At 72.1% G+C, this 56273-nt stretch carries 55 protein-coding genes and 2 rRNA genes (1 of these 57 running past the window's edge); 39 read left to right on the plus strand and 18 right to left on the minus strand.

All coding sequences use genetic code 11. The features are described 5' to 3' along the window. The 10 genes from ABZ495_RS11345 to pstB all read left to right on the plus strand — a co-directional run. Positions 1-104 (plus strand): 23S ribosomal RNA (locus tag ABZ495_RS11345); the annotation flags it as partial. An 85-nt stretch (positions 105-189) separates the two neighbouring features. Further along, positions 190-306, plus strand: a 5S ribosomal RNA gene (gene rrf, locus ABZ495_RS11350). Positions 307-380: 74 nt separating this feature from the next. Then, positions 381-1418: a mycothiol synthase gene (mshD, locus tag ABZ495_RS11355; RefSeq protein WP_359835474.1), complete on the plus strand. Its 1038-nt coding sequence runs from the start codon at positions 381-383 to the stop codon at positions 1416-1418. A 412-nt stretch (positions 1419-1830) separates the two neighbouring features. Next, entirely contained in the window at positions 1831-4008 is a 2178-nt protein-coding gene (locus ABZ495_RS11360) for an RNA degradosome polyphosphate kinase (protein WP_359803871.1), read from the plus strand. Positions 4009-4147: 139 nt separating this feature from the next. Then, positions 4148-5233 carry a CHAD domain-containing protein gene (locus ABZ495_RS11365; protein ID WP_359803857.1) on the plus strand — a complete coding sequence of 362 codons (1086 nt, stop codon included), beginning with the start codon at positions 4148-4150 and terminating at the stop codon, positions 5231-5233. Between the two features lie 94 nt (positions 5234-5327). Further along, complete coding sequence (locus ABZ495_RS11370) at positions 5328-5738, plus strand: NUDIX hydrolase (protein WP_329492197.1); 411 nt, start codon at positions 5328-5330, stop codon at positions 5736-5738. Positions 5739-6012: 274 nt separating this feature from the next. Beyond that, on the plus strand, positions 6013-7143 hold the full coding sequence (gene pstS / locus ABZ495_RS11375) for a phosphate ABC transporter substrate-binding protein PstS (RefSeq protein ID WP_329489081.1): 1131 nt from the start codon (positions 6013-6015) through the stop codon (positions 7141-7143). Positions 7144-7292: 149 nt separating this feature from the next. After that, positions 7293-8273, plus strand: a complete 981-nt coding sequence (gene pstC / locus ABZ495_RS11380; protein ID WP_329489082.1) for a phosphate ABC transporter permease subunit PstC — start codon at positions 7293-7295, stop codon at positions 8271-8273. Further along, a complete protein-coding gene (pstA, locus tag ABZ495_RS11385) occupies positions 8270-9346 on the plus strand; it encodes a phosphate ABC transporter permease PstA (protein ID WP_329489083.1) in 1077 nt (358 codons plus the stop codon). The genes pstC and pstA overlap by 4 nt, the downstream gene beginning before the upstream one ends. 68 nt (positions 9347-9414) lie before the next feature. Beyond that, complete coding sequence (gene pstB, locus ABZ495_RS11390; protein ID WP_329489084.1) at positions 9415-10191, plus strand: phosphate ABC transporter ATP-binding protein PstB; 777 nt, start codon at positions 9415-9417, stop codon at positions 10189-10191. Positions 10192-10324: 133 nt separating this feature from the next. Here pstB and ABZ495_RS11395 read toward each other — a convergent pair whose 3' ends face one another. Further along, positions 10325-11320, minus strand: coding sequence for an inorganic phosphate transporter (locus ABZ495_RS11395; protein ID WP_352293704.1), 996 nt, complete (start codon positions 11318-11320; stop codon positions 10325-10327). Between the two features lie 5 nt (positions 11321-11325). Continuing rightward, positions 11326-11946, minus strand: a complete 621-nt coding sequence (locus ABZ495_RS11400; protein WP_329489086.1) for a DUF47 family protein — start codon at positions 11944-11946, stop codon at positions 11326-11328. A 405-nt stretch (positions 11947-12351) separates the two neighbouring features. On the opposite strand from ABZ495_RS11400, the gene ABZ495_RS11405 reads away from it, so the two are divergent. Beyond that, positions 12352-12756: a metal-sensitive transcriptional regulator gene (locus ABZ495_RS11405; protein WP_359835476.1), complete on the plus strand. Its 405-nt coding sequence runs from the start codon at positions 12352-12354 to the stop codon at positions 12754-12756. A gap of 22 nt (positions 12757-12778) precedes the next feature. Here the strand turns inward: ABZ495_RS11405 and ABZ495_RS11410 are convergent, their stop codons facing one another. Next, positions 12779-13069, minus strand: coding sequence for a hypothetical protein (locus ABZ495_RS11410; RefSeq protein ID WP_329492198.1), 291 nt, complete (start codon positions 13067-13069; stop codon positions 12779-12781). A 175-nt stretch (positions 13070-13244) separates the two neighbouring features. Then, the gene (locus tag ABZ495_RS11415) at positions 13245-14144 is read right to left on the minus strand and encodes a hypothetical protein (RefSeq protein ID WP_359835478.1); all 900 of its coding nucleotides are present in this window, start codon (positions 14142-14144) and stop codon (positions 13245-13247) included. 167 nt (positions 14145-14311) lie between these two features. Between ABZ495_RS11415 and ABZ495_RS11420 the strand changes: the two genes are divergently transcribed. Further along, positions 14312-14509, plus strand: a complete 198-nt coding sequence (locus tag ABZ495_RS11420; RefSeq protein WP_359835480.1) for a hypothetical protein — start codon at positions 14312-14314, stop codon at positions 14507-14509. 66 nt (positions 14510-14575) lie between these two features. On the opposite strand, the gene ABZ495_RS11425 is transcribed toward ABZ495_RS11420, so the two are convergent. Beyond that, complete coding sequence (locus tag ABZ495_RS11425) at positions 14576-15286, minus strand: phosphatase PAP2 family protein (RefSeq protein ID WP_359803852.1); 711 nt, start codon at positions 15284-15286, stop codon at positions 14576-14578. 193 nt (positions 15287-15479) lie between these two features. Further along, positions 15480-16676, minus strand: coding sequence for a bifunctional lytic transglycosylase/C40 family peptidase (locus ABZ495_RS11430; protein WP_359803870.1), 1197 nt, complete (start codon positions 16674-16676; stop codon positions 15480-15482). A 248-nt stretch (positions 16677-16924) separates the two neighbouring features. Here ABZ495_RS11430 and ABZ495_RS11435 point away from each other — a divergent pair, with 248 nt between their 5' ends. The 6 genes from ABZ495_RS11435 (at position 16925) to ABZ495_RS11460 (ending at position 24572) form a co-directional block, all read left to right on the plus strand. Then, complete coding sequence (locus ABZ495_RS11435; protein WP_329489090.1) at positions 16925-17275, plus strand: hypothetical protein; 351 nt, start codon at positions 16925-16927, stop codon at positions 17273-17275. Between the two features lie 180 nt (positions 17276-17455). Beyond that, on the plus strand, positions 17456-18274 hold the full coding sequence (locus ABZ495_RS11440) for a hypothetical protein (protein ID WP_352293692.1): 819 nt from the start codon (positions 17456-17458) through the stop codon (positions 18272-18274). Further along, a complete protein-coding gene (locus tag ABZ495_RS11445) occupies positions 18264-19586 on the plus strand; it encodes a hypothetical protein (protein ID WP_359835482.1) in 1323 nt (440 codons plus the stop codon). The genes ABZ495_RS11440 and ABZ495_RS11445 overlap by 11 nt, the downstream gene beginning before the upstream one ends. A 7-nt stretch (positions 19587-19593) precedes the next feature. Next, complete coding sequence (locus ABZ495_RS11450) at positions 19594-21168, plus strand: SCO6880 family protein (RefSeq protein ID WP_329489093.1); 1575 nt, start codon at positions 19594-19596, stop codon at positions 21166-21168. A gap of 18 nt (positions 21169-21186) precedes the next feature. Next, on the plus strand, positions 21187-22536 hold the full coding sequence (locus ABZ495_RS11455; protein ID WP_329489094.1) for an ATP-binding protein: 1350 nt from the start codon (positions 21187-21189) through the stop codon (positions 22534-22536). 314 nt (positions 22537-22850) lie between these two features. Next, a complete protein-coding gene (locus ABZ495_RS11460) occupies positions 22851-24572 on the plus strand; it encodes a bifunctional metallophosphatase/5'-nucleotidase (protein ID WP_359835570.1) in 1722 nt (573 codons plus the stop codon). Positions 24573-24644: 72 nt separating this feature from the next. Here ABZ495_RS11460 and ABZ495_RS11465 read toward each other — a convergent pair whose 3' ends face one another. From ABZ495_RS11465 to ABZ495_RS11485, 5 genes are all read right to left on the minus strand, one after another. Continuing rightward, the gene (locus ABZ495_RS11465) at positions 24645-26156 is read right to left on the minus strand and encodes a HAMP domain-containing sensor histidine kinase (RefSeq protein ID WP_359803849.1); all 1512 of its coding nucleotides are present in this window, start codon (positions 26154-26156) and stop codon (positions 24645-24647) included. Further along, positions 26153-26926, minus strand: coding sequence for a response regulator transcription factor (locus tag ABZ495_RS11470; RefSeq protein WP_329489096.1), 774 nt, complete (start codon positions 26924-26926; stop codon positions 26153-26155). Before ABZ495_RS11470 ends, ABZ495_RS11465 begins: the two co-directional genes overlap by 4 nt. Before the next feature lie 119 nt (positions 26927-27045). Continuing rightward, on the minus strand, positions 27046-28188 hold the full coding sequence (locus ABZ495_RS11475) for a trypsin-like peptidase domain-containing protein (RefSeq protein WP_359835484.1): 1143 nt from the start codon (positions 28186-28188) through the stop codon (positions 27046-27048). Between the two features lie 106 nt (positions 28189-28294). Continuing rightward, on the minus strand, positions 28295-29353 hold the full coding sequence (locus tag ABZ495_RS11480) for a LacI family DNA-binding transcriptional regulator (RefSeq protein WP_359803847.1): 1059 nt from the start codon (positions 29351-29353) through the stop codon (positions 28295-28297). A 124-nt stretch (positions 29354-29477) separates the two neighbouring features. Then, a complete protein-coding gene (locus ABZ495_RS11485) occupies positions 29478-30209 on the minus strand; it encodes a response regulator transcription factor (RefSeq protein ID WP_329489099.1) in 732 nt (243 codons plus the stop codon). A gap of 718 nt (positions 30210-30927) precedes the next feature. On the opposite strand from ABZ495_RS11485, the gene ABZ495_RS11490 reads away from it, so the two are divergent. From ABZ495_RS11490 to ABZ495_RS11520, 7 genes are all read left to right on the plus strand, one after another. Continuing rightward, on the plus strand, positions 30928-31221 hold the full coding sequence (locus ABZ495_RS11490) for a MoaD/ThiS family protein (RefSeq protein WP_329489100.1): 294 nt from the start codon (positions 30928-30930) through the stop codon (positions 31219-31221). A 5-nt stretch (positions 31222-31226) separates the two neighbouring features. After that, entirely contained in the window at positions 31227-32723 is a 1497-nt protein-coding gene (locus ABZ495_RS11495; protein WP_359835486.1) for a hypothetical protein, read from the plus strand. A 259-nt stretch (positions 32724-32982) separates the two neighbouring features. Further along, positions 32983-33666, plus strand: a complete 684-nt coding sequence (locus ABZ495_RS11500; RefSeq protein WP_359835488.1) for a DUF2993 domain-containing protein — start codon at positions 32983-32985, stop codon at positions 33664-33666. Between the two features lie 295 nt (positions 33667-33961). Then, a complete protein-coding gene (locus tag ABZ495_RS11505; RefSeq protein ID WP_350517234.1) occupies positions 33962-34042 on the plus strand; it encodes an Ms5788A family Cys-rich leader peptide in 81 nt (26 codons plus the stop codon). 220 nt (positions 34043-34262) lie between these two features. Further along, positions 34263-35096: a sulfurtransferase gene (locus ABZ495_RS11510; RefSeq protein WP_352293668.1), complete on the plus strand. Its 834-nt coding sequence runs from the start codon at positions 34263-34265 to the stop codon at positions 35094-35096. Between the two features lie 40 nt (positions 35097-35136). Further along, positions 35137-35427 carry a DUF1416 domain-containing protein gene (locus tag ABZ495_RS11515; protein WP_093861460.1) on the plus strand — a complete coding sequence of 97 codons (291 nt, stop codon included), beginning with the start codon at positions 35137-35139 and terminating at the stop codon, positions 35425-35427. 128 nt (positions 35428-35555) lie between these two features. Beyond that, positions 35556-35840 carry a DUF3099 domain-containing protein gene (locus tag ABZ495_RS11520; protein WP_329489104.1) on the plus strand — a complete coding sequence of 95 codons (285 nt, stop codon included), beginning with the start codon at positions 35556-35558 and terminating at the stop codon, positions 35838-35840. Here the strand turns inward: ABZ495_RS11520 and ABZ495_RS11525 are convergent. Then, positions 35834-36217 (minus strand): DsrE family protein, encoded by a 384-nt coding sequence (locus ABZ495_RS11525; protein ID WP_329489105.1) that lies wholly within the window; start codon positions 36215-36217, stop codon positions 35834-35836. The genes ABZ495_RS11520 and ABZ495_RS11525 overlap by 7 nt on opposite strands. Before the next feature lie 288 nt (positions 36218-36505). On the opposite strand from ABZ495_RS11525, the gene ABZ495_RS11530 reads away from it, so the two are divergent. The 3 genes from ABZ495_RS11530 (at position 36506) to ABZ495_RS11540 (ending at position 38676) form a co-directional block, all read left to right on the plus strand. Then, positions 36506-37108, plus strand: coding sequence for an FABP family protein (locus ABZ495_RS11530; protein WP_329489106.1), 603 nt, complete (start codon positions 36506-36508; stop codon positions 37106-37108). 130 nt (positions 37109-37238) lie between these two features. Continuing rightward, the gene (locus ABZ495_RS11535; protein ID WP_359803843.1) at positions 37239-37703 is read left to right on the plus strand and encodes a Fur family transcriptional regulator; all 465 of its coding nucleotides are present in this window, start codon (positions 37239-37241) and stop codon (positions 37701-37703) included. 10 nt (positions 37704-37713) lie between these two features. Then, entirely contained in the window at positions 37714-38676 is a 963-nt protein-coding gene (locus tag ABZ495_RS11540) for a folate-binding protein (protein ID WP_359835490.1), read from the plus strand. A 25-nt stretch (positions 38677-38701) separates the two neighbouring features. Here ABZ495_RS11540 and dtd read toward each other — a convergent pair whose 3' ends face one another. Beyond that, positions 38702-39151 carry a D-aminoacyl-tRNA deacylase gene (gene dtd, locus ABZ495_RS11545; protein ID WP_359803841.1) on the minus strand — a complete coding sequence of 150 codons (450 nt, stop codon included), beginning with the start codon at positions 39149-39151 and terminating at the stop codon, positions 38702-38704. A gap of 478 nt (positions 39152-39629) precedes the next feature. Here dtd and ABZ495_RS11550 point away from each other — a divergent pair, with 478 nt between their 5' ends. Together ABZ495_RS11550 and ABZ495_RS11555 are read left to right on the plus strand one after the other, a co-directional pair. Further along, positions 39630-40250, plus strand: coding sequence for an ABC transporter substrate-binding protein (locus ABZ495_RS11550; protein ID WP_359835492.1), 621 nt, complete (start codon positions 39630-39632; stop codon positions 40248-40250). A 76-nt stretch (positions 40251-40326) separates the two neighbouring features. After that, the gene (locus ABZ495_RS11555) at positions 40327-41286 is read left to right on the plus strand and encodes an asparaginase (protein WP_359835494.1); all 960 of its coding nucleotides are present in this window, start codon (positions 40327-40329) and stop codon (positions 41284-41286) included. A gap of 7 nt (positions 41287-41293) precedes the next feature. Here ABZ495_RS11555 and ABZ495_RS11560 read toward each other — a convergent pair whose 3' ends face one another. Beyond that, complete coding sequence (locus ABZ495_RS11560; protein ID WP_359835495.1) at positions 41294-42427, minus strand: IS630 family transposase; 1134 nt, start codon at positions 42425-42427, stop codon at positions 41294-41296. A 229-nt stretch (positions 42428-42656) separates the two neighbouring features. Between ABZ495_RS11560 and ABZ495_RS11565 the strand changes: the two genes are divergently transcribed. Together ABZ495_RS11565 and ABZ495_RS11570 are read left to right on the plus strand one after the other, a co-directional pair. Beyond that, positions 42657-42872 (plus strand): dodecin, encoded by a 216-nt coding sequence (locus ABZ495_RS11565; RefSeq protein ID WP_329489112.1) that lies wholly within the window; start codon positions 42657-42659, stop codon positions 42870-42872. Positions 42873-42982: 110 nt separating this feature from the next. Beyond that, positions 42983-43075, plus strand: coding sequence for an LPXTG cell wall anchor domain-containing protein (locus ABZ495_RS11570; RefSeq protein WP_359803838.1), 93 nt, complete (start codon positions 42983-42985; stop codon positions 43073-43075). 73 nt (positions 43076-43148) lie between these two features. Here ABZ495_RS11570 and ABZ495_RS11575 read toward each other — a convergent pair whose 3' ends face one another. Further along, the gene (locus ABZ495_RS11575; protein ID WP_359803837.1) at positions 43149-43820 is read right to left on the minus strand and encodes a biliverdin-producing heme oxygenase; all 672 of its coding nucleotides are present in this window, start codon (positions 43818-43820) and stop codon (positions 43149-43151) included. Positions 43821-44045: 225 nt separating this feature from the next. Then, positions 44046-44537 carry an inorganic diphosphatase gene (locus tag ABZ495_RS11580; protein ID WP_329492202.1) on the minus strand — a complete coding sequence of 164 codons (492 nt, stop codon included), beginning with the start codon at positions 44535-44537 and terminating at the stop codon, positions 44046-44048. 76 nt (positions 44538-44613) lie between these two features. Here ABZ495_RS11580 and dacB point away from each other — a divergent pair, with 76 nt between their 5' ends. The 6 genes from dacB to folE all read left to right on the plus strand — a co-directional run bounded on the left by dacB (position 44614) and on the right by folE (position 52696). Then, positions 44614-46272, plus strand: a complete 1659-nt coding sequence (dacB, locus tag ABZ495_RS11585; protein WP_359835497.1) for a D-alanyl-D-alanine carboxypeptidase/D-alanyl-D-alanine-endopeptidase — start codon at positions 44614-44616, stop codon at positions 46270-46272. 172 nt (positions 46273-46444) lie between these two features. Then, entirely contained in the window at positions 46445-47620 is a 1176-nt protein-coding gene (locus ABZ495_RS11590; protein WP_359803835.1) for a zinc-dependent metalloprotease, read from the plus strand. Between the two features lie 327 nt (positions 47621-47947). Next, positions 47948-49072: a tRNA lysidine(34) synthetase TilS gene (gene tilS / locus ABZ495_RS11595; protein ID WP_329489121.1), complete on the plus strand. Its 1125-nt coding sequence runs from the start codon at positions 47948-47950 to the stop codon at positions 49070-49072. A gap of 71 nt (positions 49073-49143) precedes the next feature. Beyond that, positions 49144-49698, plus strand: a complete 555-nt coding sequence (gene hpt / locus ABZ495_RS11600; RefSeq protein WP_030059589.1) for a hypoxanthine phosphoribosyltransferase — start codon at positions 49144-49146, stop codon at positions 49696-49698. A 231-nt stretch (positions 49699-49929) separates the two neighbouring features. Continuing rightward, positions 49930-51981, plus strand: coding sequence for an ATP-dependent zinc metalloprotease FtsH (ftsH, locus tag ABZ495_RS11605; RefSeq protein WP_359803834.1), 2052 nt, complete (start codon positions 49930-49932; stop codon positions 51979-51981). Between the two features lie 109 nt (positions 51982-52090). Next, positions 52091-52696, plus strand: coding sequence for a GTP cyclohydrolase I FolE (folE, locus tag ABZ495_RS11610; protein WP_329489123.1), 606 nt, complete (start codon positions 52091-52093; stop codon positions 52694-52696). Between the two features lie 21 nt (positions 52697-52717). Here the strand turns inward: folE and ABZ495_RS11615 are convergent, their stop codons facing one another. Beyond that, positions 52718-53506 carry a ferritin-like domain-containing protein gene (locus tag ABZ495_RS11615; RefSeq protein ID WP_352293629.1) on the minus strand — a complete coding sequence of 263 codons (789 nt, stop codon included), beginning with the start codon at positions 53504-53506 and terminating at the stop codon, positions 52718-52720. A 131-nt stretch (positions 53507-53637) separates the two neighbouring features. Next, a complete protein-coding gene (locus ABZ495_RS11620; RefSeq protein WP_359835499.1) occupies positions 53638-54798 on the minus strand; it encodes an alpha/beta hydrolase-fold protein in 1161 nt (386 codons plus the stop codon). A 373-nt stretch (positions 54799-55171) separates the two neighbouring features. Here ABZ495_RS11620 and ABZ495_RS11625 point away from each other — a divergent pair, with 373 nt between their 5' ends. Next, on the plus strand, positions 55172-56273 hold the 5' portion of the coding sequence (locus ABZ495_RS11625; protein ID WP_359835502.1) for a phosphatidylglycerol lysyltransferase domain-containing protein. It continues 737 nt past the right edge of the window; 1102 of the gene's 1839 nt are visible here — the first part of the coding sequence; its start codon is at positions 55172-55174; its stop codon lies off the right edge, out of view.

Below are 56273 nucleotides of genomic sequence, written 5' to 3' on the forward strand. Positions count from 1 at the left end.
TGAGAGGGTAAGGCTCCCAGTAGACGACTGGGTTGATAGGCCGGATATGGAAGCCTCGTAAGGGGTGGAGTTGACCGGTACTAATAGGCCGAGGGCTTGTCCTCAGTTGCTCGCGTCCACTGTGTTGTTCTGAAACAACGACCCCCATGACATGGCCTGTCGTGGGTGCGGTTGACAGTTTCATAGTGTTTCGGTGGTCATAGCGTGAGGGAAACGCCCGGTTACATTCCGAACCCGGAAGCTAAGCCTCACAGCGCCGATGGTACTGCAGGGGGGACCCTGTGGGAGAGTAGGACGCCGCCGAACAATCATTCCAAAGAACCCCCCGGTCCGTAAGGATCGGGGGGTTCTTTGCGTTCCCCTTGACGTATCGTCAGAGCATGGACGATCAGGACGCGCAGCAGGAACGGGTCTACGAGGGTACGCCGGCGACCGGCGAGGGGGCGGTCGTCGCTCGCGAGGTGCTCCGGCCGGAGGCGCGCGACGGTGCGCTGCGCGTGCTGACGGAGGCCCAGGCGGTGGACGGCCGCGCCGCGGTCTCCGAGCAGGGGCGTCTGCGGCTCCGCTCCTCGGACACGGCCCGCCCGGGAGTGGTCCACTTCGTCCAGCGGGCAGCAGATCCGGCACAGCCGGTGGACGACGTCGTCGGCTACGCGCAGCTGGAACTCCCCCAGGGCGACCCGGCCGGGGCCAACCCGTCGGCCGAGCTCGTGGTGGCGCCGGCCGCCAGGGGCCGCGGCTTCGGCCGCCCGTTGCTGGACGCGGTACTGACCGAGGCACATCGGGCTGGCCGCGAACACGTCGACGTCTGGGTGCACGGCGGGCACCCGGCGGCCCGCCACCTGGCCGGGAAGTACGGCGCCGAGCTGGTCCGCGAGCTGCGGCAGATGCGCCGCACCGGTTCGCAGACCGAGGCGGTCGCCCTCCCGGACGGCATCGAGCTGCGGACCTTCCGCCCCGGCGAGGACGACGCCGAGTGGCTGCGGCTGAACGCGCTGGCCTTCGCGCACCACCCGGAGCAGGGTTCCTGGACCGAGCAGGACCTCGCGGACCGGCTGGCCGAGCCGTGGTTCGATCCGGCGGGCTTCTTCCTCGCGACCCGCGGCGGCCGGGCGGTCGGCTTCCACTGGACCAAGGTGCACCCGGCGGCCGCCACCGAGCCGGCCCTCGGCGAGGTGTACGTGGTCGGCGTGGACCCGGCGGAGCAGGGCAGCGGCCTCGGCCGGGCGCTGACCGCGGCCGGCCTGCGTCACCTGACCGGCGGCGGACCGGGCGAGCGAGGGCTGGAGACGGTCCTGCTCTACGTGGATGCGGACAACCCGGCCGCCGTTCGCGTCTACGAACGACTGGGGTTCACCGTCCACGAGGTCGACCTGATGTACCGCGTCCAGTACCGGGGGCCCGCAGCAGCCGAATGAGACCGGCCGAGCGACCCCGCGCGCCGGTGTCGTACCGCGACCGGGCCGCCACCCGATCGCAGTAGGGTTGATCGCGCGCGGGTGCCCGTCGGCAGGCAGGGAAGCACGGTCCGGCGCGGCGCCGGGACGGCATAGCGGACAGTCGGGGCCGAAGCAACGGGTGGGCCGCCAAGCCCCGGCTCCGACCGATTCAGCTTTCCTCCTGGCCATGCGGTGTTTACCGTGGATTCAATTGCTGCCGCGAAGATCACAGGATGAAGTCCGTAGTGTCTCGCTCGTGCAGCGTCGGCGACGCCTGCCGGCCGGTCCCGTGTTGACCGCGCCGGGCGGGTGGGCGTTGGCGCTGGGCGAGGACGACGGCCCGCAGAGCCTTTCCCGTCCGGACGCCGTCCTGCTGGAGGAGCTGGAGCCCATGAGCATCCCCCGCCCTGTCTCTGCCCCGCTGTCCCCTCCGGCCCGGATGTCCAGTGCGCTGGGGATACCGCCGGAGCTTCCGGCCGCGGACGACGAGTTGTTCGACGAACTGCCCCAGGGCCGTTTCCTGGACCGCGAGCGCAGCTGGCTCGCGTTCAACGAGCGGGTGCTGGAACTGGCGGAGGATCCGCAGATCCCGCTGCTGGAGCGGGCCAAGTTCCTCGCGATCTTCGCGAGCAACCTGGACGAGTTCTTCATGGTCCGAGTGGCCGGCCTGAAGCGCCGGATCGCCACCGGGGTGGCCCAGCGAAGTGCCTCCGGCCTCCAGCCGCGCGAGGTGCTGGACCTGATCTGGACCCGTTCGCGCGAGCTGATGGCGCGGCACGCCGCCGCCTGCCAGCAGGAGGTCCTGCCGGACCTCGCGAGCGAGGGCATCGAGCTGGTCCGCTGGCCCGAGCTGGCCGAGAAGGAGCAGGCCCGCCTGCACACCCTGTTCCGGCAGAAGATCTTCCCGGTGCTCACCCCGCTGGCGGTGGACCCGGCCCACCCGTTCCCCTACATATCGGGACTCTCCCTCAACCTCGCCGTGGTGGTGCGCAACCCGGTCTCCGGGCACAAGCACTTCGCCCGGGTGAAGGTGCCGCAGTCCCTGGCCCGCTTCCTGGAGGCCTCCCCCCAGCGCTACGTGCCGCTGGAGGACGTCATGGGCGCCCATCTGGAGGAGCTCTTCCCGGGGATGGAGGTGCTGGCGCACCACGCCTTCCGGGTCACCAGGAACGAGGACCTGGAGGTCGAGGAGGACGACACCGAGAACATCCTCAAGGCCCTGGAGAAGGAGCTCATGCGGCGGCGCTTCGGCCCGCCAGTGCGGCTGGAGGTCGAGGAGTCGATCGACCCCTACATCCTGGACCTGCTGGTGCGGGAGCTGAACATCACCGAGGCGGAGGTCTTCCCGCTGCCCGGTCCGCTCGACCTCACCGGTCTGTTCGGCATCGCCGACCTGGACCGCCCCGAGCTGAAGTACCCGAAGTTCGTCGCGGGTACGGCGCGCGGTCTGACCGACGTCGAGTCGGCCTCGCAGCCGGACATCTTCGCCGCGATGCGCGAGCGGGAGGTCCTGCTGCACCACCCGTACGACAGCTTCTCGACCTCGGTGCAGGCCTTCCTGGAGCAGGCCGCGGGCGACCCGGACGTGCTGGCGATCAAGCAGACGCTGTACCGGACCTCCGGTGACTCGCCGATCGTGGACGCGCTGATCGACGCCGCCGAGTCCGGCAAGCAGGTGCTGGTGCTGGTCGAGATCAAGGCGCGCTTCGACGAGCAGGCCAACATCAAGTGGGCCCGCAAGCTGGAGGAGTCCGGCTGCCACGTGGTCTACGGCCTGGTCGGGCTGAAGACGCACTGCAAGCTGTCCCTGGTGGTCCGCCAGGAGGGCGACACCCTGCGCCGCTACTCGCACGTCGGCACCGGCAACTACCACCCGAAGACGGCCCGGCTGTACGAGGACATCGGGCTGCTGACCTCGGACCCGCAGGTCGGCGCGGACCTCTCGGACCTCTTCAACCGGCTCTCCGGCTACTCGCGCCGCGAGTCCTACCGGCGGCTGCTGACCGCGCCGCGCGGCCTGCGGGACGGTCTGATCTCCCGGATCCACAACGAGATCGCCCATCACCGGGCCGGCCGTCCGGCGTTCGTGAAGATCAAGGTCAACTCGATCGTCGACGAGGCCGTGATCGACGCGCTCTACCGGGCCTCCCAGGCCGGGGTACCGGTGGACGTCTGGGTGCGCGGGATCTGCGCGATCCGCCCGGGTGTGCCGGGGCTGAGCGAGAACATCCGGGTGCGCAGCGTCCTCGGGCGGTTCCTGGAGCACTCGCGGATCTTCGTCTTCGGCAACAACGGGGACCCGGAGGTGTGGATCGGCAGCGCCGACATGATGCACCGCAACCTGGACCGCCGGATCGAGGCGCTGATGCGGATCACCGACCCGGCGCACCGGGCCGAGCTGTCCGGGCTGATCGACCTGGGAGTGTCGGACGAGACCGAGTCCTGGCACCTCGGGCCGGACGGCGCCTGGACCCGTCACGCCCAGGACGCCGAGGGCAAGCCGCTGCGACACGTCCAGGACCTGCTCATCGACTCGCGCCAGCGCCGCCGCGCCGCCACCGCCCGCTGACCGCGAGCCGCCGCCACGACCCATGGAGCGACCCACCGGGGCGAGCCGCCGACACGGGCCGCCCAGCGTCGGGATCCGCTGCGGCGGTCGGCCACCAGCCCCGGGGGACGGCTCCGGGGGAACGGGGATCTACCTAGTCATGACCGATGCGCCGATGACGGCCCAGACGGCCTCCACCGCGACCGCCGGGGACATCCTCTCCAGCCATCTCACGGCCCAGGCCGGGGCGTTCCTGCGGGCGCTGCCGATGGCCGTGGGCGAGGTCGGCGCCAGACCGGGGGCGGCCGTCGTCCCGTCCACCGGTACGGCCGGACTGCTGCGGGCGGTACGGCGGATCGGCGGGCTGCTGCACACCTTCGGCGGGTCCTTCGACCAGGCCTGGGCGCAGGAGTCCCGCACCGAGCTGCGCTGGCTGCTGAACCTGCTGGCGCTGGAGCCGGGGTACGTCCGCCGGTCGGCCCGGCTGCTGGGCGCGCTGGACGCGCTGACCGGCAGCGAGGCGGACGGTCCCGGCATGCTGGCCGGCCACGCCGGGGCGCCGAAGGCGCGGGCGCTGCTCGACCGCCAGCTGACGCTGGCCCGGACCAGGGCGCACTCGACCGTGCTGCAGGAGCTCCGTTCGGCGCGGCTGCACGCGCTGGCGGACCGGATGACGCTGCTGGTCGCCGAGGCGCCGCTGCTGGAGACGGCGGACGGCCGGGCCGGCGCGGTGCTGCTGCCGCAGGCGGCGACGGCGTTCGGCGCGCTGACGGCGAGCGCCCAGCAGCTGCCGCTGCGGCGGGCGGCCACCCCGTACGGCGGGGACGGTCTGCGCCGGCTCGGCGCGGTGCCGGCGGCCCGGGGCGCGATGGACGCCGACGCGGCGCTGGCGGCGGACGACGCGCCGTGGCACCGGGTGCGGATCCTGGTGAAGCGGGCCCGCTACGCGCTGGAGGTGTGCGGCCTTCCGGCCGCCGAGCTGGACGCGCTGGACGAGGTGCTGCGCCGGCACCAGGAGGCGGCCGACGCGGCGGTCACCGCGGCCACGGCGGCGCGGACGCCGAGGATCACACCCGCGACCGCCTACGTGCTCGGCGTGGTGCATGCTGATCAACGACTGGAGGTGGAGGCGGCGCGGTACGCCTTCGGCCGCCGGTGGCCCGAACTCCCGCCGGGCCTGGACGGCTGGCTGGAGATCCCCCCTGCCGAGGGCTGGGGGTACACCCCCGCACCCCGGACGGCATGACGTGCACGACCGCCTGAGCACCGAGCGGGCCCACGGCTCGACCATCAGCAGCCCGCGGGCCGGGCGGGGGCCGGTGGTGCTGACCGCCGGAGCGGTGCTCTGGCTGCCGGGGCGCCCGAAGAAGAGCGGCCGGCTCGGGCGGCCGCGGATCGCGCTGATCCACCGCCCCAAGTACGACGACTGGAGCCTGCCGAAGGGCAAGCTCGATCCGGGGGAGGGCGTGGTCGAGGCGGCGCTGCGCGAGGTGCGCGAGGAGACCGGGTTCTCCTGCGTGCTGGGGGACGAGCTGCCGACGCAGCACTACCTGGCGCAGGGGCGGCCGAAGGAGGTCCGGTACTGGGCGGCGGTGCCGGCGGCCGGGGAGTTCCGGCCGAACCGGGAGGTGGACCGGCTGGAGTGGCTGCCGGCGGGGAAGGCCAGGGCCAGGCTGACGCACGAGCGCGACCGGGTGCTGGTGGACGCGCTGCTCGGGATGCTCGGCGCGCGGCCGGTCCGGTCCTCGTAGCCGGGCCCGCCCTCCTGGCCGGACCGGTGACGGAACGTCGGCAGTGATCTTCCCGCGCCCTGCTCGTGACGCAACCGTTACTACCTGACGTAGTTTCCTGTCATCCGTCCGAGGTTCACTCCCCGTTCACTTCCGACCGGCTGACGTGTCACTTACCCGGCTTAACTTCGGGGTTACCGGAGGGCCGCACGGGCCCCGGACCACAGCAAAACCCGCGCCCCGCCGTCCTCGTACGGTCCGCGTGCCGGGCAATGCCACAGAAAGGGACACCCCTGTGAAGCTCCAGCGGAACGGCCGCTCCAAGGCCCTCGCCATCGGTGCCATGGCGCTCGTCAGCTCGCTGTCGCTCGCCGCCTGCGGTTCGGACGAGAACAACACCAACGCGTCCGGCGGCAGCGGCTCCGCCTCGGCTCCCGCGATCGCCTGTGGCAGCAAGCCCGCCGCCCTGATCTCCGCGGGTTCCACCGCGCAGGGCAACGCGATCGACGTCTGGAAGAACAACTTCGGCGCCGCGTGCTCCGGCTCCAGCATCAACTACGGCGGCGGCGGCTCGGGCGCGGGTGTCCAGCAGTTCAACCAGGGCAAGATCCAGTTCGCCGGTTCCGACTCGCCGCTGAAGCCGGCCGAGGTCGAGGACAGCAAGAAGGTCTGCACCGGTGGCCAGGGCATCAACCTGCCGCTCGTCGCGGGTCTGATCTCGATCGTCTACAACGTGGACGGCGTCGACAACCTGGTCCTGGACGGCGCGACCACCGCCAAGATCTTCGACTCGCAGATCACCAAGTGGAACGACCCGGCGATCGCCGCGCTGAACCCGGGCGCCAAGCTGCCGGACGCCGACATCCAGGCCGTCCACCGCACGGACGACTCGGGCACCAACGAGAACCTGACCAAGTACTTCGCCAAGGTCTCCAACGGCGCCTGGAGCTACCCGGCCGCCAAGGCCTGGGCCGGCAAGGGCGGCCAGGGCGCGAACGGCTCCGCCGGTGTCGCGGCCCAGGTGAAGCAGGTCAAGAACTCGATCAGCTACGCCGAGCTGTCCTACGCGCAGAGCAACAACCTGAAGAGCGCCGCGATCGCCACCGGCGCCTCCAAGCCGGTCGAGGCCACCGCCGCCAACGCCGCCACCACCTTCGCCAAGGCGAAGATCGCGGGCACCGGCAGCGACCTGGCGCTGACCCTCGACTACGGCACCAAGGAGGAGGGTTCCTACCCGATCGTCCTGGTCACCTACGAGATCGTCTGCGACAAGGGCAACAAGGCCGACACCCTCGACGCGCTGAAGGCGTTCCTGACCTACGCCGCCAGCGACGCCGGTCAGAAGGCGGTCGGCGACACCGGCTACGTCGCGCTCCCGAAGGAGCTGACGGACAAGGTCAACGCGGTCATCCCGACCCTGGCCTGATCCAGCCCGACCTCCGGCGGAGCGGCCCCGTGGACGAGGGGGCCGGGGCCGCTCCGCCGGACAGCACGACTTCGCCATGAGCACGTCCGGGGCACCGCCGCCAGGGTGCCGCCCCCTCGGGGCAGCACCACCAGACCGGAGTAGACCACATGACTTCATCCTCCCCTGCCGCCCCGCGAGGCAGGGAACGCCGCAAGCGTGACAGCCGGCTCGGCGACAAGATCTTCATGAACGCCGCCCGTGGGTCGGGCATCCTGCTGCTGGTCATCATGGCCGCCATCGCAGGCTTCCTGACCTGGCGCGCGGGCATCGCGCTGAGCAAGAACGAGGGCAACTTCCTCACCACCTTCGAGTGGACGCCGGACGCCGCGAAGCCCGTCTTCGGCATCGCCGTCCTGGCGTTCGGCACCATCATCAGCGCGGCGCTCGCGATGGCGATCGCCGTCCCGGTGGCCATCGGGATCGCGCTGTTCATCTCGCACTACGCGCCGCGCCGGATCGCCCAGCCGTTCGCCTACCTGGTGGACCTGCTGGCCGCCGTGCCCAGCATCATCTACGGCCTCTGGGGCGCGCTCTTCCTGGTGCCGCACCTCTACGGGCTGACCAGCTGGCTGGACGAGTACCTCGGCTGGACGTACGTCTTCGACCAGTCCCGGGTCGGCACCGTGCCGCGCACGCTGTTCACCGTGGGCATCCTGCTGGCCATCATGATCCTGCCGATCATCACCGCGGTGACCCGGGAGGTCTTCCGGCAGGTGCCTCGGATGCACGAGGAGGCGGCGCTCGCGCTCGGCGCGACCCGCTGGGAGATGATCCGCACCGCGGTGCTGCCGTTCGGCCGCCCCGGCATCATCTCGGCCTCGATGCTCGGCCTCGGCCGTGCGCTCGGCGAGACCATCGCGGTCGCGGTGGTGCTCTCCTCCAACAACGTCCTCTCGCTCCACCTGCTCGACCCGGGCGGTGGCACCTTCGCGCAGAACATCGCGCTGAAGTTCGCCGAGGCCCAGCCCTTCGGCCGGGACGCGCTGATGGCCTCCGGCCTCGTCCTGTTCGTGATCACCCTCGTGGTGAACGGTGCCGCGCGGCTGATCGTCGCCCGCCGCAAGGAGTACTCGGGGGCCAACGCATGAGCGCCGCGACCACGTCCGTTCCGGCGGACACCCGCCCGGTCGGCCGCCCGCTGACCTCCAACCGCCTGCCCAGGTGGACCCCGGCCGCCGTCGCCGCCGGCTCGATCGCGCTCGGCTGCGGGATCGGCGCGGTCGGCGGGCTGGAGAGCCACCTGCAGTGGGGCCTCATCTCGGCGCTGCTGTTCCTGGGGATCAGCTACGGGCTCGCCGCCCGGGTCGAGGGCCGCCGCCAGGCCAAGGACCGCTTCGCCACCTCGGTGGTCTGGGTCGCCTTCATCCTGGCCGTGGTGCCGCTGGCCGCGCTCACCATCTACACCGTCCAGCAGGGCGCGGAGGTGGTGAACGGCAACTTCCTGACGCACTCGATGAAGGGCGTCCGCTACTCGGGCCCCGGCGGCGGCATCTACCACGCGCTGATCGGCACCATCGAGCAGGTCCTGCTGGCCACCGCGATGGCCGCCCCGATCGGTCTGCTGACCGCCGTCTACCTGGTCGAGTACGGCCGGGGCCGGCTCGCCAAGGCGGTCACCTTCTTCGTCGACGTCATGACGGGTGTCCCGTCGATCGTCGCCGGTCTGTTCATCCTGTCCCTGTGGAACATCGCCCTCGGCTTCTCCTACTCGGGCTTCTCGGGCTCCCTGGCGCTGGCGATCCTGATGATGCCGGTCGTGGTCCGTTCCACCGAGGAGATGCTGAAGCTCGTCCCGAACGAGCTGCGCGAGGCGTCGTACGCCCTCGGCGTGCCGAAGTGGAAGACCATCCTGCGGATCGTCCTCCCCACCGCGATCGGCGGCATCACCACCGGTCTGATGCTCGCGGTCGCCCGCATCACGGGCGAGACCGCCCCGGTGATGATGCTGGTCTTCGGCGCGGACTTCATCAACAGTGACCCGTTCAACGGGCCGCAGCAGTCGCTGCCGATGTACATCTGGCAGCAGTACGCGGTGGTGAACAACGACTACGGCTACGCCCGTGCCTGGGGCGCGGCGCTGGTGCTGATCGCCTTCGTGATGGGGCTCAACCTCATCGCCCGGGGCATCGCACGCTGGCGTTCGCCCAAGGGCGGACGCTGAGCGCCCGACTGACGTACGACCCAGAATTCATTAGCGGCCCCCGGCCGCGGGCGAGAGAAGTAACGATCATGGCCAAGCGCATCGACGTCAGCGGACTGTCCGCCTTCTACGGCACCACCAAGGCCATCGAGGACATCTCGATGAGCATCGAGCCCCGCTCGGTGACGGCCTTCATCGGCCCCTCGGGCTGCGGCAAGTCCACCTTCCTGCGGACCCTCAACCGGATGCACGAGGTGATCCCCGGCGCCCGTGTCGAGGGCAAGGTGCTCCTGGACGACGAGAACCTCTACGGCTCGCACGTCGACCCGGTCGCCGTTCGCCGGGCGGTCGGCATGGTCTTCCAGCGGCCGAACCCGTTCCCGACGATGTCGATCTACGACAACGTGATCGCCGGGCTGAAGCTCGCGGGCGTCCGCAAGAAGTCCGTCCTGGACGGCGTGGTGGAGAAGTCCCTCAAGGGCGCCAACCTGTGGAACGAGGTCAAGGACCGGCTGAACAAGCCGGGTGCCGGCCTCTCCGGCGGTCAGCAGCAGCGCCTCTGCATCGCCCGCGCCATCGCGGTCGAGCCGCAGGTCCTGCTGATGGACGAGCCCTGCTCGGCGCTCGACCCGATCTCCACCCTCGCCATCGAGGACCTGATCGGCGAGCTGAAGTCCCAGTTCACGATCGTGATCGTGACGCACAACATGCAGCAGGCGGCCCGCGTCAGCGACCGCACCGCCTTCTTCAACCTCGCCGGGGTCGGCCAGCCGGGCAAGCTGATCGAGCTGGACGACACCCAGCGGATCTTCTCCAACCCGTCCGTGCAGGCGACCGAGGACTACATCTCCGGCCGCTTCGGCTAGACCGCCCGGAGCCAGAGCTGCTTCGTGGTGCTGCATGGCGGTGCCGCCGCGAAGTATGAGGAAGGGCCCGCCCCCGAGACGTGGGGGCGGGTCCTTGCCATGTCCGCCGGCGCGTCCTGCCCGGCCCGGGGCGTCAGCCCCAGAACAGGTGGACGAACCAGTACATCAGCGCCGCGACGATCGCGGCGGCCGGCATCGTGATGAACCAGCCGAGCACGATGTTCTTCGCGACGCCCCAGCGGACCGCGCGGATCCGCTTGGTGGCGCCCACGCCCATGATCGCCGAGGTGATCACGTGGGTGGTGGAGATCGGCGCCTTGAAGACGAACGAGGTGATGTACATGACCGTCGAGGCGGTGGCCTCGGCGGCGAAGCCCTGCGGCGGGTCCAGCTCGATGATCTTGCGGCCGAGGGTCCGCATGATCCGCCAGCCGCCCGCGTAGGTGCCCAGCGAGAGCATCGTGGCGCAGGAGATCTTCACCCAGACCGGGATGTCACTGCTGTCGTGGTGGCCCGAGATGGTGAGCGCCATGACCACGATGCCCATGGTCTTCTGGGCGTCCTGCAGACCGTGCGCGAGGGCCATGGCGGCGGCCGACGCGGTCTGCGCGACCCGGAAGTTGCGCTTGGCGCGGTGCGGGTTGGCCCGCCGGAAGATCCACAGGATCGCCAGCATGACCAGGTAGCCGCCGACCAGGCCGACGATCGGCGAGACGATCATCGGGATGACGATTTTGTCGAGGACGCCGCTCCAGATCACCTCGGTGCCGCCGGCCAGGGCCGCCCCGACCATGCCGCCGAACAGCGCGTGGGAGGAGGAGGACGGCAGGCCGAAGTACCAGGTGACCAGGTTCCAGGCGATCGCGCCGACGAGGGCGGCGAACAGGATCGCCATGCCCTGGTTGCCGGTCGGGGTGGCGATGATGCCCTTGGAGACGGTGTGCGCCACGCCGCTGCCGAGGAAGGCGCCGGCCAGGTTCATCACCGCGGCCATCGCGAGCGCGGCCCGCGGGGTGAGGGCCCGGGTGGAGACCGAGGTGGCGATGGCGTTCGCGGAGTCGTGGAAGCCGTTGGTGTAGGTGAAGAAGAACGCAACGCCGAGGACGGCGATGAGTGCAGCCAGGTCCACGGGGGTCAGGACTCCTTGACGGCGATGGTCTCCACCGTGTTGGCGACGTGCTCGAACGCGTCCGCCGCCTCCTCAAGGACGTCCACGACCTGCTTGAGCTTGAGCACCTCGATGGCGTCGTACTGGCCGGAGAACAGGTGGGCGAGCAGCTTGCGGTGGATCTGGTCGGCCTGGTTCTCCAGCCGGTTGACCTCGATCCAGTACTCGGTGAGGTTGGACATGGTGCGCAGGTTCGGCATCGCCTCGGCGGTGAGCTCGGCGGCGCGCGCCAGCACCTCGATCTGCTGTTCGATGCCCTTGGGCAGGGTCTGGATGTCGTAGAGGACGACCAGGTCGACGGCCTCCTCCATGAAGTCCATGATGTCGTCCAGCGACGAGGCGAGGCTGTAGATGTCCTCGCGGTCGAAGGGCGTGATGAACGACGAGTTCAGCTGGTGGAAGACCGCATGGGTGGTGTCGTCCCCGGCGTGCTCGGCGGCGCGCATGCGCTCGACGATCTCCGCGCGGGCCGACACGTCTGATCCCAGCAGTTCCAGCAGGAGCTTCGATCCCACGACGAGGTTCTCCGCGGCGGCGGCGAACATGTCGTAGAAACTCGTCTCCTTCGGGGTCAGGCTAAAACGCACGGAAATCTCCGATGTGCGGGGTAGGGACTGAACGATGCTAGGTGCAACCAAGCGCAATTGCGCAAACGGGGTGGTGCGAGGGGAGGCGGATCCTCCGCTTCCGTTTGGTCGCCGTAGTGGTGCACCCGGCCCGCACACCCATGTGCGGACGTGAGCCCCCAGTCTGACGGAACCTCGCGCGGTTTGCCCCTGTCGTGCGCGCGGAACAGCGGGGTGTGGCCCGGACGGGGGAACCACCCTCCGGCCCGGCCCCGGAGCCCGGCCGGACCCCGCCCGGAGCCCGTCCGGGGCCGCTCCGGGGCCGCTCCGGGCCGTGGACCGCGCCGGAGGAACACCACGACCGGCCCCGGTGTTGGACACTGGAGGCCGACGCAGCCACCCAGGCATCCAGACGAAGGCGGGCCGATGACCACGACGGAAGCGCGCACCGACCCGGACCAGGCGCCGGGGGGCGAGCCGCACGGAGCCGCCGCCGGGCCGGCCGCTCCGGAGGCGCCCGCACAGCACGGTGGGCACGGCGGACACGGTCCGCACGGGTACAGCGCCCAGAAGGACGCCCACCTCAAGCGCCTGCGCCGGATCGAGGGCCAGATCCGCGGCCTCCAGCGGATGGTCGACGAGGACGTCTACTGCATCGACGTGCTGACCCAGGTGTCGGCCGGTACCAAGGCCCTGCAGTCCTTCGCGCTGTCCCTGCTGGAGGAGCACCTGCGGCACTGCGTCGCCGCGGCCGCCGAGGAGGGCGGCGCCGAGCTGGACGCCAAGGTGGCGGAGGCCACCGCCGCGATCGGCCGGCTGCTGCGCAGCTAGCCCCTCGGCCGGGGCCGGGGGCCTAGGAGCTGCCCTGGCGGCCGGTTCCGGGGCCCGCCGCGGGCCCGGCTCCGGAGCGTCGGCCGGCGCGTCCGGGCGCCCGCTCCTGGGGCGTCCGGTGCCCGGCCTCCGACGGCCGGTCGGCGGCCGCGGCGCCGTCGGGCCGGTCCAGCAGCAGCACCTCGTCGATCCGCTCCGGCGGGAGCCGGTCGCCGTCGCTGGCCGTGGCGGCGATCATCAGCTCGCCGGCCAGGTCGATCTCGTCGAGGGCCGCGTCCTCGTGGCCGCCGCTGCGGCCGCCCGTGGACGACACCACCTGCACCACCCCTTCAGTGCCTCGCCAGCCCGGGCGGCAGCCACCCGATGTCCAGCCTAGGCACTTCGCAGCCCGTCCACATGGCACGGACGGGCCATCTCGGCGCCGCCGAAACGGGTGGGCCGCGCTGCCCGGGGTGGCCCACCCGATCCGGCGGCGTCCCCGCCGCCGGCTACTTCGGGCTTTCCGTGGGCTTCATCGCGTAGATGTCGGCGGCGGGCGGCTCGGCCGCCTCCACCGGTTTGCCGAAGTCCGACAGCGTGGTGGTCGACGTCACCTTCACCTGGTCCTTCGCCTCCTTGGACCCGGCCACGCCGGCGAAGGTGAAGATCTCGACCACCTTGTGCAGCCGCCCCTGCTCGTCCAGCCAGGCGTCGTACGGGATGTCCTTGACCGTGAAGGTCTGGGAGCCCATCCGCAGGCCGTCCCCGCCCCGGCCGCCGGTCGCGTCCGCGGCCTTGGCGAGGTCCAGGGTCCCCCGGTAGTGCTTCAGCGGGACCCCGTCGACGGTCTCGGTGCCGACCAGGTCCGCCTTCTGCGCCCCGCGCAGCGCACCCGCGGCGGAGGCCGGTTCGGTGGCGCCGCTGCTGACCAGGTTGCCGTCCGGCAGCTGGCGCACGTCGAGCTTGACCCACTTGCCCTCGGGCACCTTGGCGCCGCTGTTCTGCAGGTAGACGGTGCCCGGCAGGACCACCTCGACGATCTTCCCGGTGGTCGCCGCGCCGGGTGGCACCGCGACCTCCAGCCGCCCGATCCGCTTCACGTAGTCGTAGCCGCCGGTGCCGGTGAAGACGGCCTTCTTCTCGGCCGACTCGGTGACCAGTTCGGTCGCGGTGTGCGCGGAGCCCGTCCGGCCGGTGATGTCGGCGGCGCTGCGGACGGCCGTCACCGGGTCGGCGGAGAGCCGGTCGGCGCCCGCCTTCCGGTCGGCCGAGCCGCCGGAGTCGGCGGTGGCGCCCGAGCAGCCGGCCAGCCCGGCGAGCGCGGCGGCGAGCACGGCGGCGCCGGCCGCCGAGCGCAGGTGGGGCAGTGGGCGACCGTGCCGCCGGCCGCTGCGCTGCTGGTCGGTCATCTTCATCCTCGCGACAACCCCCTCGGGCCCCGACTGCCCCGCCGGCCACCACCACCGGGTGGGCAGAGCTCTTTCCGGGCAAACGAGTTGGGCATCGAAGGGTTACGCGGCACCCGGCGCACGGCGGGCGTCGCGCGCCGGGTCCCGGGCGCGTTACGGTGAAGCACGTGCACAGTGAGCTGCCGGCCGAGCCCGGCGCCGCCCGGATGCCCGAGCACCGCGTCGAGATCAGCGAGCGCGGTTCCTTCTGCTTCGCGACCTGCGCGTGCGGCTGGTTCTCACCGGCCCGCCGTTCCCGGGACCTGACCAGACGCGAGGCCGCCGACCACCTGGCCGGGACCGGCACCGGCCTGACGACGGTCTAGCGCCGGCAGGGCGACGGTCCGGCGCCGGCCGGACGCGGCCCCGGCGGCTTCGTCCGGCCCTGCCCGCTAGGCCGCGAGGTCGGACTCCGGCGGCTGCTCGCCGGACGTCACGGCGCCGCCGGCCCGCCCCCGTCGGCCGCCGCGCGGGCGGTTGCCGGACTGCGGTGCCCGGATCAGCGGGGCGACGGCGGTGCGGCTCAGCGCGTGGCAGAGCGGGACCAGCACGGCCATCGCGATCGGCGCCAGCAGCAGGACCACCGCGGTGGCGAGCGCGAAGCCGCCGATCACGTCGGTGGGGTAGTGGACGCCCATGTACATCCGGCAGAAGCCCTGCAGCAGCGCGAGGCCGCCGGCGATCCAGCCCAGCCGCCGGTTCACCAGGAACAGGGCGACCGCGATGCCCATCGACATCGTCGAGTGGTCGCTCACGAAGGAGTGGGTGCCCTCCTTGCCCTCCACCAGCACGTCCAGCCCGGCGTGGTCGACGAACGGCCGCGGGCGGTTGACGATGGCGGCGATCGGCAGGTTCGCGAGCTCGGCTAGTGCGACCGCGAGCGGCGCCCAGAGCAGGCCGGCGACGGCCACCGGGGCGTCCGGGCGGCGTCGCGCCTGGAGCCAGCCGACCAGCCCCAGCAGGGCCAGGCCGATCAGGATGCCGTACTCGCCGATCCAGGAGACCGAGTGGTCCAACCACTGCGGGGAGCGCTTGGCCAGGCCGTTGACGGCGTAGAGCAGTCCGAGGTCGGGGTTGGTCGTGTCGGCAAGCGGCGTCGACACGCCGCACCTCCTTCTGGTTCCGCAGCACCTGTTCGATCCGGCCGTGGCCCGCCGTCCCCGCCCTGTTCAGGGAGCTGACGTGGAGCCAACGAACACAACGTCATAACCGGTGCACAGCGTTCCACGGAAACGCGCGGTTATGGAAACTTGACTCAGCGTCCACAGCGCACTCACACCCGGCGGCCCGGAGGGTTCAGCTCTTTGCAGCGTTTTGACCTGCACCTGTCGGGGAGGGGCCGGCCGCGACCGTCCGGCGGGACGCCGCGGAGCCGGGCGCGCCGAGGGCGGACGGCGGCGCGGGGGCGGCCTGGTTGGCCGGGGCGGCGGGGGTCGACGGGGCCGGGGAGTCCGGGGTGCCCGGGCGGCTGGGGCCGGTGATGCTGCCGTCGGTGTTGCGGACCGGCAGCGCCTCGGCGCCGTCCGAGGTGACCCGGGTGGCGCCGATGTACTCCTTGCTGTCGATCTTGTCGTAGCGGATCACCGCGCCGGTGTGCGGGGCGTTGATCATGTAACCGCCGCCGACGTAGATGCCGACGTGGTGGATGGTGCGCGGGTCGCCCAGGTCGGTCGCCCAGAACACCAGGTCCCCCGGGCGGAGCTGGTCGCGCGAGGGGTGCTGCCCGGCGTACCACTGGTCGTTGGCGACCCGGGGGAGCGTGATGCCCACGCTGGCGTACGCCGCCTGGGTCAGCCCGGAGCAGTCGAACCGCCCGTTCTGCGAGGGCAGGCCCTCGCCGCCCCACAGGTACGGGGTACCGAGCTTGGTCTGGGCGAAGTAGATCGCCCCGGCCGACTGCTGGGAGACGGCCACCGGCGCGGTCGGCGCGGTGAAGCTCCGGGCCATGGCCTGGATGTTCTTCACATAGCCCTGGGTCTCCTTGTACGGCGGGATCCCGCCGTACTTCGTGACCGCGTACGGACCGGCGTTGTAGGCGGCCAGCAGGTTGGCCTGGCGGTCGCCCGGGACCTTGGCCACGTCGTCGGCGAGTGCGCAGTCGAACGTGGCGGCCGAGGCGATCGCGTCCAGCGGGTCCCAGACATCCTTCTTGCCGTCATTGTTGCCGTCCGTGCCGTATGTTCCCCAAGTGGCCGGCATGAACTGCGCCATTCCCTGCGCGCCGACCGGCGATCGGGCGCCCGGGTCAAAGCCGCTTTCCTGGTACAGCTGCGCCGCGAGCATCGGCGGGGAGATCTCCGGGCAGAGCGAGCCCCACTGCTGGATCGGCCCCTGGTAGGCCGCCGGAACGGTGCCCGGGGAGAGCGTGGCGCGATTGGCCGACTGCTGCGGCGCACCACTGGCCGCATACGTCGCAACCGTGACCAGCCCGATGAAGCCGACCGCTACAACTCCCGCAGCGGCGGCGGCCGTACCGGCCTTCCGGAGTACCATCAGCACCATCCCGACGAATCGTCAGTCGAAGTGTCCCGGAAGGCGTTGCTCACCGCAATCATCAGAGATACAAAGAGTGAGCGCTATCCTTCGTACGGTGGACATCCTCGCGTACGTGTCCGGTGCCGCACGACCAATCCGCGAGAAGCAGCCAAGTCGACATCAGATCTGGCCAAGAATAGGTACCGACCCTTCGCGCGGACGGGGTCTGGGCCCTTGAATTTGCCTGATCGGGCGGTGAGATGGAAATGAACCTGAGCAGCGTGGACAGACTCGCGATCGGCCACCTGGCCGAAGACCCTCCTAAGAAGCCGAATATCGACACCATCATCGGCGGGATCGCCCCGGACTGGGGCCCGTTCGCGAGTCTCGGGTCGGAGGCCCGGGTGATGGTCGAGGTCGTCATGGCCGTGGCGATCCTGGCCTGCCTCGGCCTGGCCGTCTGGGGCGCGGCCAAGCAGCGGATCGGTGCGACCGCGATGCGGGACAGCTTCGGTGCCGAACAGGGCAAGGGACTGATCATCGCCGGGCTGACCGGCGTGTTCATCATTGGATCACTTGGCACTCTGTTCACCATTGTGTACGGCATGGCCATCTGACGATCGGACAGTTCGGGCGCGCGTGGGCGGCACGGCTGTCCGCCCGCCCGGCCGCCGGTTCCGTCGGAGCCCCCGTCGGAGCCCCGTCGGGAGTCCACCCCACCACCCCTCCCTCCGCGCCCGCCCACGGGCGGAGGGGCCCCCGGAGCCTCCCCGGCTCCCAGCACCAGGAGGGCCGCCGTGCCGTTGTCCGACGACCAGCCGCACACCCGTACGCGGCTGCCGGTCGGCGAACAGCCCTCGTCCCAGCCGACCGCCCGTCAGCCCCGACCGCTGCGGACCCTGCTGGCCGTCCTAGTGGTCGTGACCCTGCTGGTGGTGGCGATCTCCATCGCCAACCGCGGCAAGGCCGACCCCGGCTCCGGGCCCGCCCGCTCGGCCGACGGCGTCGCCCCCACGGCCGCCTCCGGCGCCGGGCCGGCGCCCAGCGGGGACCAGCCCGTCGGCACCACGACCAACGGGATCGCAGGCGGCTTCCCGCACACCGACCAGGGCGCGCAGTCGGCCGCCACCAACTACGCGGTCGCCATCGGCTCGGCCGACATGTTCCGCACCGACAGCCGCCACACCATCGTGGCCACCATCGCCGACCCGTCGGCCGTCACGGCCCTCCAGACCCGCCTCGACCAGGGGTTCGGCGGGGACACCGCGGCCCGCTACGGCCTCGACGCCCAGGGCCGCGCGCCGAAGGGGCTCACCTTCGTCAGCCGCACCGTCCCGGTGGGTGCCAAGCAGGTGGGTTACAGCGACGGCGAGGCCAAGGTCGAGGTCTGGTGCACGGGCCTCACCGGGCTCGCCGGCGAGCGCTCCGTCCAGCCGGTCATGGAGAACTGGTTCACCCTCACCCTGACCCTGCGCTGGGCGGGCAGTGACTGGAAGCTCGCCGACTACGCAAGCCGGCCGGGCCCAGCCCCGATGCCGGGCGACCAGCAGGCCGCCACCGCCGAGGAGATCACCGGCGCCGTCCAGCAGTTCGGGGGTTTCCGCTATGCCCGTTGAGTCCACCCCGCGGCGCCGTGCCGCACGTCCTGTCGCCCCCTCCGCCGTGCGCCCCGGTGCCCGCCGGGCCGGCGCGTTCGCGGGGGCGCTGGCCGCCGTGCAGGTGGCCGCGCTGCTGACGGCGCAGCGGGCCTTCGCGGAGCCGTCGCCGACGGCGACGCCGTCCCCCAGCGCCAGTGCGAACTGTCCCGACCTTCCGATCTCCGGCAACGGAATCCTTTGCGTGGACAAGCCGGGCGGTGGGGCCTCCCTCCCCGGCTCCGGGACCGTCGGGAGTGTCACCGATCCGCTCGGGGCGCTGGCGAAGGGGTGTGCGCAGGCGGCGTCCTGGGTGGTGCGGAAGCTGTCGGGGGCCATCGACGGGACGACGCAGGTGGACTTCACCAACGCGTCGTTCCTGCAGCAGTACGCGGTGGTGTTCGCCGCCTCGACGATCATCACGCTGGTGCTCTGGCTGCTGGCGGTGACGAAGCGGGCGGTGCGCGGCGCGCCCCTGACGACGGCGATCTCGGAGGCGATCGGCTTCCTGTGGCTGACCGTGGTGGCCTCCGCGTTCACGCCGCTGATCCTGTACACCGTGGTGAGCGCGACGGACGGGCTGACCACGGCGATCGCGGTGGGGACGAAGTCCGACACCGGGACGTACCTGGGCGGGTTCGCGGACACCCTGGAGAAGGGTGACATGGGCGGCGGCCCGCTGATCCTGATCATCGTGTCGCTGGTGGCCGTGCTGGCGGCGGCGGTGCTCTGGGTCGAGCTGCTGATCCGCGCGGCGATGCTGTACGTGGGCGCGCTGCTGGGGACGGCGGTGTACGCGGGGCTGGTCGACAAGCAGCTGTGGAAGCACGTGCGCCGTTGGGCCGGGGTGATGCTGGCGGTGGACCTGGCGAAGCCGATCATCGTGATCATCCTCGGGCTGGCCGGCGCGGTGGCCACCGGCGCCGGGGCCAACGACGACTTCGCCCGGGTGCTGTCCGGCCTGGCGATCCTCTTCCTCTCGATCTTCGCGAGCGCCTCCGTCTACCGTTTCGTGCCGGGCTTCGGCGACGAGATCATGAGCATGCGCCATGCCCGGGCCAGCGCGGTGTCGGCCGGGTCGGCGATGATCAACGGCACGGCGAACCTGGTGAAGCAGGGCATCAGCACGCACGGCGACCGCGGCGCGCAGGGGGGCGGCGGCAGCCCGGGGGTGGGCGGCGGCTCGGTCGCGCCGGGCATCGCCGCCCACGCCACGCGGTCCCCCGCGCCGCCGCCGCAGGCCTCGCCGGCCTCGGCCTCGACCCGCGACAGCAATCCAGCGAAGGGAGGGTGACGGGTAAGTGAGCAGCGAACCACTCGGCCAGTACGGCGCCCAGTACGCCCAGCCGTACGTGCACCAGCGCCGTACCTACCTGATCGGCAAGGCCCGCCCGAACGCGCCGATCGGCCGCAACCGGGAGTCCGGCGAGATCGTCCTGATCATCTTCGGGGCGTTCCTCGGCATGCTCTGGGGTCTGCTGATGCCGATCCTGCCGCTGCGCATCGCGGGTCTGGTCGGTCTGCCCCTGCTGGCGATCGCGGCGGTCTACGTGCCGTACCGGCGCCGGACGTTCTACAAGTGGGTGGAGATCAACCGCACCTACCGCCGGACGGTCCGCAGCGGCCGGGCGGTGTGGAAGTCGGACGTGATGGACGCCGGGACCCGGATGGACGGGCGGGAGGTCGAGGTCGGCCCGCCGCCCGGGGTGGGGCGGCTGCGCTGGCTGGCCGCGCCGTTCGGGCCGGACGAGGTCGGGGTGCTGATGCACCTGGAGCGGCGGACGGTGACGGCCGCGATCGAGATCGAGGGCCCGGGCGTCGGCCTGCGCGACTCGGAGGACCAGGAGGCCCTGGTCGACCGGTTCGGCACGCTGCTGAAGCACGTCGCCAACGGCGACGGCTTCGTGACGCGGCTGCAGATCCTGGCCCGTACGCTGCCGGCGGACCCGGACGCGCACGCCAAGGACGTGGAGCGGCGCGGTGACCACGACGCACCGGGCTGGCTGAAGGACTCGTACGACCAGCTGCAGTCGATGGTGTCGACCTCCTCCGAGCAGCACCGGGCGTACCTGGTGGCCTGTATGCACTACACCCGTGACCTGGCTGCCGAGGCGCACGCGATGGGCCGGACGGCGACCGGGCGGCGGGCCCGGGACGACGAGGGCCTGGCCGCGGTGATGGCCCGTGAGCTGACGGACATCTGCGCGCGGCTGGCGGAGGCCGACATCCGGGTGCGCCAGCCGCTCGGGCAGGCGCGGCTCTCCTCGCTGCTGCACTCGATGTACGACCCGGACCACCCGATCGACCACATCCAGGCGATGTCCCGGCGCAACGCCTGGCCGGCCGAGCTGGACGCGACGAACCCGCAGTACCTGGAGGCGAAGACCCGCGAGTCGGCGACCCGCGCGCCCTGGTGCCACGCCACCGCGTGGATCAAGGAGTGGCCGCTGACCCCGGTGGGCGTCAACTTCCTGGCTCCGCTGCTGGTGCACACCCCGGACGTGATCCGGACGGTCGCGGTGACGATGGACCTGGAGCCCACCGATGTCGCGATCGAGCGGATGCTCACCGAGAAGACCAACGACGAGGCGGAGGCGAGCCGCGCCGCGAAGATGAACCGGACGGTCGACCCGCGCGACCTGGCCCACACCGGCCGGGTCGACCAGCGCGGTGACGACCTGGCCTCCGGCGCGGCCGGGGTCAACCTGGTCGGCTACATCACCGTCTCCTCGCGCAACCCGGAGGCGCTGGCCCGCGACAAGCGGACCATCCGTGCCTCGGCCGGCAAGAGCTACCTCAAGCTGGAGTGGTGCGACCGCGAGCACCACCGGGCGTTCGTCAACACCCTGCCGTTCGCCACCGGCATCCGCCGCTGATCCACCTGGAGGCCCCGCATGGCGATCGGCAACCTCACCGACGCGTTCACCAGCCTGATGTTCGGCAAGGTGGAGACCACCCGGCTGCCGGTGCGCACCTCCACCGGCCAGGCGCAGGCGGTCTACCTGCCCACCGCCGCGCCGGGGCTGGGTGACTCCGGCGTGATCATCGGCCGCGAGGTGTACAGCGGCAAGGGCTACGTCTACGACCCCTTCCAGCTGTACGGGCAGCAGCTGCCGGCTCCGCACTGGCTGGTGCTCGGGGAGTCGGGCAACGGCAAGTCCGCGCTGGAGAAGACGTACGTGCTGCGCCAGCTGCGGTTCCGCGACCGGCAGGTGGTGGTGCTGGACGCGCAGGGCGAGGACGGCGTCGGCGAGTGGAACCTGATCGCCAACGCGCTGGGCATAAAGTCGATCCGGCTCGACCCGATGGCGGCCCGGGACGGCGGGGTGAAGCTCAACCCGCTGGACCCGGCGATCACCCAGACCGGCCAGCTGTCGCTGCTGCGCACCATCGTCGAGGTGGCGATGGGGCGCGGGCTGGAGGAGCGGGCGGGGTTCGCGCTGAAGGCGGCGCACGCCCATGTGATCGCCTCGGTGACCGACCGGCAGCCGGTGCTGGACGACATCATCGACACCCTGCGGAGCCCCGAGCTGGCCTCGGTGGAGTCGCTCGGGGTCGGGGTGGACGAGGTGCAGTCCTGGGGCCTGGACGTGGCCCTGGTGCTGGACCGGCTGGTCGACGGTGACCTGCGCGGCATGTTCGACGGGCCGACCACCGACGGCATCGACCTGGACGCGCCGCTGATCGTGTTCGACCTGTCGCACATCGACCGGAACTCGATCGCGATGCCGATCCTGATGGCGATCGTCGGCGTCTGGCTGGAGCACACCTGGATCAGGCCGGACCGGCGCAAGCGGATCTTCCTGGTGGAAGAGGCCTGGCACATCATCAACAGCCCCTTCGTCGCCCAGCTGTTCCAGCGTCTGCTGAAGTTCGGGCGCCGGCTCGGTCTCTCCTTCGTGGCGGTGGTGCACCACCTGTCCGACGTGGTGGACGGCGCGGCCGCGAAGGAGGCCTCGGCGATCCTCAAGATGGCCTCCACCCGGACGATCTACATGCAGAAGGCCGAGGAGGCGAGAGCCACCGGCCGGGTGCTGGGTCTGCCGCGCTGGGCGGTTGAGATCATCCCCACACTCTCGCCCGGCATCGCGGTCTGGGACGTCAACGGCAACGTCCAGGTGGTGAAGCACATCATCACCGAGGCCGAGCGGCCATTGGTCTACACCGACCGCGCGATGACGGAGGACACGGTCGCCGAGCGGACCCGTGCAGAGCGCCAGTTGGCGTCCGAACCAGGTCTCTGAACCCCGCCCCGGCGTGCGCCGGAGCCCCTGCCGCGTCAGTCCGGTCCGGCTCCGGGCCGCTGCGGCGCGTCCGTCCGGCGGCCCGCCGTGCGGCGACGGTTCGTCAGCAGGTAACCCTGTCGTTACGTCCAGGGTCCTGACAGCTACGCGCGTTGACTCTAGGCTGCACTGGCGCAACGCCTCCCGTCGCCCGTCCACGCATGTCGACCGCCGGGCGCTCTCTCAAGGTGCAGGGGACCTTCATGCTCACCGTCAGATCCCGACGTGCCGTTCTGGCCGCCGTCGCCGCGGCCGGCCTCGTCGGCACTGTGGCCATGCCGACCGCCGCCCAGGCCGCGGACGCCAAGCGTCACAAGACCGTCAACCTCCAGCTGCTGGCGATCAACGATTTCCACGGCAACCTGGAGCCCCCGGCCGGTTCGTCCGGCACCATCCGGGAGATCGACCCGGCGACCGGCCAGCCGGTCAACACCCCGGCCGGCGGCATCGAGTACCTGGCCACCGCGCTGCGCCAGGCCCGGATCCCGGCGGACGACTCGATCACCGTCGCCGCCGGTGACATCGTCGGAGCCTCCCCGCTGACCTCGGCGCTCTTCCACGACGAGCCGACCATCGAGGCGATGGACAAGCTCGGCCTGGACGTCACGGCGGTCGGCAACCACGAGTTCGACGAGGGCTCCAAGGAGCTCATCCGCCTCCAGGACGGCGGCTGCCACCCGGTGGACGGCTGCTACGAGGAGGGGCGCAAGTTCAAGGGCGCCAACTTCAACTACCTGGCCGCCAACGTCACCAACGAGAAGACCGGCAAGCCGATCCTGGCCCCGTACTGGGTGACCAGGTCGCAGGGCGTCAAGGTCGGCTTCATCGGCGCGACCCTGGAGGGCACGCCGAACATCGTCACCGCCGAGGGCGTCAAGGGCCTGAAGTTCGGCGACGAGGTCGACACGATCAACAAGTACGCGGCCGAGCTGAAGAAGCAGGGCGTGAACTCGATCGTCGCCCTGATCCACGAGGGCGGGCTGCCGGCCAGCAGCACCTACAACTACGACTGCGGCGCCGCCGGCGAGGGCATCTCCGGCCCGATCGTCGACATCGCCAAGAACCTGGACCCGGCGATCGGCGCCATCGTCACCGGTCACACCCACAACGCCTACGCCTGCACCATCCCCGATCCGCAGGGGGTGCCGCGCTCGGTGACCAGCGCCGCCTCGTTCGGCCGGCTCTACACCGAGATCGACCTGAAGCTCGACAAGACTACGGGCACCATCGTGCGCCCCTCGGTCAAGGCCGAGAACCACATCGTGCGCCGCACGGTCGAGAAGGCCCCGGACATGACGGCGCTGATCGACCACTACTCCAAGCTGGCCGCGCCGATCGCCAACCGTCCGCTGGGCTACATCGCCTCGGACATCAACGGCCGCGGCAACAGCGACCTGGAGAAGCCGCTCGGTGACGTGATCGCCGACGCCCAGCTGGCCGGTCTGGCGCCCGCCGACAAGGGCGGGGCGCAGCTCGCATTCATGAACCCCGGCGGCATCCGCTCGGACCTGGTCTACAAGGCGAGTGGGGCCGAGGGCGACGGCGTGGTGACCTACGGCGAGGCGTTCACCGTCCAGCCGTTCACCAACATGATGCAGGTCAAGACGCTGACCGGCGCCCAGCTGGTCCAGCTGCTCCAGCAGCAGGTGAGCGGTGCCAACGCGGCCTCGCCGAAGGTCCTGCAGTCCTCCAAGGGCCTGACCTACACCCTGGACATGCGCAAGGCCGGTGCGGACCGGGTGCTCGTGGACTCGATCCGGCTGAACGGTGCGGCGATCGACCCGGCCGCCGAGTACCGTGTCGCGGCCAACGAGTTCCTGGCCGGCGGCGGCGACGGCTTCCCGGCCTTCGCGGCCGGCACCGACAAGCTGGTCGGCGCCTCCGACCTGGACGTCTTCGCCGCCTACCTCGGTGCCAACAGCTCGGCGGCCGCGCCGCTGAAGGCGCCGGCGCAGGACCGCATCAAGGTCATCGGCCCGGGCGTCGACAACGACTGACCGGAGCCGGCGGAGGAACGGGCGGGGCGCTGTCGGGGCGCCCCGCCCGTTCCGTCCGTCCGGGCCCCGCCGCTAGCCGGCCGAGGGGCCGCCCGGCAGCCGGACGGTGGCCAGGGCGCCCGGGCCCCCGTCGTGCGCCGGGCCGAGCGACACCTCGCCGCCCGCCTCCCGCACGCTCTGCGCGACGATCGACAGCCCCAGGCCGGACCCGGGGAGCTGGCGCGAGGACGGCGAGCGCCAGAAGCGGTCGAAGACGTACGGCAGCTCGTCCGACGGGATCCCGGGGCCGTGGTCCCGGACGGTCAGCACGCCCTGGTGGAGCCGGACGTCGATCGCGGCGCCTGGCGGGCTGTACTTGACCGCGTTGTCCAGCAGGTTGATCACGGCGCGCTCCAGCGCGGCGGCGTCGCCCTGGACGAACCACGGCTCGACGTCGGTCTCGAAGACCAGCCCCGGACCGCGCAGCTTCGCCCGGGCGACGGCCCGGTCGGCGATCTCGTGCAGGGCGACCACCGCCAGGATGCGGCCCGGTTTCGGCGTGTCGGGGCGGGAGAGCTGGAGCAGGTCGCCGATCAGGACGGTGAGCTCCTGCATCTGCGCCTTCATGTTGCCGAGCAGCTTGGTCCTGGTCGCGGCGGGCAGCGGACGGCCGGTGTCGTCGCTGCGGATCATCAGGTCGACGTTGGTGCGTAGTGAGGTGAGCGGGGTGCGGAGCTCGTGCCCGGCGTCGGCGATCAGCCGCGTCTGGCGGTCGCGGGAGTTGGCGAGCGCGGTGCTCATCGAGTTGAACGAGGCGGAGAGCCGGGCGATCTCGTCGCTGCCGTGCACGGGGATCGTGCTGCCGACCTCCTCGGTGCGGGCGATGTGCTCGACCACGTCGGTGAGCCGGTCGACGGGCTTGAGCGCCGAGCGGGCCACGAACCGGCCGGCGACCCCGGCGAGGATGATGCCGCCGAGGGCCACGCCCCCAAGGATCAGCGCGAGGTTCTGCAGGGACTCATCGGTCGACTTGGTCGGGGAGGCGACCATGATGAGCACGGAGGAGTGGTTGGTGGCGACGGCTGTGGTGATCTTGACCGTGGCGGGATCACCGTTGGTGAAGCGGCCGTCGCGGATGATCGACTGATTCGGCTTCAGTGCGAACGCCCGGGCGTCCTCCGGCTGGATCACGATCGCCCTGGTGGCACTCGCCGGCAGGGTGACGCAGGCCGGGTCGGCCCAGACGAACTGGGTGTCCCGGGCGGCGGGGCCACCGCCCGGAGGCTCCGGCAGGGTCCCGGCCTCCTTGGCCTGCTGGACCATCTTCAGGGCGGCTTCCGGGGTCGTGGCGCACGGAAGGCTCAGCGGGGCCGCGCGGGGAGGCGGCACGTTCTGCAGGTCGTTGCGCACCTGCCCGTACAGCTGCTTCTCCACGATGAACCAGCAGGCCAGCGCCGACAGGGCGATCGCCACCGCCACCGCCGCCGCCGTCAGGAAGGTGAGCCGGCTGCGCAGGGACTGGGCGCGGTACCAGCGGGCGAGCCGCTGCCGGCGTGGGACGCGGGGCGGTAGCAGGGGCGGGGGCGGGGTGGCGGTGTCGCTCACGCCGTGGTGCCGGCGGCCGGGCGGAGGGCGTAGCCGACGCCGCGTACGGTCTGGATGATCCGGGGCATGCCGCCCTGCTCGGTCTTGCGGCGCAGGTACATCACGTAGACGTCCAGGGAGTTGGAGGAGGGCTCGAAGTCGAAGCCCCAGACCGCCTTGAGGATCTGCTCGCGGGTGAGCACCTGGCGGGGGTGCGAGAGGAACATCTCCAGCAGCATGAACTCGGTGCGGGTCAGCTCGACCGGCCTGCCGGCCCGGGTGACCTCGCGGGTGGCGGTGTTCATCCGGAGGTCGGCGAAGGCCAGGACCTCGCTGTCGTCCTCGACGGCCGCGGCGCGGGCGGCGGCCTCGGTGGCGAGGGCGTTGCGGCGGAGCAGGGCGCGGACCCGGGCGAGCAGTTCGTCGAGTTCGAAGGGCTTGGCGAGGTAGTCGTCGGCGCCGACGTCCAGGCCGGTGACCCGGTCGCCGACGGCGTCGCGGGCGGTGAGCATCAGGACCGGGACGGTGTCGCCGCGCGAGCGCATCCGGCGGACGGCGGTGAGGCCGTCCATCCGGGGCATCATGATGTCCAGCAGGACGAGGTCGGGCTTCTCCCGTTCGACGGTCTCCAGCGCCTCGTAGCCGTCGGTGGCGGTGGCGACCTCGTAGCCCTCGAAGGCGAGGCTGCTCTCCAGGGCGTCCCGGAGGGCGGGTTCGTCGTCGACCACGAGGAGCCGGGCGGAGGCCGGTCCGGGCTCGGCGGGGGTGCGGTCGTCGGCGGCCGGGGTCATGGGCGGTTGCCCTTTCTCGTCGTCTCTCGTCGGCGGAGAGCCTGTCGGGAGCCTGCTGGGGTGCTGCTGGGGTGCTGCTGCTCGGGTGCTGCGGTGACCTGCTCGGAGTAATTGTCCGCCTAGATGTTCTGCCCGGCCTGCAGCTCGGGCAGCACCTGCTTGATGTCGTTGATCGGGATGGCGAACCCGAGGCCGACGCTGCCGGCGGTGCCGCCGCCGGCCGTGGAGCTGGAGCCGCCGGCCGAGTACATCGCCGAGTTGATGCCGATGACCTGGCCGTTCGCGTTGATCAGCGGGCCGCCGGAGTTGCCGGGGTTGAGCGCGGCGTCGGTCTGGAAGGCCTTGTAGGTCGCGGTCTCACCGCTGTTCTGCTGCGGGGTGCTGCCGCGCAGACCGGGCAGGTTCGGGAAGCCGAAGCCGCCGTTGCCGCTGGTGGTGCCCTCGTCGACCTGGACGGTGACCTCGCGGTTCTCGGCGCTGATGATGCCGGAGGTGACGGTGCCGGTGAGGCCCTCCGGGTTGCCGATGGCGACGACCGCGTCACCGACCCCGACGGTGGAGGAGTCGCCGAGGGTGGCGGGGCTGAGGTCCTTGGCGCCGCTCGCGGTGATCACGGCGGCGTCCAGCGACTTGTCGGTGCCGGTGACGGTGGCCCTGGCGCTGGAGCCGTCCTTGAAGGTGACGGTGACCTGGCCGCCGTCGGAGGCGCCGGAGACGACGTGGTAGTTGGTGAGGATCCGGCCGTCCTTGTCGAGCACCACGCCGGTGCCGGTGGCGGTGCCGTTCGCGGTCTTCACGATGATCTGGACGACGCTCGGCGAGACGGCCGAGGCGATCGCGGCGACGTCGGCGCTGCCGTCCGAGCGGGCGGAGACCGGGCTGGCGATGGTGCCGGTCCGGGTGGCCGAGCCGTGTTCCTGGGCGGCGACCACACCGCCGGTCACCCCGCCGAGGACGGCGGCGACCGCCGCGACGGCGGTGACCAGCGCGACCCGGCCGCGCAGGAGGCCGCGCCTGCCCCGGCCGCCGTGCCCGCCGTGGGACGTCGGTCCGTCGGCGGCCGGGGGCGCCGGCGGCATCGGCGGGGCCGCGGGCGGGGGAGGGGGCGGGGTGCCGACCGAGGGGTGGCCGGCGGCCGGGTACCCGGTGGTCGTGCTGTCGAGGACGGTGCCCTGGACGAGCTGTCCCTCGGCGGGGTGCGGGTGTCCGTGCGGGGCCCGGTACGGGTCGTACTGCTCGCTGCCGTGCTGCTGATCGCTCATGCCGACCAACGTCCGCCCGCCGGATGAGGATCCGATGAGAACGGGGTCAGAAGCCCCCGAGAAGCCCGTTGACTTCTCATAAAGCCTGGTCAGGCCGGGACCGCCGCTAGGACGGCCGAGTCTCCTGCGGCGCGCTCGGCCGGCAGCCGCAGGAACGGCGGATGACCAGGCGCGACGGGAACTTCCGGACCCGCTCGGTGTCCGAGCCGGGCACCATCAGCGAGTCGTCGAGGACGAGGTCCACCGCGGCCCGGGCCATCGCGTCGCGGTCGGAGGCGACGGTGGTCAGCGGCGGGTCGGCGAAGGCGGCCTCGGGCACGTCGTCGAAGCCGGCCACCGCGAGGTCCTCCGGGACCCGCAGGCCGAGCTCGCGGGCGGCCCGCAGCACGCCGATCGCCTGGTCGTCGGTGGAACAGAAGACGGCGGGCGGCCGCTCGGCCGAGCCCAGCAGGCCGAGCGCGACCTCGTAGGCGCCGTAGCGGTGGAAGGGCGCGTCGATCAGGTGCGGTTCGGTGGGCAGGCCGTGGGCGTCCATGGCGCGCTGCCAGCCCTCGACGTGGTCGATGACCGGGTCGCCGGGGGCGGGGGACTCGACCGGGCCGCCGAAGCAGGCCACGTACGGGTGCCCGTGCTCCTCCAGCAGGTGGCGGACGACGGCCTCGGCGCCGGCCACGTCGTCGGTGACCACCGCGACGTCGTCGATCGCCTCGGGCCGACGGTGCAGGAGCACCACCTTGGCGCCCTCCATCGCGGCGAACTCCTCGGCCGCCCGCTGCGAGGGGCCCTGGCTGACCAGGATCAGGCCGGAGACCCGCATGCCGAGGAAGGCGCGGACGTAGTGCACCTCGCGGTCGTCCACGTAGTCGGAGTTGCCGATCAGGACGAGCTTGCCGCGCTCGGAGGCGGCGCGTTCCACGGCGTGCGCCATCTCGGCGAAGAACGGCTGGCGGGCGTCGGGGACGACCATGCCGATCAGGTTGGTGCGGCGGGAGGCCATCGCCTGGGCGACGCTGTTCGGCCGGTAGCCGAGCTGCTCGATCGCCGCGAGCACCTTCTCCTTGGTCGCGGGCGCGACCGGGCGCGGCCCGTTGTTGATGACGTAGCTGACGACCGCGGTCGAGGTACCAGCCAGTCGGGCTACATCGTCGCGCGTCACTTTGGCCACGGGAGGAGTCTACGCGTGTGGCGTCCGCCCGGGCAGTGGTACCTCGGCCGCCCGGCGGATGCCGGCAGGACAGCGCGGGGCGAATCCGGACAGGCCGGGCGGCGGTCGGCCGCCCGGCCGACGGTCAGGCCTCCAGCGAGGCCGAGGAGCGCTGCGCGAGGTCCGGCCGTTCGCCCTTGTCCGGCTTCTCCGGGACGACGAAGCGGTAGCCGACGTTGCGCACGGTGCCGATCAGCTGCTCGTTCTCGACGCCGAGCTTGGCCCGCAGGCGCCGGACGTGGACGTCGACCGTCCGGGTGCCACCGAAGTAGTCGTAGCCCCAGACCTCCTGGAGCAGCTGCGCCCGGGTGAAGACCCGGCCGGGGTGCTGCGCGAGGTACTTGAGCAGCTCGAACTCCTTGAAGGTGAGGTCGAGCACCCGGCCCTTGAGCTTGGCGGAGTAGGTGGCCTCGTCGACCGAGAGGTCGCCGTTGCGGATCTCCATCGGGCTGTCGTCGGTGGTCACCTGGAGGCGGCCGAGGGCGAGCCGCAGCCGGGCCTCCACCTCGGCGGGGCCGGCGGTGTCCAGCAGGACGTCGTCGATGCCCCACTCCGCGGTGACGGCGGCCAGGCCGCCCTCGGTGACCACCAGGATCAGCGGTGAGCCGATGCCGGTGGAGCGGAGCAGCTGGCAGAGGCTGCGGATCTGCGGCAGGTCCCGCCGGCCGTCGACCAGGATGACGTCCGCGCTGGGGGTGTCCACCAGGGCGGAGCCCTCGGCGGGCGCCACCCGGACGTTGTGGAGCAGCAGGCCGAGAGCCGGCAGTACCTCCGCGGAGGGTTGCAGCGCGTTGGTGAGGAGGAGCAGAGAACTCATACCCGGTAGTCCCCTTTCCGGGTCGTCGCGGTCGCGTGACGGCTGCCGCCACAGCCGGTTGGCGCACGTGCGAGGAGGTGTCGCGCGCGGGCCCCGGGTGGGGCGGCGGCGGGCGACGCGAGGGAGGTGGGGGAGGAGGCCAGGCGTCCACCGGAGGATTCACCGGCGTGCACGGCAGAACGAGGCGTGCGTCGGAGGTCCCGCAACCCCTGGTGCACCGTTTCTGCCCTGCCCATCCCGTGAACCTTCCGGTCTGTCCCGTACCGGGCGGCGGCCCGGAGCCGGGATCCGACACCCCGTCCTGGTCCCGGTACGTCGTTGTGCCGGGAATGGCGGGGCGGTTCCTGCTCCGCGCCGGGGGTGGGCCGACGAATCGCAAGAACGTCCGTACTGGCGTCCTGAAAGCACGAAAGGATCCGGGGGCGACTCTGCCCGGATCCCTCAGGGGTCGAGGATAGCCGACCTGCTCTCTCGCCGGGAGGGCTCGAAAGCGGCCGTTCGGCCTTTTCGGGCACGCCGGGGGTGAGCCTGACCACAGCGTCGCGCGGGCGCCGGCACCCGCGCGGCCAGGGCGATTGCCGGTCGGGTCGGCGGACACGCCATCATGGGACGCGTATCGGCGGCACCGTACGCGTACCTCTTTCGAGTGGTGTTCGGCCGCCGGTGGGGACCCGCCCGGGGCACCGGGCCCGGGCGAGGACGACGAGAAGGGGTTGCCATGGGCGCGACCACCGAACCAGCGGGCGCCGCTCGGGTGAGCGGGACGATCCGCTACTGGGCGGCGGCGAAGTCGGAGGCCGGGCTGGCCGAGGAGCCGTACGAGGCGGCGACCCTGGCGGAGGCACTCGCGGCGGCCAGGACGCGGCACGCCGACCGGCCGAAGCTCGTCCGGTTGCTCGGACACTGCTCCTACCTGGTCGACGGCTCTCCCGTCGGCGGCCGTGACCACGCGACGGTGTCCCTCACCGAGGGCGGCACGGTCGAGGTGCTCCCGCCGTTCGCGGGAGGGTGAGCGGCGTGACGGACCCGAACAACGTGAACGGCGGCCCGCAGGGCACCGGCCCGGGCGGCTGGCAGCAGCAGCAGCAGCCGCAGCCGCAGTCCCAGCATCCGTACGCCCCCCAGCAGGGGTACGCGCCGGAGCCGCAGGAGCAGGTGGCCCGGCCGTACGCCCCCGCCCCCGCCCCCGCCCCGGCCCCCGACCCCGCCGCGGGCCGGGCACCCGGGCAGCCGGAGCACCCGGGGAGCCGGCCGCCGGCCGGTGCTCCCGGGCAGCCGCCGCCGTACGGCGGCGGCCCCGCGCAGCAGCCGCCCCAGCAGCCGTACGGGCAGCAGCAGCCCCCGCAGCAGCCGCCGTACGGACAGCCCCGGCCTCCGCAGCAGCCGTACGGGCAGCGGCGTCAGCAGGCCCGGCCGGGCGGACCGCAGCAGGCCGGACCGCCGTACGGGCAACAGCCGCAGCCGTACGGGCAGCAGCCCTACGCCCAGCCGCCCGTCGACGACGCGGTGACGGCCCTGCTCCCGCCCGTCCCGCCGATGGACGACGCGGCGACGACGCTGCTCCCACCGGTGGTGGTGTCGGGCGCGATGCCGCCCGCGCCGGCCCCGGCCGCGAACCCGGCCCCCGCCCCGGCGCCCGTCCTCGACTCGCCGACCATGACGCTCAAGCGCCCGACGGCTCCCGCCGACGGCCCCGGTGCCCCCACCGGCCGCCGCCGCGCCGGTGCCCCGCACGGCGCTGTGCCGGGTCGCCCAGGCACCGCCGCGCCCGGACCGGTCGCGCCCGGTTCCGCCGCGCCCGTCCGGACCGGTTCGCCGATCATCGACCCGGGCCTGCAGCCCGCCCTGATCACCTCCGGTGCGGCCGCGCTGCTGGCCGGGGGCGCGGCGATCGGGCAGCCGGCGCTGGCGCTGGTCGTCGCGCTGCTCCAGGTGCTGACCGCGGCCGGCTGGTTCCGGCTGAACGGCATGTGGCCGGCCCGTCAGGGCATCGCCCTCGCCGTGCTGGCCGGTCTCACCGCCGACGTGGCGGTCCTGCTGGCCGACTCGGACGACGGGGCGGCAGCCGTCGTCGGCACCCTGGGCGGGTTCTTCCTGCTGGTCCTGGTGCTCCAGACGTTCCGCCCCTCGGACCCGAAGGAGCGGTTCTACGCGCTCACCGTGCTCGGTTCGGCCAGCGTGGTGACGGTGCTCTGCACCGCGCTGCTGCTGGCGGACTGGGTGCCGGCGGCAGTCGGTGCTGTCGCGCTGGCCACCGTGCTGGCCGCGGCGCCGCTGCCCGGTCCGAAGCAGTTGGGCCCGGTGCTCGGACTGCTGGCGGCCGTGGTGTTCGGCCTGGTCGTCGGCGCCCCGTTGGCGCTGGGCGTGCTGGCGGGTCTGGGCGCCCTGGTCGGCCGCCGGGTGGCCGGGTACGACTTCCCGTCCCGCTTCGTGCACATGACGGCGGGCGTGGCCCTGCCGCTGGCGGTGGCCTCGCCGCTGATCTGGATCGCCACCCGGCTGCTGGCGGGCTGAGGTCCGGCGGCACGCCCCGCGACGCCCGGCTCCGGAACCATGGTCCGGAGCCGGGCGTCGTACGGTCGTGCGAGCGCGGCCGTCGCGGCGGCCGGCCGGGCGGGGCGCTCGCGGGCCCGGTGGCGCCGTCCGGACCGACGAGTAGGACCGGACCGACCGGTAAGACGAGATCGACGAAGAGAACGACGCGTACGACGACAGCGGCGGGCGATGACGGGGGAGAGCGATGCGCGGTTGGCTGAAGGCGACGATCGGTTTGGTGGTCCTTTCCGGCCTGCTGGTGGGCGCGGACCGGATCGCCGTGGGCCTGGCCGAGGACGAGGTCGCGGAGCAACTGGTGAAGAGCGGCCGGATGAGCCATCGGCCGGACGTGTCGATCGGCGACGTCCCGTTCCTCACCGATCTGCTGTCGAAGAAGGTGGACGACCTCCGGATCTCGGCCGACGGGCTGACCGTCGGTGACGGCACCCGCCAGGTGGCGCTGCACTCCTTCGAGGCCCGGCTGTCCGGCGTCGCGGTGAGCGACAGCCTGCGCAGCGCCACGGTGGCCAAGGGCAGCGGCAGTGGCCTGATCTCCTACGCCGACCTCGCCCAGCTGCTGCCGCCCGCCGCCGAGATGGTGCCCGCCGCCGGGAAGCTGCCGGTGGCCCCCAACGCCCGGTTGAGCCTGTCGTACGGCGGGCCGGGCAGGATCAAGGCGTCGCTGGGCCCGCTCGCGGTCGGCGAGGGTTCGGTGCACAGCCAGGGCAACACCGTCACGACGGACGGGTTCCAGCTCAGCGGGGTGGCCGCGATGGTGGCGGGCCTGACCAACCAGAAGGTGGATCCGGTCAGTTTCACCCTCGACCAGCTCCCGGCCGGGCTGAAGCTGTCCGGGGTGACCCCGAAGGAGGAGGGCCTCCAGCTGTCCTTCCAGGGCGACGGCGTGACCCTGATCGGCTGACGCCGGCCGCAGCGCCGGCCCGCACCGCCTGCCACACCGCCGGCCCGCACCACCATCCCCCGTATCCCGTACCCCGTACCCCTTGCCCCTGTTCCGCTCCGCGAGACGCGCTGTCCAGCGCCGACCGTGGAGCGGTGTGCTTCCCGCCCCCGACCGTCCCCCCTGGAGGCCCCGAACGGCGGTTGGCCGGTTCCTGCCCACCACGGGAAGGTCAAATCTCGTTATCTGAGCCATCTGGTCTCAGTATTCGATACGCTGATGACAGCGGGTACCCCGTGTCCCTAGCATCGTCGGCATGAAGCGACAGACGGACCTCACGAAGCGGCGGGCGGTAGACCTGTGCCGCGTGGCCGCCTGTCTGTGTCGAATGCGCTAACTCGGCGTCTTTGCAGGGCATTTCCCGCCCGCCGCCGATTTTCCCGGTGATCTGGCCCGGTACCCCGTACCGGCCGTTCCCGCTGCACACCGCAGACCACCGCTCGGAACAGTGCGCCTCCCTGGTTCGTCCCATCATTCGGACATGAATTCGGAACGGCCGCCGACGAGCACCCGCAGCAGCACCTTCCGCAAACCGCCCTCGGATGGAGAACACCACCATGAGCCGCAGCGACGTCCTGGTCGACGCCGACTGGGTCCAGGCCCGCCTGGACGACCCGAAGGTTGTCATCGTCGAGGTCGACGAAGACACCTCCGCCTACGACAAGAACCACATCCGCAACGCCGTCCGGATCGACTGGAAGAGCGACCTCCAGGACCCGGTCCGCCGCGACTTCATCGACCAGGCCGGCTTCGAGGCGCTGCTGAGCGCCAAGGGCATCGCCAACGACGACATCGTGGTGCTCTACGGCGGCAACAACAACTGGTTCGCCTCGTACGCCTACTGGTACTTCAAGCTGTACGGCCACGGCGATGTCCGCCTGCTGGACGGCGGCCGCAAGAAGTGGGAGCTGGACTCCCGCGACCTGGTCGCCGAGGTGCCGGCCCGCCCCGCGACCGAGTACAAGGCGCAGGCCGTCGACTCCTCGATCCGTGCCTTCCGCGACGACGTGATCGCCGCCATCGGCACCCTCAACCTGGTCGACGTCCGCTCGCCCGACGAGTTCTCCGGCAAGCTGCTCGCCCCGGCCCACCTCCCGCAGGAGCAGTCGCAGCGCCCCGGCCACGTGCCGAGCGCCCGCAACATCCCGTGGGCCAAGAACGCCAACGACGACGGCACCTTCAAGAGCGACGACGAGCTGAAGGCCCTGTACGAGGCCGAGGGCATCGACCTGGCCAAGGACACCATCGCCTACTGCCGCATCGGCGAGCGCTCCGCGCTCACCTGGTTCGTGCTGCACGAGCTGCTCGGCCAGGAGAACGTGAAGAACTACGACGGCTCCTGGACCGAGTACGGCAGCCTCGTCGGCGTGCCGATCGAGCTCGGCAACTGAACCGCCGGCTCCACCCGTAAGGCTGAAGGGAAGACAAGACATGTGCGGTGCGAAGGCCGGTGGGCCGGACCTGGCAGGAGTTGACGTGGCGAACGAGACGATCATCCAGGGTTCCGTGACCCGAGACGGCGAGCCGGTGAACGGCTACGTCCGGCTGCTCGACGAGGGCGGCGAGTTCACGGCCGAGGTGCCCACCTCGGCGACCGGCCAGTTCCGGTTCTTCGCCCGCCCGGGCAAGTGGACGCTGCGCGCGCTCGTCCCGGGGCAGACCGTGGACCGCCAGGTGGTCGCCTCCCAGGGCAACCTGACCGAGGTCGCCATCGCCGTCTGAGCGCTCTGACCCCGCTCCGAGCGCCCCGCGTGCGCTTCGCACGCCGAGCGCTCCGGGTGACCGAGTGCGCCGGATCCGATCCCGAGGGCCCCTGCTTCCGCAGGGGCCCTCGGTCGTACGGTGGAAGCGTGCAGGGGAGCCGGCGGCATCGCTACTACTTCGCCATGATGGGCGTCTGCCTGGGGCTGTTCGTCCTGGCCTGGGGCGTGGTCCGGTTCTGGTCCGTCCCGGCCGCGATCGGCATGTGCGTGGTCGCGATGGTGATCCCGCCCGCCGCCGCGGTGTTCGCGAACAAGCGGGACCCCGAGGACGACTGGTGGAACGACCCGCGCTGGGAGGACCCGAAGTGGGACGACCCCGGTCACGACCGGGACCACCCGGACCACGAGGGGCGGCGGGGGCCGGATCAGTAGACGAGGGCCTGCACGCCGTCCGCCATGATCTCGCTGACGAAGACCTGCGCGCCCGCGATCCGGACGCCCTCGACGGTGTCCTTCTGCTCGATCCCGCGCCGGGCCGCGCACTGGGTGCAGAGGGTGACGGTGCCGGCCGCCAGGATCGACTCCAGCAGGTCCGGCAGCGGCGCCGCGTGCGGCAGCTCGAACTCCGCCGCCCGCCCCGGCAGGGCGAACCAGGACGACTCGCCGGTCAGCCAGAGCGAGACCTCGATCCCGCTGGCGACGGCCACCGCCGCCACCGTGAAGGCCTGCGAGCAGCGCTCCGGCGCGTCCGCACCGGCGGTGACCTTGATGACGAGCTTCTTCGAGTCGGACTTCGTATCGGAGGACATGCCGCCACCCTAGATCCCGGCGAAATGCCGACGTGGTGGGGCTCACCGAGACCCGTCGTCACCCGGCGGATAGAGTGAGCGCCAGCAAAATCCACCACACTGTCGCCGCCCTGGGAGCCCCCCGTGTCCGGTCTGGAAATCTTCTTCGACGGTCTGCTGGCCCTCATGGCCGTGCTGATCACCTGGTTCGCCATCTTCTCGGTGATGAAGCTGTACCAGGGCCAGCGCTGAGTCCGGCTGCCGTACGGTTGAAGCTGCCCCACATCGTCGACGACAGCGACCAGGAACATGATCGAGATCCCCTCTGACCTCCACAAGGACGTCGTCCCGCTCGCCTTCCTCCTCGGCACCTGGGAGGGCGCGGGCGTCTACGCGCCGCTGCCCGGCGAGGAGGCCGCCGGTGCGGAGAAGTGCAACTTCGGCCAGGAGATCGTCTTCCGGCACGACGGCCGGCCGTTCCTGGAGTTCCGCTCCCGCACCTGGGTGCTGGACAGCGAGGGCGAGAAGGTCCGCCCGCTGGAGAACGAGCACGCGTTCTGGCGCGTGACCAGCAACCAGCACGGCACCAGCGGTGCCCGCGGGATCGAGATCTCCTCCGTCCGGGACGACGGCGCCGTGGAGATCTGGTACGGCGAGCTGGCCGACGGCAAGCCGCAGATCGACGTCTCCACCGACGCGGTGGCCCGGATCGAGGGCTCGCCGGAGTACTCGGGCGGCAAGCGTCTCTTCGGCTTCGTCAACGAGGAGCTGCTCTGGGTCGGCGAGAAGGCCGCCCCGAACGTGCCGCTGCGCCCGTACATGTCGGCGCAGCTGAAGAAGGTGCTCAGCCCGGCCCAGCTGATCAAGGACATCAACGACCTGCCGGACGACGGCATCGCCTTCTTCCGCTGAGCACGGCTCACCGCTGAGCACGGCTCACCGCCGGGCACAGCCCACAGCCCACCGCGCACGAGGTAGGGACCGGCCGACGGCCGGTCCCTACACTTGCATCAGGACCCCCGACCTTGGCAGGGACAGCACCGTGGCGGACACCGGCACCACAGACTGGCAGCTCTCCGGCGACTGGAAGGCCGATCTGCGTCAGCGCGGCTACCGCCTCACGCCCCAGCGCCAGCTCGTCCTGGAGGCGGTCGACGTGCTCGACCACGCGACCCCGGACGACATCCTCGGGCACGTCCGCCGGACGGCCAGCGGCATCAACATCTCCACCGTCTACCGGACCCTGGAGCTGCTGGAGGAGCTCGGCCTGGTGTCGCACGCGCACCTCGGCCACGGCGCTCCGACGTACCACCTGGCGGGCCGTCACCACCACCTGCACCTGGTCTGCCGGGACTGCGAGAAGGTCACCGAGACCGGTACCGAGATCGCCCGGCCGCTGATCGAGAGCCTGCGCGAGCGGCACGGCTTCGACACCGACCTCAAGCATTTCGCCATCTTCGGCCGCTGCGCCGACTGCACCGCCAAGCTCGCCGAGGACCGGCCGTAAGCTGGCCGGTATGAAGAGCCCGCTGCTTGCGCTGCCCGGTGCCGTCCCCGCCGAGGGAACCGACGAGGGCGTGGCCGCCCACTACGGCGACATCTTCCGCGAGCAACGCAACCTCGCGCGGGGCAGCGGTTTCGTGGACCTCTCCCACCGCGGCGTGATCACCGTGACCGGCGACGACCGGCTGGCCTGGCTGCACCTGCTGCTCACCCAGCACGTCAGCGAGCTGCCCGTGCAGCAGGCCACCGAGGCGCTGGTGCTCTCCCCGAACGGACACGTCGAGCACGCCCTGTACCTGGTCGACGACGGCACCACCACCTGGGCGCACGTCGAGCCGGGCACGGCGCAGGCGCTGCTCGGCTACCTGGAGAGCATGAAGTTCTTCTACCGGGTCGAGGTCGCCGACGCGACCGCCGACTACGCGGTGGTCCACCTGCCGGCCGGCTCCACCGCCGCGGCGGACGGCGCGGCGGCGGTCCGCGAGCTGGCCTACGGGCGGGACCTCTTCCTGCCGCGTGCCGAGCTGGCGGCGCTGACCGGGGGCTACGGCCCGGCGGCCGGGATCTGGGCGTACGAGGCGCTGCGGATCGAGGGCCACCGGCCGCGGCTCGGCTTCGAGACCGACCACCGGACCATCCCGCACGAGGTGGACTGGCTGACGACCGCCGTCCACCTGCAGAAGGGCTGCTACCGCGGCCAGGAGACGGTCGCCCGGGTGCACAACCTGGGCCGGCCGCCGCGCCGGTTGGTCTTCCTGCACCTGGACGGCACCGAGGAGACGCTGCCCCCGCACGGTACCGAGGTGCGGCTCGCCTCGGACCCGGACGGCCGGGCACTGGGCTCCGTGACGTCCTCGGCGCGCCACCACGAGCTGGGGCCGATCGCGCTGGCGGTCGTCAAGCGGAACGTCCCGGTGGACGCGGTGCTGCTGGCCGGGACGGTGCCGGGGACGCAGGACGTGATCGTCCCGCAGTAGCCGGGCCGGTCGGGCCCCGGTCCGGTCAGACCTCGACCAGGACGGTGAACGGGCCGTCGTTCACCAGTGCGACCCGCATGTCCGCGCCGAAGCGGCCGGTCTCGACCTTGGCGCCCAGGGCGCGCAGCTGGGCGACCACCTCGTCCACCAGCGGCTCGGCGGCCGGGCCGGGGGCAGCGGCGTTCCAGGTGGGGCGGCGGCCCTTGCGGGCGTCCCCGTAGAGGGTGAACTGGCTGATCACCAGGAGCGGCGCGCCCAGGTCCGAGCAGGACTGCTCGACCCCGTCGGCCCGGGCCTCGTCCGGCTCCAGCAGTCGTAGCGTCCAGAGCTTGCGGGCCAGTTGGGCCGCCTTGGCGGGGGTGTCCTCGTGGGTGACGCCGACCAGGACGCAGAGCCCCGGTCCCTCGATCGCGCCGACGGTCTCGCCGGCCACCGTCACCCTGGCCTCGGTCACTCGCTGCACCACTGCTCGCATGCGGCCATTGTGCCGGAGCGGGCGGCGCGTTCCGGCGGCCCCCTGAGGGGCGTGCGCAAGACCCGTACGCGCCGGGTGGTGCGCGCCTGCGCGCCAGGGGATGCCGCTCTCGCTGCGAAAAGCCCCGGTCATATCAGCCACCCCCGTTCGCCAGGGGGCCGTTCGGGTGCACGGGCGGTGCACCGGCGGTGGGCGGGGTGGCACGCTGGGGCGGTACGAGGGTCCGGGGCGCCAGAGGTCCGCCGCGCCGGGTCCGTTCGGCCGGGTGGTCGAGTCGGTAGGTCAGGCGTTCTGGTGGTGTCGCCCCGTGGGGTGGCATCGGCGGGGGCGGGAACCTTTCGGGGGCGATCGCGCGTGCCATCGGACGGGTGTGCGCGGCGGGTACGCGCGACGGCCCGCCCGGGGGACGGGTCGGACCGGCGGCAGGCGACGGGGTGCCGCGAGCGGGCGGGATCGGACGACGGCAGGTGGTTGGTTGATGGACGCGAGCAGCACGGCACGGGGCCGGTCCGGGCAGACGCCGGAGGGGCCGGAGCCGGTGGGGGGCTCCTCCGGCCTGGCAGCGGGTACGGAGGGTGAGCCCGATCTGGGGCGGTTGGGCCTGGAGCAGCTGCGCACCCTGCGCCGGGAGACCCTGGAGCAGGAGGCGGACCTCTCCTATCTGCGGCGCCTGCTGCACGGTCGGATGGACATCCTGCGGGCCGAACTCGACCGCCGGCCGGGCGCGCTCCTGGTGGCGGCCGGGGGTGAGAGCCCGGCGGGCGGCGCGCTGCTGGACCGGCTGCCGGCCATCCTCACCGATGCCCCGTCGACGGTCCGCCGCTCCGCCCGGCACGTCACCATGGGGCCGCCCCGCGGCCAGCAGTCCCAGCTGGAGGCGGACGCCCTGATGGGCGATGTCCAGCTGGCCGACCTGGCCGCGCACCCGCCCGAGGAGCTGCTGGCCGCGCTGGACCGGCTGCGCGCGCACGAGCGCGAGGTGTCCGGCCGGCGGCAGCTGCTGCTGCGGACGGCGGACGGCTGCAGTGCCGAGATCACCCGCAGGTACCGTGATGGGGAAGCGCGGGTCGACGACCTGCTCGCGGGCGGCCCGCTCTGACCGGGTGAGGTGTCCGGGGCGGGTGCGTGCGGTCCGGCTCGCCCCCGGCCCACCCTCACCCCGGAAGGCTTCCGCCATGTCCCACTCCGTCGCCCTGCCCGTGCTCGCCGAGGTCATACGCTCCGGCTTCACCGAGGGCCGGCACCACGGATCGCTGGTCCTGCTCGCCGCCGACGGCTCGGTGGACTTCGCGCTGGGCGACCCCGACGCCCCGGTCTTCCCGCGTTCGTGCGCCAAGCCGTTCCAGGCGGTGGCCACCCTGCGGGCGGGCCTGGCGATCGAGGGCGAGCTGCTGGCGCTGGCCGCCTCCAGCCACTCCGCGGAATCGTTTCACCTGGACGGCGTACGGCGGATCCTGGGTGACGCTGGGCTGGACGAGTCCGCCCTGCGGACCCCGGCCGACCTGCCGCTCGACGAGACCGAGGCCGAGCTGCACCTGCGGTCCGGCGGCGGGCGCGCACCGATCCTGATGGACTGCTCCGGCAAGCACGCCGGCTGGCTGGCCGCCTGCGTCGCCAACGACTGGCCGACCGAGAGCTACCTCGACCCGGCGCACCCGCTCCAGGTGCTGGCCCGCGAGGCCATGGCGGAGGCCACCGGCGAGCCGGCGGCGCACGCCGGGGTGGACGGCTGCGGCGCCCCGCTGCTGGCCGTCAGCCTGACCGGCCTGGCCCGCGGCTACCGGGCGCTGCTGGGGGCCGAGCCGGGGACGCCGCAGCGCCGGGTGGCCGACGCCATGCGCGCCCACCCCGAGTACGTGGCCGGCACCCGCCGGGCCGACACCTGGCTGATGCGGGCGGTGCCGGGCGCGCTGTCCAAGATGGGGGCCGAGGCCGTGCAGGCGGTGGCGCTGCCGGACGGCCGGGCTCTCGCCTTCAAGATCGACGACGGTGCCGAGCGGGCCCGCGGGCCGGTCCTGGCGGCCGCGCTGCGCCGGCTCGGGGTGACCACGGCGGACGGCACGGTGGAGCGGATCGCGGCCGCGCCGCTGCTCGGCGGCGGGGTGCCGGTGGGCGAGATCCGGGCGGCCTTCTAGTGCCGCATCAGGCAACGTTTGCCCTGGTGACGACTTCGCGTAGGCGCTCGTCGGCGGCGTGCTTGTTCCGCCAGATGATGTAGCGGCGGATCATGCTGCCCTGTTCCTTGTGGCTGGCGTGGTCGGTGCCGTCGAGGGCGAAGTAGCGCAGGGCGGTGAACTGGGCCTCGATCCGGTTGAGCCAGGAGCTGTTGGTCGGGGTGTAGGCGATCTCCACGTTGTTCGCCTCCGCCCAGGTCCCGACCCGCTGGCACCGCTTCGTCGTCAGGTGCGGCGAGTAGTTGTCGCAGATGATCGCAATACGAACACTGGCCGCGTGCAGGGAGCGCAGGTAGCGGCAGAACTCCAGGAACTTGGAGCGGTTCTTGGTCTTCTTGACGTGGCCGTAGAGCTGGTCCTTGGCGAGATCGTAGGCGGCGAACAGGTGTCGGACCCCGTGCGGGCGGGTGTAGGTGGCCCGCCGCCGAGGCCTGGGCTCACGGTCGGGGTCCTTGTGCTTCCCGCCCCGTTCGGCCCACTGCCGGCCGGGGTGGGGCTGGAGGTTGAGCGGGCCGAACTCGTCCAGGCAGAAGACGACTTCGGGCTCGCCTTCCTCGGGTACGACCTCGCCGTCGGCGATGGCGTAGAGGTGCTCGACCCTTGCCTTCTTGGCGGCGTAGTCGGGGTCGCGGGAGGTCTTCCAGGTCTTCACGCGTTGAAAGGACACGCCCTCCTCGCGGAGCAGGACCCGAAGGCCCTCGTGGCTGATGTCGTCGACCACCCCCTCGGCGACCAGGAAGTCGGCCAGTTTGGCCAGGCTCCAGGTCGAGAACGGCAGGCCGTGCTCAGCCGGCCTGGACTTGGCGATCTTCTTGATCTCCCGGCGCTCCGGGAGGGTGAACGTCCTCGGCCGTCCGCCCTTGTACTTCGGGTAGAGCGACTCGAAGCCGTCGGCGTTGAAGTTGTGGACCACGTCCCGGACCCGGTCCGGGCTGGTGAACGTCACCTCGGCGATCTTCGGCACGGGCATGCCCTGCGCGGACAGCAGCACCATCTGGGCCCGGCGCCAGGTCACCACCGACCCGGTGCCGCGGCGCACGATCCGCAGCAACCGCCTGCCTTCATCGTCATCGATGTCCCGCACTCTCACGCGCTCTGCCACGTGATCATTCTGACCGCTCGGTTGCCGCTAGGCGGCAACCGAGCGGCACATCACAACGAGGCGAACGCAGTCTGATGCGGCACTAGGCCCGTGCCCGGGTTCCCCGGCACGGGGCGGCGCCGCGCTCCCGAGGACGGGCCCCGGGCCCGCCCGGCGGGCGCCGGAGTGCGGACCGGCCGGTGGCGGTGCACGGTGGACGGGGGCCGTCGCACAGGTGAGGGAGTCCGTCATGAGCGAGCACGTCTACCGGGTGACCGAGATCGTCGGGTCTTCGACCGAGAGCATCGACGCCGCCATCCGCAACGGGGTGGAGCGGGCCTCCCGGACGCTGCGCAACCTCGACTGGTTCGAGGTGACGCAGGTCCGGGGGCACCTGGCGGAGGGCCGGATCCAGCACTACCAGGTCGGTCTGAAGGTCGGTTTCCGGCTCGACGACGACGCCTGACCGGGGCCCGGCGCGCGCCGGGCCCCGGTGCGCAGCGGTCGGCCGTGTCCAGCGGTCGCCGGAGTTCGGCGCCCGCCCGTGCTCGGCGCCCGTCCCCTGCTCAGCGGTCGGTGGTGCCGCCGCTGGCCACCGCGGCCGGTCTGCTGCTGCTCGGTGGCAGCGCCACGGTGCTGGCCCGCCGCCGGACCGCCGCGCAGGCCTGATCCGGGGCCCGGTGCTTCGCCGTCCGGTCGGGCGCGGGCGCCCCGGTGCGGGGACGTTCCCGCGCGGCGGTGGTCAGGCGCTCAGCGGGTAACGCCCGTCCAGGTCGTGGAAGATCGCGCCGTTGAGCACGAAGGCGCGCTTGCACTCCTCGACCACCCGGCGGCGCTCGATGTCGTCCAGCGCGAGCCCGGCGGCGTCCAGCTTGGCCCGGTAGTCGCGCTTGAAGGCGGCCGGGTTGTCGACCTCCTCGAACACGTAGAAGCGCACGCCGTCGCCCTTGCGCTCGAAGCCCCAGGTCTTCTCGGCGATGCCGCGGATGATCTGACCGCCCGACAGGTCGCCGAGGTAGCGGGTGTAGTGGTGCGCGATGTACCCGGCCGGCCACTCGGCCGCCAGCTCCTCCACCCGGGCCACGTACGCGGCGGTGGCGGGCAGCGGCGCCAGCCCCTCGCGCCAGCCGGGCCCGCGCAGGTGCTCCAGGTCGCGCTCGATGGCGGCGGTGCGCAGCAGGGCCCGGTCGATGAACGGTCCGGCCACCGGGTGGTCCGCCAGCTCGGCGGTCCGGCCCTCCAGCGCCCGGTAGACGTACCAGAGCTGGCCCGTGAGGTCGGCGTAGGCGTCGACGCCGAGCCGTCCGCCCAGCAGGCGGCTCATGAAGGACGACTGCTCCGCGGCCTCGTGCTCCTCGCTGCTGGCGGTGCGGAGCACGGTGGAGAACGGGACGGGCTGCTCGGGCGTGGGCATGCGGCCTCCAGGGATCGGAACGGGCCCCGACTTTTTGGTTAGCCTAAGCTGAGTTGCCGTCATGCCGACAGAGTGTCGGCAAAACCGGTCGGGGAACGGCGCGGGAGCCTCCGGGCGCGGCCGGGAACGGCGAAGGCCGGGGTCGCGGACGAATCCGCCAACCCCGGCCTCCGACTGCCCCGACCTACCTCGAACCGCCCTGCGAACGAGATCGGGTACGAGGGCTCAGTGACCGCCCTGCTCCGCAAGCCGCTTGATCGACGCGGTGACCTCGGCCTCGGCCTCGGCGCGGCCGACCCAGTTGGCGCCCTCGACGGACTTGCCGGGCTCCAGGTCCTTGTAGACCTCGAAGAAGTGCTGGATCTCCAGACGGTCGAACTCCGACACGTGGTGGATGTCCTGCAGGTGCTCCCAGCGGGGGTCGGTCGCCGGGACGCAGAGCAGCTTGTCGTCGCCGCCGGCCTCGTCCGTCATCTTGAACATGCCGATGACGCGGCACTTGATCAGGCAACCGGGGAAGGTCGGCTCCTCCAGGATGACCAGGGCGTCCAGGGGGTCGCCGTCGTCCGCCAGGGTGCCCTCGACATAGCCGTAGTCGGCCGGGTAGCGCGTCGAGGTGAACAGCATCCGGTCAAGACGAAGGCGACCGCTCTCGTGGTCGACCTCGTACTTGTTGCGCGAGCCCTTAGGGATTTCGATAAGGACGTCGAACTCCAACGGTTCCTCCAAGGTAGGGACTGACAGAATCCAAGTGTCTCCTACGGGAGCGGGTGCTCAGGAAAGGGGCCGGTCGGTGGGAGCAGTGGTCGGGGCGGGAGACCGCCGCAGGGGGACGGCCGCAGGGTTGTTCGGGGCGGCACTACTGGTCGCCGGCACGGTGCTGGGCTCGGGCGGCGGCGCGTACGCCCAGCCCTCCCCTCCGGCCGGCGGGCACAGCGCGGGCCACGGCGAGGACGGAAAGAAGCACGACGGCGGGGACGGTGAGCGCGGCGGCGACCGCGGGCACGACCGCGGCGGCGACCAGGGCCGGAACCGGGTGGGAGCGGCGGAGCCGACCGGCCCGACCGGGGCCGCCGGGCCGTCCACCACCCCGCCGCCCGGCACCCCGCCCGCCGGGCCCGCCGGTTCGCCCACGGGGACGTCCGCCACCCCGGCCGCCGGCCGCCCGGCCCCGGTCGCTGGGGCCGTCCTGGCCTCGGCCGAGGCCGGACCGGGCGCCGCGCTGCCGACCGCCCAGGGGCTCCAGCAGGCGCTCGCCGCCGCGCTCGCGGACCGCAACCTGGGCACCGTCAGCTTCGCCGTCGCGGACGCGGCGGACGGCCGGGTGCTCTACGGCTCGGGGGAGAACGCGCCCGCCACCCCGGCCTCCACCACCAAGCTGGCGACCACCGTCGCGGCGCTCTCGCTGATCCCGGGGGACACCCGGTTGGCCACCCGGGTCGTCAAGGGTGCGAACCCCGGCGAGATCACCCTCGTGGGTGGTGGTGACCCGACCCTCACCGCGCTGCCCGCCGACCAGGTGCAGATCGGCGGCGCGCCCGCCGACGCCGACACCGCCCCCGCCTCCCTGGAGGCCCTGGCGCGGCAGACCGCCGCCGCCCTCAAGGCCGCCGGCACCACCGCCGTCAAGCTGGACTACGACCTCTCGCTCTACGCGGGCAGCCCCCAGCACAAGAACTACGACGCCGCCAACATCGCGCTGGTCACCCCGCTGATGATCGACGAGGGCAAGGTCGACCCGAAGAGCCGTGAGGACGCGCCGGCCCGGGTGGCCGACCCGGCCGGCCAGGCCGCCGACGCCTTCGCCGCCCAGCTGAAGGCCCAGGGCATCACCGTGGACGGCAAGGCCAAGCCCGCCGCCGCCCCCGCGTCCGCCACCGCGCCGGTCCTCGGCCGGGTCGATTCGCCGACCGTCGCCCGGCTGGTCGAGCGCCTGCTCACCACCTCCGACAACACCCTCGCCGAGGCGATCGCCCGTCAGGCCGCGCTCGCCGCGCACCAGCCGGCCAGCTTCGAGGGCGCCGCCACCGCCGTCACCCAGGAGCTCGCCCGGCTCGGCGTGCCGATGACCGGGGTGGTGCTGGGCGACGGCAGCGGGCTGAGCACGGGCAACGCGATCCCGCCCGCCGTCCTCGTCCACCTGCTCGCGCTGGCCTCCTCGGAGCAGCACCCGACGCTGCGTCCGGTGCTCACCGGCCTGCCGATCGCCGGATTCACCGGCACCCTCGGCAAGCGCTTCGGCGCCGGCTCCGGCGCGGCCGAGGCGGCCGGCCTGGTCCGGGCCAAGACCGGCAGCCTGAACGGCGTCAACACCCTGGCCGGCACGGTGGTGGACGCCGAAGGCCGCCTGCTCGCCTTCGCCGTGATGACGAAGACCACCGCGGCCGCCGACACCGCCCGCGCCGCGATGGACCGCGTCGTGGCCAGACTGGCGGCCTGCGGCTGCCACTGAGTCACCCGCGGCGCCGCCGCCGCGACGCCGACCGGGGCCGATCCCCGTGCACCGGCGGGGGGTTCGGCCCCGCACGGCCGCCGCCCGGCGTCCGGCCGTCCCGGGCACCCGTCCGGCAGGACGTGGGCTCCCGTGGCTCCCCCCGATGGGCCGGAGCACGTACGGTGAGGGCATGACGAGCGCGAGCGGCGGTGCTGACATGGTCGACTGGAATCTCGCGGTCGCAACCGCGACCAGGCTGGTACGGCCGGGGCCGGAGGTGAGCCGCGCGGAGGCGGCGGCCGTGGTCGCCGAACTGCGCAGGCACGCCCTGGAGGCGGAGGAGCACGTCCGGGCGTTCACGGGCATGCGCTCCAGCAGCCTCGGTGCGGCCACCGCGACCCCGGTGCTGATCGTGGACCGCCCCGGTTGGGTGCGGGCCAACGTCGCGGGCTTCCGGACGGTGGTCCAGCCCCTGGTGGAGAAGCTCCAGGCCCGCCGGAGCGGCAGCGCCGCGGCCGGGGTCCTCGGCGCGGTGGGGGAGAAGGCCACCGGCATCGAGGTCGGCGCCCTGCTGGCGTTCCTGGCGACCAAGGTGCTCGGCCAGTACGAGACCTTCGCCCCGGCCGAGCCCTCGCTGGAGGCGCCGGACAGCCCGGCCGCGCTCTTCGACAAGCCCCGGCTGGGCCCCGAGGGTCCCGGCCCGGGCCGGCTGCTGCTGGTGGCGCCGAACATCGTGCACGTCGAGCGGGAGCTGGACGTGAACCCGGCCGACTTCCGGCTCTGGGTCTGCCTGCACGAGGAGACCCACCGCACCCAGTTCACCGCGGTGCCGTGGCTGCGCGACCACATCCAGTCCGAGGTGCAGTCCTTCCTGGCCGAGACGGACGTCGACCCGGGGGCGCTGCTGGACCGGCTGCGGGACGCGGCGGGCACGCTCGGCGGCCTGCCCGGCCTCGGCGGGCGGGGCGAGGGGGCCGGATCGACCGGACTGCTGGAGATCGTCCAGTCGCCGTCCCAGCGCGAGATCCTCGGCCGTCTGACGGCCGTGATGTCGCTGCTGGAGGGCCATGCGGACGTGGTGATGGACGGCGTGGGCCCGGCCGTGGTGCCGAGCGTGGCCGAGATCCGGGAGAAGTTCCAGCAGCGCCGGGACCGCGGTGCCAACCGGCTCGACCTGGTGCTGCGCCGACTGCTCGGCATGGACGCCAAGCTCCGCCAGTACCAGGACGGCGCGGTCTTCGTGCGGGGCGTGGTGGAGCAGGTCGGGATGGACGGCTTCAACCGGGTCTGGACGTCCCCGAACACCCTGCCCACCAAGGACGAGATCCACGACCCCGCCGCCTGGGTGGCCCGCGTCGCGAGGTGACTCGCCCGCCGGGGCGTCCCTTCGGCCCGGGCGGCCGGGGGACTCGCCCCGGTCGCTCTCCGTGCGCGCGCTCCGGGCGGGGCCGGAGGCGGTCGGCAGCGGTCAAAGCCGTTCGTACGAGTGGTCCAATCGTGCAGATGGCGGGTGAAGATACGTTTCTCCATTCACCCGTACGTGGGACGGTGGTCGTACCGGTGGCGCGGGTGGCGTAGCGGGTGCCTCCTTTCTGCCACCATCTGTGAGCGCCCGGTAACACGGCGCTCACAGATGCGCGGCCCCCGCCGCGCCCACCGCCGTCCTGTCCCCTCCGTCAAGGAGTCGTCCGCCGTGGGCCCACACCCCGCTGTCGCCGCGATACGCCTGGCCGTACGCCGCACGCTCACCGACCTCGCCGCCGAGGCCGGCACCACCTTCGCCGCACCCCGCGAGCCCCGCGAGCGCCCCAGCGGTGCGCCGCTGGTCGGCGCCGCCGTCGGGACCACCCTGATCGGCAACGCCCACCGCCACCCGTCCGGTCTGCCGCGCACCCCGGCCGCGCCCGGCTCGCCGCTGGTCCTGGTCGCCGTCAGCGGCGGCGCCGACTCGATGGCGCTGGCCATCGCGGCCGCCTTCGAGGCCCCCAAGCTGGGCCTGCGGGTCGGCGCCGTCACCGTCGACCACGGTCTCCAGAACGGCTCCGCCGACCGCGCCGCCCAGGTCGCCGAGCGGCTCCGCTCGCTCGGGCTCGACCCGGTGGAGGCCGTGCCGGTCCGGGTCGGCCGCGCCGGCGGCCCCGAGGCCGCCGCCCGGGACGCCCGCTACGCCGCCCTGGACGCCGCCGCCGAGCGTCACGGCGCCGTGGCCGTCCTGCTCGGCCACACCCGCGACGACCAGGCGGAGACGGTCCTGCTGGGCCTCGCCCGCGGCTCCGGTGCCCGCTCGCTGGCCGGCATGCCGGCCCAGAAGGGCCGCTACCGCCGCCCGCTGCTGGAGCTCGACCGGGCCGCCACCCGCCAGGCCTGTTCCGCCCAGGCGATCCCGGTCTGGGACGACCCGCACAACTGTGACCCCGCCTACACCCGCTCCCGGGTGCGGCACGAGGTCCTGCCGGTGCTGGAGAAGCACCTGGGCGGCGGCGTGGTCGAGGCGCTGGCCCGGACCGCCCGACTGTTCCGCGACGACGCCGACGCGCTGGACCAGTGGGCCGCGCTCGCCGAGCGCGATCTCCGTACCGGCGAGGGCACCCTGGACGTCGGGAAGCTGGCCGAACTGCCGCCCGCGGTGCGCCGCCGGGTACTGCGCAGGGCCGCGTTGCGGGCGGGCTGCCCGGCCGGGGACCTGTTCGCGCGCCACCTCGAAACGATCGATCTGCTGGTCACCGGTTGGCGCGGCCAGGGGCCGCTGCACCTACCCGGGGGCGTCGAAGCCACCCGTAGGTGTGGCACGCTGGTCTTTCGGCGGCAGGGCGACTGACGGGCAGGCATGCTCCCGGGGCGCCGGGCCGCCGGCCATCCAGACCCCGAACGTTTGAGGACGTATCCCCGGTGGACCAGAACGACATGGGCGCTGACCTCGCGAAGGTGCTCATCAGCAAGGACGAGATCGACGCCAAGCTCCTGGAGCTGGCCGAGCGCATCGACCGGGACTACGCAGGCAAGGACCTGCTGATCGTCGGCGTCCTCAAGGGTGCCGTGATGGTGATGGCCGACCTCGCCCGGGCCCTGCACTCGCAGGTGACCATGGACTGGATGGCCGTCTCCTCGTACGGGATGGGCACCAAGTCCTCCGGTGTGGTGCGGATCCTCAAGGACCTCGACACCGACATCGCCGGCCGTGACGTCCTGATCGTCGAGGACATCATCGACTCCGGGCTGACGCTGTCCTGGCTGCTGGGCAACCTGGGCTCGCGCGGCCCGGCCTCGCTGGAGGTCTGCACGCTGCTGCGCAAGCCCGACGCGGCCAAGGTCGAGATCGACGTCAAGTACGTCGGGTTCGACATTCCCAACGAGTTCGTGGTCGGCTACGGGCTCGACTACGCGGAGAAGCTGCGCAACCTCCCCTTCATCGGCACCCTCGCCCCGCACGTCTACGGCGGCTGAGGGTTTCGGGGCCCGTTCGGGCTACGGACGGGAACAGTGGACCGTTCCCGCCCGTTGCATCGGGGGAAATAGAAGTAGGTCGTGTCGCTGTGCTCCCGCCACCGGCGGGTCGGACTGCGGTACGGTCCAATAAAACCGCTCTTCACATGAGCAGAACCGGATGCGCCGGCGGCCCAGGCCCCGCGGCGCCGTCGAGTGGCAGGAGGGACGGGGCGGCAACGCCCCGCATGGATGGACGTCAAGCGATACTTCCGTGCGCCGATCATGTGGATCGTGCTGGCCGTCCTCGCCGTCATCGTGCTGATGCAGGTCGTTTCTGACTCGAACGGCTACAAGACGGTGGACACCGGGCAGGTCGTCGCAGCGATCGACGCCAAGCAGGTCAAGTCGGCGCAGATCACCACTGGTGACTCGAACACGATCAAGATCCAATTGAAGGACGGCGCCACGCTGTCCAACGCCGGCACGGGCAAGACCCCGTCCGGCAGCAAGTTCCAGGCCTCGTACATCGGCGACCAGGGTGTCGCGCTCGCCGACAAGCTCCAGGCCCAGATCAACGACAACGACCAGAACTCGCTCTCCGAGGGCTACACCGTCAGCCCGGAGAAGCAGAGCACCTTCGTCAGCCTCCTGCTGTCGATGCTGCCCATCGTGATCATCGTTCTGGTCTTCCTGTTCCTGATGAACCAGATGCAGGGCGGCGGGTCCCGCGTCATGCAGTTCGGCAAGTCGAAGGCCAAGCTGCTCACCAAGGACACGCCGAAGACGACGTTCTCGGACGTCGCCGGTGCGGACGAGGCGGTGGAGGAGCTCCACGAGATCAAGGAGTTCCTGCAGGAGCCGGCCAAGTTCCAGGCGGTCGGCGCCAAGATCCCGAAGGGCGTGCTGCTCTACGGGCCGCCCGGTACCGGCAAGACCCTGCTGGCGCGTGCCGTCGCGGGCGAGGCCGGGGTCCCGTTCTACTCGATCTCCGGCTCGGACTTCGTGGAGATGTTCGTGGGTGTCGGCGCCAGCCGCGTCCGCGACCTCTTCGAGCAGGCCAAGGCGAACGCTCCGGCGATCGTCTTCGTCGACGAGATCGACGCCGTCGGCCGGCACCGCGGTGCGGGTCTCGGCGGCGGTCACGACGAGCGCGAGCAGACCCTCAACCAGCTGCTGGTCGAGATGGACGGCTTCGACGTCAAGGGCGGCGTGATCCTCATCGCGGCCACCAACCGCCCCGACATCCTGGACCCGGCGCTGCTGCGCCCGGGCCGCTTCGACCGGCAGATCGCGGTCGAGCGCCCCGACCTCCAGGGCCGTCTGGACATCCTCAAGGTGCACCAGAAGGGCAAGCCGGTCGCGCCGGACGTCGACCTCAGGGCCGTCGCCAAGCGCACCCCCGGCTTCACCGGTGCCGACCTGGCCAACGTCCTGAACGAGGCGGCGCTGCTGACCGCCCGCTCGGACAAGAAGCTGGTCGACAACTTCACGCTGGACGAGGCGATCGACCGCGTCGTGGCCGGACCGCAGAAGCGGACCCGGATCATGTCCGAGAAGGAGAAGAAGATCACCGCGTACCACGAGGGCGGTCACGCCCTGGTCGCGGCGGCTTCCCCCAACGCGGACCCGGTGCACAAGATCACCATCCTGTCCCGCGGCCGGGCGCTCGGCTACACCATGGTGCTGCCGGACGAGGACAAGTACTCCACCACCCGCAACGAGATGCTCGACCAGCTGGCGTACATGCTGGGCGGGCGCGCGGCGGAGGAGCTGGTCTTCCACGACCCGACCACCGGCGCCTCGAACGACATCGAGAAGGCCACCGCGACCGCGCGGGCCATGGTCACCCAGTACGGGATGACCGAGCGGCTCGGCGCGATCAAGTTCGGTTCGGACAACTCGGAGCCGTTCCTGGGCCGCGAGATGGGTCACCAGCGCGACTACTCGGAAGAGGTCGCCGGGCTGGTGGACGAAGAGGTGAAGAAGCTCATCGAGAACGCGCACAACGAGGCCTGGGAGATCCTGGTCGAGAACCGCGACGTGCTCGACAACCTGGTTCTGGAGCTCCTGGAGAAGGAGACCCTGAACAAGGAGCAGATCGCCGAGATCTTCGCCCCGATCGTCAAGCGCCCGGCCCGGCCGGCCTGGACGGGCTCGTCCCGTCGTACGCCGTCCACCCGGCCGCCGGTGCAGTCCCCGAAGGAGCTGGCGCTGACCAACGGCGCCGCCGCCGTCGAGGCCGCTCCGGTCGACGTGGTGAAGCTCCCGCCGCTGCCGGTGGAGCCGCCCGCCGAGGGCTGATCGCGCCAGCACAGGGACGGAATGGATGCCGCGCCACCAGGGTTTGTACTCTGGAGGCGCGGCATCCGTGCTGTTCAGCCAAGTCGTCCCCCTAGTTAGCGAGGCCCGCATGATCGACCCGGTGACGCTCGACGGTCCGTCCGCCGTCGGGACCTTCGACCAGAAGCGGGCCGAGAACGCCATCCGCGAGCTGCTCCTCGCGGTGGGCGAGGACCCGGACCGCGAGGGTCTGCTGGAGACCCCGGCCCGGGTCGCCAGGGCGTACAAGGAGATATTCGCGGGCCTCTGGCAGGAGCCGGAGGACGTCCTCACCACCACCTTCGACCTCGGCCACGACGAGATGGTGCTGGTCAAGGACATCGAGCTGACCTCGGTCTGCGAGCACCACCTGGTGCCGTTCCGGGGCGTCGCGCACGTCGGCTACATCCCGTCGGTCAACGGCAAGATCACCGGCCTGTCCAAGCTGGCCCGGCTGGTCGACGTCTACGCCCGCCGCCCGCAGGTGCAGGAGCGGCTCACCAGCCAGGTCGCCGACGCGCTGATGCGGATCCTCGAACCGCGCGGCGCGATCGTCGTGATCGAGTGCGAGCACATGTGCATGTCGATGCGCGGCATCCGCAAGCCCGGCGCCAAGACCATCACCTCCTGCGTGCGGGGCCAGCTGCGCGACCCGGCCACCCGGGCCGAGGCGATGAGCCTGATCATCGGTCGCTAGCGGTCCTGCGGCCCTGCCGGCTCAGAGCAGCTGGTGCTCCGCGTGCGGCGGGGCCGGGGTGCCCAGGGCGTTGCGGCGCCGGGGCATCCGCAGGGTCACCATCCGCCGCCAGCCGAACGCCCGGTCGTACAGGTAGAGCACGTGGACGCCCGCCGTCACCACGGCGCGCTGCCAGCGCGGCCACCCGAGGATCCGCGCCATCCGGGCCGTCACGGCGAGCCCGACGTCCCGGTGGGTGCGGATCTCGCCGCGCGCGCTGGTCTCCAGGGTGTGCCGGACGTACGGGCCGTGGCCCTCGGCGACCAGCCGCAGCAGCTCCTCGTGGCAGTAGGCGAGGTGGTTGTCCTCGTCGGCGGAGATCATCCGCATCGCGCGGCCGAGATCCGGATCGTCGCCGTACACCTTGACCAGCTGGCGCATCTGCTCGGCCGCGCGCTGCTCGGTCACCCGGCTGTGCGCCAGGTAGGTGATGATCTCCCGCTCGGCCAGCGGCACCTCGCTGTTCAGCCGCTCGTGCGAGAGGCCGACGCCCTGGCGCTCCAGCAGCATGCAGTAGTCGGCCTCGGCGGGGACGTCGATCCTGGGCAGGCCGCGCTTGTGCAGCAGCTGGGTGAAGATCCGGCCGTGCTTGCGCTCGTCGGCGCCGTGCCGGGCGATCTTGGGGGCGAGGACCGGGTCGCGGGTGAGGGCGGTGATCCGCTCGTTCTCCCAGCCGCCCTGGTCCTCGCCGCCGGCCGCGATGCTGCAGAAGAGCTGATAGGCCTCGTCGTTGCGGTAGATCTCGGTGAAGAGCGATCGGGTGCTGAGCATGGGGCCTCCTGCACGGATCAGGTGTCCACCCGGGCCGTTCGGCCGGGCGGTCGCGATACGTTCCCCGTGGTGGCGGCGGACCGGCCCGACCGGCCGGTAACCACTCGTCCGGCGGCCGTCGCCGCCGGCGGTCAGGTCCAGGTGAGCCGGGCGCTCATCCACTCCAGTGCGGCCGGGAGCTCGCGGATCCAGCTGTCGAAGTTGTGGCCGCCGTCGTCCAGGTAGAGCGACTCGACCTTGAACTGCGGATTGGCGGCCGCGACCTGCTGGGCGAGGTCGACGAACTTCACCGTCTCCGGGTAGTCGGTCTCCTTGCGGGTGCTGATCACCAGCAGCGAGAGGTTCGGCGCGGGGAGGTTCTGCAGCCGCCAGCCGAGGTCGCTCTGGTCGGCCAGCGCCTTGTCGCCGCCGAAGAGGTTGCCGCCGGTGAACTGGTCCTCGGCGACCTTGAAGTCGCCGTGCATCCCCACGCCGTTGCCGTAGACGTCCGGGTAGCGCATCGCGAGCCGCATCGCGCAGCTGCCGCCGGTCGAGAAGCCGAGCACGCCCCAGGACGAGGGCGAGCGGCTGACCCGGTACGCCGAGCGCAGCGCCTCGGGCACGTCCTTGGCGAACCAGGACTCGGCGCGCGGGCCGCCGGGGACGTCGACGCACTCGGTGTTGCGCGGCGGGGCGACGCTCGGCCGGGCCATCACGATGATCGTGGGGGCCATCTTGCCGCCCTTGCGCAGCTCCCAGGCGGTCTGCGGGACGGGCAGGTCCTTGAGCAGGTGCATGGTGGTGCCGGGGAAGCCGGCGATGGTCAGCAGCACCGGGAAGCGCACCATGGCGAGGTTCGGGTCGAAGTACTCGGGCGGCAGGTAGACGAACATCTGGTCGGAGAGGCCGGTCTCCTTGCCCGCCACCCGGACCGATTCGATCTTGCCGACCTCCTCCGGGGGGCCCTTGGGCAGATCGGTCACGGTCTCCAGGCCGCCCTCCTCGGTCGGCTGGACCAGCGCGTCGGAGACCGGGGTGCCGCTGTGGTGGCGCTCGCTGCTGGTGAGCGCGAGCTTGGCGCCGCCGGGGCTGAGCAGGTCGTCCCATGAGGTGTAGAAGCCGAACGAGTTGTTGACCGACAGCGCCAGCACCGCGAGCACCGAGACCTGAGTGACGGTCAGCAGGCCGATCCGCCCGAGCACCGGGAGCGGGCGCTGCCGGGCCAGCCGGGGCCAGAGCCAGAGGGTGGTGAGCAGGGCCGCCGCGCCGAGCGCGAGCAGCGAGTTCACCAGCGCGTCGCTGGTCAGTTCCATGCCGTCGGCCTTCCGGTGGGAAACTCTCGGTGCAGGCTTCATCGTCTGGCGGTGCGTCAGCCACGGCCATCGCGGCTAGGCTGTCCGGACGTCGGGGCAGGCGGAGTCCGGGGCGATCCGACGCAACCGGTTCCCCGGAACGCGGCGTCCACCGTACGTACCGGGTATGCGGGGGTCCGTCGCGCCACGCGGCGGGAAGGCTCCGGCGCCCACCCCTCGGCTCAACCACAGCGTCCGCCGAACACCGGTTTACCCTCCGTTGCCGGATGTTTGGTGTGCGCATTGCCCGATGAAGGAAAAGGCATGAAGGTCCCTCACAACTCCTCCCCCGGAGTGACAGGACTGCAGTCCGCAGCCTCTACGCTGAGCTTCCATGAGCGTTCCCGTGTCCGTTGAGCCGAGCCCCGAGCAGCCGCCCCGCCGCCGCGGCCTGCAGACGCTTCGTACCCAAGCGGCCGCCGTCCCCCGGGCCTGGCTCCCCGGCGCGGTCGGCTACGCCTGTCTGCTGATCGGTCTGGTGGACACCGCCAGCGCGGTGTTCCCCAAGCTCCGGCACACCAAGGTGCACGACTTCGCGGGGCAGCTGCCCGGCGGCACCACGACCCTGGCCGCGGCCGGCACGCTGATGGTCGGCCTGCTGCTGGTGCTGCTCGCCCACGCCCTGCGCCGCCGCAAGCGGCGGGCCTGGCGGGCCGTCTGCGTGCTGCTGCCGGTCGGCGCGGCGCTGCACATCCTGCGCTGGCACCAGATCGGCCCGGCGGTCGTCTCGCTGGTGCTGTTCGCGGTGATGCTGGTGCACCGGCGCGAGTTCTACGCCAAGGCCGACCCCCGGACCCGCTGGCGGGCGGTGGTCAACCTGGTCGTGATGGGGGCGATCAGCGTCGCGCTCGGCCTGCTGGTGGTCTCCACCCGGACCGGGTACGAGATCGGTGACCCGAGCCTGTTCCACCGGCTCGAGCACGTCGGGTACGGACTGTTCGGCTTCGAAGGGCCGGTCGACTACAGCTCGGACCGGGTCTCCGACCAGGTCGCCTACCTGCTCGGCGGGCTGGGCCTGATCACCGCCTTCACCACCGCCTACCTGGCGCTGCGGCCGGAGAAGCCCAAGCCGGAGCTGACCGCCGAGGACGAGGAGAAGGTCCGCGCGCTGCTCGACCGGCACGGCGAGCGCGACTCGCTCGGCTACTTCGCGCTGCGCCGGGACAAGAGCGTGCTGTTCTCGCCCTCCGGCAAGGCGGCGATCTCCTACCGGGTGGTCTCGGGCGTGATGCTCGCCTCCGGTGACCCGGTCGGCGACGTCGAGGCCTGGCCGGGTGCGATCAAGGTCTTCATGGCCGAGGCCCGCGAGCACGCCTGGGTGCCGGCCGTGATGGGCTGCAGCGAGGTGGGCGGCGAGGTCTGGACCCGCGAGGCGGGGCTGGACGCGCTGGAGCTGGGTGACGAGGCGATCGTCGACACCGGGACGTTCTCACTCG

The sequence above is a fragment of the Kitasatospora sp. NPDC005748 genome, from assembly GCF_040630735.1.
GTDB lineage: Bacteria > Actinomycetota > Actinomycetes > Streptomycetales > Streptomycetaceae > Kitasatospora.

Excerpts from the sequence above, each read along its gene's own strand:
- ABZ495_RS11575 (WP_359803837.1), bottom strand. The coding sequence starts at position 43,820 with ATGCCCACGCCCGAGCAGCCCGTCCCGTTCTCCACCGTGCTCCGCACC.
- ABZ495_RS11510 (WP_352293668.1), top strand. The coding sequence starts at position 34,263 with ATGAGCCGCAGCGACGTCCTGGTCGACGCCGACTGGGTCCAGGCCCGC.
- ABZ495_RS11620 (WP_359835499.1), bottom strand. The coding sequence starts at position 54,798 with ATGGAACTGACCAGCGACGCGCTGGTGAACTCGCTGCTCGCGCTCGGC.
- ABZ495_RS11555 (WP_359835494.1), top strand. The coding sequence starts at position 40,327 with ATGTCCCACTCCGTCGCCCTGCCCGTGCTCGCCGAGGTCATACGCTCC.
- ABZ495_RS11430 (WP_359803870.1), bottom strand. The coding sequence starts at position 16,676 with ATGGTACTCCGGAAGGCCGGTACGGCCGCCGCCGCTGCGGGAGTTGTA.
- ABZ495_RS11530 (WP_329489106.1), top strand. The coding sequence starts at position 36,506 with ATGATCGAGATCCCCTCTGACCTCCACAAGGACGTCGTCCCGCTCGCC.
- pstC (WP_329489082.1), top strand. The coding sequence starts at position 7,293 with ATGACTTCATCCTCCCCTGCCGCCCCGCGAGGCAGGGAACGCCGCAAG.
- ABZ495_RS11505 (WP_350517234.1), top strand. The coding sequence starts at position 33,962 with ATGAAGCGACAGACGGACCTCACGAAGCGGCGGGCGGTAGACCTGTGC.
- ABZ495_RS11435 (WP_329489090.1), top strand. The coding sequence starts at position 16,925 with ATGAACCTGAGCAGCGTGGACAGACTCGCGATCGGCCACCTGGCCGAA.
- ABZ495_RS11455 (WP_329489094.1), top strand. The coding sequence starts at position 21,187 with ATGGCGATCGGCAACCTCACCGACGCGTTCACCAGCCTGATGTTCGGC.
- ABZ495_RS11590 (WP_359803835.1), top strand. The coding sequence starts at position 46,445 with ATGACGAGCGCGAGCGGCGGTGCTGACATGGTCGACTGGAATCTCGCG.
- dtd (WP_359803841.1), bottom strand. The coding sequence starts at position 39,151 with ATGCGAGCAGTGGTGCAGCGAGTGACCGAGGCCAGGGTGACGGTGGCC.
- ABZ495_RS11470 (WP_329489096.1), bottom strand. The coding sequence starts at position 26,926 with ATGACCCCGGCCGCCGACGACCGCACCCCCGCCGAGCCCGGACCGGCC.
- ABZ495_RS11565 (WP_329489112.1), top strand. The coding sequence starts at position 42,657 with ATGAGCGAGCACGTCTACCGGGTGACCGAGATCGTCGGGTCTTCGACC.
- pstA (WP_329489083.1), top strand. The coding sequence starts at position 8,270 with ATGAGCGCCGCGACCACGTCCGTTCCGGCGGACACCCGCCCGGTCGGC.
- ABZ495_RS11460 (WP_359835570.1), top strand. The coding sequence starts at position 22,851 with ATGCCGACCGCCGCCCAGGCCGCGGACGCCAAGCGTCACAAGACCGTC.
- ABZ495_RS11360 (WP_359803871.1), top strand. The coding sequence starts at position 1,831 with ATGAGCATCCCCCGCCCTGTCTCTGCCCCGCTGTCCCCTCCGGCCCGG.
- ABZ495_RS11365 (WP_359803857.1), top strand. The coding sequence starts at position 4,148 with ATGACCGATGCGCCGATGACGGCCCAGACGGCCTCCACCGCGACCGCC.
- ABZ495_RS11405 (WP_359835476.1), top strand. The coding sequence starts at position 12,352 with ATGACCACGACGGAAGCGCGCACCGACCCGGACCAGGCGCCGGGGGGC.
- folE (WP_329489123.1), top strand. The coding sequence starts at position 52,091 with ATGATCGACCCGGTGACGCTCGACGGTCCGTCCGCCGTCGGGACCTTC.
- mshD (WP_359835474.1), top strand. The coding sequence starts at position 381 with ATGGACGATCAGGACGCGCAGCAGGAACGGGTCTACGAGGGTACGCCG.
- ABZ495_RS11415 (WP_359835478.1), bottom strand. The coding sequence starts at position 14,144 with ATGACCGACCAGCAGCGCAGCGGCCGGCGGCACGGTCGCCCACTGCCC.
- pstB (WP_329489084.1), top strand. The coding sequence starts at position 9,415 with ATGGCCAAGCGCATCGACGTCAGCGGACTGTCCGCCTTCTACGGCACC.
- ABZ495_RS11515 (WP_093861460.1), top strand. The coding sequence starts at position 35,137 with ATGTGCGGTGCGAAGGCCGGTGGGCCGGACCTGGCAGGAGTTGACGTG.
- ABZ495_RS11485 (WP_329489099.1), bottom strand. The coding sequence starts at position 30,209 with ATGAGTTCTCTGCTCCTCCTCACCAACGCGCTGCAACCCTCCGCGGAG.
- ABZ495_RS11540 (WP_359835490.1), top strand. The coding sequence starts at position 37,714 with ATGAAGAGCCCGCTGCTTGCGCTGCCCGGTGCCGTCCCCGCCGAGGGA.
- ftsH (WP_359803834.1), top strand. The coding sequence starts at position 49,930 with ATGGACGTCAAGCGATACTTCCGTGCGCCGATCATGTGGATCGTGCTG.
- ABZ495_RS11490 (WP_329489100.1), top strand. The coding sequence starts at position 30,928 with ATGGGCGCGACCACCGAACCAGCGGGCGCCGCTCGGGTGAGCGGGACG.
- ABZ495_RS11475 (WP_359835484.1), bottom strand. The coding sequence starts at position 28,188 with ATGAGCGATCAGCAGCACGGCAGCGAGCAGTACGACCCGTACCGGGCC.
- ABZ495_RS11525 (WP_329489105.1), bottom strand. The coding sequence starts at position 36,217 with ATGTCCTCCGATACGAAGTCCGACTCGAAGAAGCTCGTCATCAAGGTC.
- ABZ495_RS11550 (WP_359835492.1), top strand. The coding sequence starts at position 39,630 with ATGGACGCGAGCAGCACGGCACGGGGCCGGTCCGGGCAGACGCCGGAG.
- ABZ495_RS11445 (WP_359835482.1), top strand. The coding sequence starts at position 18,264 with ATGCCCGTTGAGTCCACCCCGCGGCGCCGTGCCGCACGTCCTGTCGCC.
- ABZ495_RS11615 (WP_352293629.1), bottom strand. The coding sequence starts at position 53,506 with ATGCTCAGCACCCGATCGCTCTTCACCGAGATCTACCGCAACGACGAG.